Genomic DNA, 54,324 nt, shown 5'->3' with positions numbered 1-54,324 from the left:
ATGGGCTTCGGCAAGGGCAACTTCAAGGCCCTCTTCGAGGCCATCGAGCGCGAGCAGGACAAGCGCGGCAACCTGTAAGGTCGGCCGGCGCGTCCGGGCGGGGCACGGGGCCCGCCCGGACGCGAGAGGTCACCCCGCCTTCGTCGCCTCTGCCTCCGACTCTGCCTCCGACTCCGACTCCTCAGGCGCTCCGCCTCTCTCCGGCGCCGCCGACTCCTTCGGTTCCTCGGGTTCCCTCGATCCCGCCGATCCCGCCGATCCCGCCGATCCCGCCGACCCCGTCGACTCCTTCGGCGCCGCCGACTCCTTCGGCTCCTTCGGCCCGTTCGTCGCCCTGAGCCGCTTCAGCTCTTTCCCCGACAGCGCGTCCTTCGGGACCGCGTCCGGATCCGGTTCGCCCAGTCCCGCGAGCGCCGACGCCGCCCGGGGCGCGTGCAGCGGCGAGAACGACGGATGGATCCGCAACGCCTCCACCAGGTGCCGGCGTGCCGGACCCGTGCGCCCGAGCGCCCGCTCGATCTCGCCCAGGTGGTACGTGAACGGGGCGCTGCGCGGGCCCTCCTCGGTCGCCCGCCGGGCGTACGGCAGCGCCTTCTCCGGCTCGCCCGCCCGGAACAGCGCCCAGCCCAGCGCGTCCGCCACCGCCACCGACCGGCGGCCCTCCGCCCACGCGGCCCGCATCCGGGCCACCGCCGCCCCCGGGGCGCCGTGGTCCGCGTCCAGCAGCCCCAGCACCACCTCGGTCGTCGGCGAGGCCCAACTCCCGCTCCGCAGCCGCTCGTACGCCGCCCGGGCGTCCCCGTCCAGGCCCAGCGACTCCGCCATCTCCCCGGACTCCAGGACGTACTCCGGCAGCGGCTGTCGGGCCAGCGCCGCCCGCCAGTCCCGCTGGGCCTCGTCGGTCCGGCCGAGCGCCGCCAGCGCCCGCGCCCTCCCCGCCAGCGCCGGCCCGTGGTCCTTCACGAACCGCAGCGCCGTCCCGTACCGCTCCAGCGCCTCGGCCGGCTCACCTCGCTCCCAGGAGAACTGCCCGAGCCGGGTGTGCGCGGCCGCCTTCTCCGTGTCCGTCGCCGCCAGCGCCGCCGCGTCCAGCGCCGTGGCGTCGGCGTCCTCCCGCCACCCCCGGTCCCGGTGGACCTGCGCCGCCCGGCCCCGCACCGCCGCCCCGCCGTGCAGCTCCTCCAGACGCTCCATCGCCTTCCGGGCCGCCGGGTAGTCCCCGAGGCCGTTGTACGCGTCGATCAGGAGCGGGTACGTGTTCCACCGCCGGGGCGCGGCCTTCCTGACCCGCTCGCCCCACTCCTTGGCGCCCTTCCAGTCCCCCCGCGCCCCCGCGAGCACCCCGAGCCCCAGCTGGGCGTCCACGTTCCCCCGCCCCGCCGGCAGCTCCGCGAGCGACCGGTTCAGCGCCCGCTCGGCCCGCGGCAGGTCCCGTACGTCCCCGAGCCGGGCACCCCGCTCCGTGTAGGCCGCACCCAGCACCGCCCACGACGAGGCGTCGTCCGGGTGCTCCTCCAGCCACTCCTCCCGGTCCCCGATCAGTGCCACGAGGTCCGGCAGCGCCGCCGGCGCCCCCGCGTGCGCCGCGCTCGCCGCCCGCTCGGCGGGCCCCGGCGGCCGCGGCGGGTCCCCGCCGAGCAGCTCCGGCAGGTACAGCAGCGCCGTCGCCGCGAGCACCGCCCCCACCCCGGAGGCGAGTACCACCCGCGACACGTTCTGGCTCTTCATCGGGCTCATGCGCCTCACTGTGCGCCCGCCCGCGCTCGTACGAAGAGCACACCGGCCGCCCGCCCCGGCGGGTTCACACCGATGGCCGCCGGTGCCAGGCTGGAGGCATGGACGATCTCCAGACGCCCCACGCGGCTCCCCGGACGGCTCCCCACGAGGCCCTCCTCACGGACCTCCGGGCCGGGCTGCCCGCCGACGCCGTCCTCACCGACCCGGACGTGACGGCCTCCTACGCCCACGACATGGCGAGCTTCTGCGCGGCCGGGACCCCCGCCGTCGTCGTGCTCCCGCGGACCGTCGAACAGGTCCAGCACGTCATGCGGACCGCGACCGGGCACCGCGTCCCGGTCGTGCCGCAGGGCGCCCGCACCGGCCTCTCCGGGGGCGCCAACGCCTCCGAGGGGTGCGTCGTGCTCTCGCTCGTGAAGATGGACCGGATCCTGGAGATCGATCCGGTCGACCGCGTCGCCGTCGTCGAACCGGGCGTGATCAACGCGGTCCTGTCCCGCGCCGTGAACGAGCACGGCCTGTACTACCCGCCGGATCCCTCCAGTTGGGAGTCGTGCACCATCGGCGGCAACATCGGCACCGCCTCCGGAGGTCTGTGCTGCGTCAAGTACGGCGTCACCGCCGAGTACGTCCTCGGCTTGGAGGTCGTGCTCGCCGACGGACGGCTCCTGACCACCGGGCGGCGCACCGCCAAGGGCGTCGCCGGATACGACCTCACCAGGCTCTTCGTCGGCTCCGAGGGCAGCCTCGGCATCGTGGTGAAGGCCGTCCTCGCGCTCAAGCCGCAGCCGCCCGCCCAGCTCGTCCTCGCCGCCGAGTTCCCCTCCGCGGACGCCGCCTGCGCCGCCGTCTGCGCGATCATGGAGCGCGGACACACCCCCTCGCTCCTCGAACTCATGGACCGCACCACCGTCCAGGCCGTCAACCGGACGGCGCGGATGGGGCTCCCCGAGACCACCGAGGCGCTGCTCCTGTGCGCCTTCGACACCCCCGACCCGGCCGCCGACCTCGCCGCCGTCGGCGCGCTCTGCACCGCCGCCGGGGCCACCGAGGTCGTCCCCGCCGCCGACGCCGCCGAGTCCGAACTCCTCCTCCAGGCCCGCCGGCTCTCCCTCACCGCCCTGGAGACCCTCAGGCCCGCCACGATGATCGACGACGTCTGCGTGCCCCGCACCCGGCTCGCCGAGATGCTCGCCGGCACCACCGCCATCGCCGAGAAGTACGCCCTCACCATCGGCGTCTGCGCGCACGCGGGCGACGGCAACACCCACCCCGTCGTCTGCTTCGACCACACCGACGAGGACGAGTCGCGGCGCGCCCGCGAGTCCTTCGACGCGATCATGGCGCTCGGCCTCTCCCTCGGTGGCACCATCACCGGCGAACACGGCGTCGGCGTCCTCAAGAAGGAGTGGCTGGCCCGTGAACTCGGGCCGGTCGGCGTCGGAATCCAGCGGGAGATCAAGCGCGTCTTCGACCCGCTGGGGCTGCTCAACCCCGGAAAGCTCTTCTGAGCCCGCCGGTACGGAAGCGCGTACGGGCTCACAGCTCGCCGTCCTGCGACTCGTCCGACGGCCACGGGTCGCGCAGCCACAGGTCGTCGCCGACCACGGTCGTCGCGAGCAGTTCGGCCAGCCCGTCGTCGATGCCGAGCCGCTCCGACTCCGTACCCGGCGGCACCGTGCGCAGGGTCCGCTCCAGCCAGGCGGACACCTGCGCCGAGGGGGCCTCCAGGAGCGCGTCGCCGTCGGGGGAGGAGAGGGCCATCAGGATGACGCTGCGCCCGTCGACCTTCGTCGGCCAGATCCGCACGTCCCCGTGGCCGCACGCCCGGAAGACGCCCTCGACGAGCAGCTCGCGGGCGAAGGTCCAGTGCACCGGGTGGTCGGAGCCGATGTGGAAGGCCATGTGCACGGCGTACGGGTCGTCGGTGCGGTAGGCCAGCCGGGCCGGCACCGGGACCGAACGCTCGGGGGACAGGACCAGCTTCAGCTCCAGCTCGCGCTCGACGGTGGTGGGCTCGGTGTCGTTCCGCATGACGGCTGCCTCTCGGTGGGGGCCCCGGACGGGCCTTCACCTGGAGAGAGCGCGGTCCCCCGGGTCCATTACGCGACTTCGGGAAGTTTTTTCGGGAAGTTTTTCCCGGGACCCCCACCGACCCCGGATCCACGGGCCCGAACCTCACGTGGAGTGAGGGATTCCGCCCCGTGTCGCCCGAAGGCGGTCTTTCTCGTGGGCTCTTTCTTCCCTCGGCGGCGTTCTTCGTTACTGTGCCTCCTTAGTGTGGTGACGGAACGTTGTGACTGAACGGAGTCGGGGCAGTGGCTACTCCTCCCGGAGGCGGCGGCGAGGTACCGCAGGCGGGGTACTACCCGGACCCGTCGATCCCCGGATACATCCGGTACTGGAACGGCGGCTCCTGGGTGCCCGGCACGAGCCGGCCCGCCCCCAAGGAAGGCGAGGGCGCGCCGCTGCCGCCTGCCTCGGCCATGCCGGCCGGGCCGATCCTCGCGCCGAGCCCCGCTCCCGCGCCGGCCGCGCCCGTCCCCGCCCCGGCGCCCGCGCCCGTCCCCGCCCCGGCGCCCGCACCCGAACCCGCCCCGGCGGCCGTCGCCCCCGCGCGGGCGGCCGTCGAGGAGACCGGGCCCCTCTTCTTCGACGAGGAGCCGCTCGGCCGGGAACCGGCCGCCTGGGAGATCCCCGCGGCCGCCGTGCCCGACCCGCGCTCCCCGGTCGAGTGGCCGACCGCCCCCGCGCAGGCCGAGGCGCCCGCCGCCGACCCCCGCGTCCCGAGCGCCCCCGCCCGCCTCGGCGGCATGCCCGTCACCCCGGCCCCCGCGCCCGCGCCGGTCCACGAGACCCCGGCGCCCGTCCACGAGGCCCCCGCCCCGGCGCCCGCGCCCGTCCGACCGCAGCCGCAGCCGCAGCCGCAGCCCGCCCCCGCCCCGGCCCCCGCGCCCGCCCCGGCCCCCGCGGCCCCCTCCTGGGCCCAGCCCCAGCAGGCGCAGCAGCCCCAGCCGGCCCGTCAGCAGCCGCCCCTGCCCCAGCCCCAGCAGGGCCAGGGGCAGCAGCCCGTGGTCCCGTGGAAGCCGCCGGTCGAGGACCCCTTCCTCGCGGCCGTCCGCGAGCAGTCCTCCGCGCCCCCGGCCGGGCTCGGCCGCCGGCTGCTCGCCAGGGTGATCGACACCCTCCTCCTCGGCGCGCTGGCGGCCGGCGCCGCCTTCCCCTTCGTCACCGCCGCCCTCGACCACATCCAGACCAAGATCGAGGCGGCCGAGCGCTCCGGCGTCACCGTGCAGGTGTGGCTGGTCGACGGCACCACCTCCGTCCAGTTCGGCATCGCGCTCGGCCTGCTCCTCGTCCTCGGCGTGCTGTACGAGGCGCTGCCCACGGCCAAGTGGGGCCGCACGCTCGGCAAGAAGCTGTGCGGCGTCCAGGTCAGGGACATCGAGGCGCACGAGCCGCCGACCTTCGGACGGTCGCTCCGCCGCTGGTTCCTGTACACCTTCCTGGGCCTGCTGGTGATCGGCGTCCTCAACGTGCTCTGGTGCGTCTTCGACCGCCCGTGGCGCCAGTGCTGGCACGACAAGGCGGCCGGCACCTTCGTCGCGAAGGCCTGAGCCGAGGGTCCGGACCGGGGCCGGGACCCCGGACCGGACCCCGTCCGGACCGGGGGGTGGGCAGGGGTCCCCCGAACGGGCGTCCATCCGTTGCGGGCCCCCGGTGACCGGGATGCGATGCCCCCATGAGCACCGACCAGCCGCCGCCCGGCCCGCCCCCCGACGACGACCCGTTCGGCAAGCGGCCGCAGGAGCCGCCGAGGGAGCCGCCCCAGGGCCCGCCGCCCGGGCCTCCGCCGCCGGGGAGCCCGTACGACTCGCCGTACCCGCCCCCGCCCCCGTACGGCGGTTACGGCGGGGGTTACGGCGGCACCGACCCGCTCTCCGGCATGCCGCCGCTCGCCGAGACCGGGCGCCGCGTCCTCGCGCGGCTCGTCGACTGGGTGATCATCGCGGTGCCGCTCGCGATCATCGGCATCCCGTTCGACATCTACGACCGGGCGACGGTGGACGGCGACGACTTCCAGGCCACCTGGACCGGCGGCGGGCAGCTGGTCTTCCAGCTGCTCACGATCGTCGCGTACGTCACGTACGACACCGTGCTCACGGCGAAGAACGGGCAGACCGTCGGCAAGCGGCTGATGAAGCTGCGCGTCGCCATGCTCAACGACGGCTCCACGCCCCCGATGAGCCAGTCGCTGCTGCGGGCCGTCGTGCTCTGGCTGCCGGCCCTGATCTGCTGCGCCTGTCTCTGGCCGCTGCTCATCCTGATCCTCATCCTGGTCGACAAGCCCTACAAGCAGGGCCTGCACGACAAGGCGGCGAAGACCGTGGTCGTCACCCTGCCGCGGTAGCCACCGGCGGAACGGACGGACTCACGGACCAACGGACCCACGGCCTCACGGACTCACGAACCGGTCCGGGCATCGGCTCCCGCACCCACCTGCGCGGCCGGTACCCGGACCGCGTCGTTCCCGGACCCGGGCCCGGTGGTGTCGGGGGTCTTGACGGCGCGCGTCGCCGAGGGCATCGTCACCGCCACGAGAACGCCGAGCAGCAGTCCGGCGAGACAGGCCGCCGCGATGGCGGGCGGCCCGGTGGCGCCGGTCAGGAGCAGGAGCGCGGCGGTCGCGAGGACCACGACGGCCGAACCGTAGGCGTACTGCGCTGCGTTCGGACGCTGCATGACGGATACCGCCCCTCCGGACTCCGGTCGACTCTACGACGCTCGATGCCCGCGAGGAACGGCGGGTAAGCGTGACCTGACCCACGGTGCCGGAGCACGGGGGGCGCACGGGAGGCACGGCCGGGCACGGAACCCGCCGGAAGGGTCCCGGAGAGCGGGCCCCCGACCGGCTCCGGAGTCCGGCTCCGAGCCCGGCTCCGAGGTCGGCCCCGAAGCGGTCCCGACCAGTCCCGGACCGGCCCCGGACGGGCCCCGAGACCGGCTCGGCACCCGAACTTTCACTTTCTTTACCCGTCTTGACCGTCCGCATATCGGATTTCGACACCCGCATAGTGCACTTGGTGTGTGCAAGTCAAGATCTGTCTTTTCTCCTCTCTCTCCGGTCGAATGTCGTCACTTGTGACGCGCGACCCCGCCCGGACGGACACCCCACCTCCTGGTCCGAGGGCGTGGGCGCCGGGGAGGAACGACACCAAGTGACCAACAGACGACGGGCGATTCGGGCGTCCGCGGTCGTCGTGGCGCTCGCGGCCACGGCCGCCACCGCTTCGACCTTCAGCACCGCCTGGGCGAACGAGGACGGCAGGATCGCTGCGGCGGACGTCCGCCAGGACCCGGCTCCGGGCAACGGAACCGAGAAGACCACGGTCGACCACGACCTCGACGGTCCCTTCAGCAAGCAGCAGGCGGCGCAGCGCAAGGCCGCCCTGGAGCAGGTGCTGAGCGGCGAGGCCAAGGTCGAGAACCGCGGCGGCTCGAAGGTCGTGAAGCTCGACGCGAAGAAGTACGTCGAGCTCGGCCGCGAGCAGACCGACAAGATCTTCACCATCCTCGTCGAGTTCGGCGACCAGGTGGACACCACCACCCTCGTCGACCGCAAGGACGACGACACGGACGAGCTGAAGCCGAAGTTCGGCGGCACGCCCGGCCCGCTGCACAACGAGATAGCCGAGCCGGACCGGTCGAAGGACAACTCGACCGCGTGGCAGGCCGACTACGACCAGAAGCACTTCCAGGACCTGTACTTCGGCACCGGCAAGGACAAGAAGACCGGTCAGCCGAAGCACTCCCTGAAGACCTACTACGAGCGCACCTCGTCCGGCCGCTACTCGGTCGACGGCGCGGTCTCCGACTGGGTCAAGGTCCCGTACAACGAGGCCCGCTACGGCTCCAACTACTGCGGCCAGACCAACTGCGCCAACGTGTGGGACACCGTCCGCGACGGCGTCAACGCCTGGGTCGCCGACCAGAAGGCCAAGGGCCGGACCGACGCCCAGATCAAGGCCGACATGGCGTCCTACGACCAGTGGGACCGCTACGACTTCGACGCCGACGGCAACTTCAACGAGCCCGACGGCTACATCGACCACTTCCAGATCGTCCACGCGGGCGAGGACGAGTCGGCCGGCGGCGGCGCCCAGGCGACCGACGCCCTGTGGGCGCACCGCTGGTACGCCTACGGCACCAGCGCGGGCAAGACCGGTCCGGCGAACAACAAGGCCGGCGGCACCCCGATCGGCGACACCGGCATCTGGGTCGGCGACTACACGATGCAGCCCGAGAACGGCGGCCTCGGCGTCTTCGCCCACGAGTACGGCCACGACCTCGGCCTGCCGGACCTGTACGACACCGCGGGCGGCGAGAACTCGACCGGCTACTGGTCGCTGATGTCCTCCGGCTCCTGGCTGGGCCTGGGCAAGGACTCCATCGGCGACATGCCCGGCGACATGAACGCCTGGGACAAGCTCCAGCTCGGCTGGCTCAACTACACCAAGGTGAGCGACGAGCAGCGCGGCGCGAAGTCCACCCACAAGCTGGGTGTGGCCGAGTACAACACCAAGAACCCGCAGGCGCTCGTCGTCGAGCTGCCGAAGAAGGCCGTCACCACCGACATCGTCGCCCCCTCCGAGGGTGCCACCCAGTGGTGGAGCGACATGGGTGACGACCTCAAGAACACCCTGACCCGCTCCGTCGACCTCACGGGCAAGTCGGCCGCCTCCCTGGAGCTCCAGGGCTGGTACGACATCGAGGCCGAGTACGACTACCTCTACACCGAGGTGTCGACGGACGGCGGCGCCAACTGGACCGCCGTGGACGGCACCGCCGACGGCGTGGCCCTCCCGCGCGACGCGGCCGGCTCCCCGGCGCTGACCGACGTCTCCGGCGCCCACAAGAAGCTCGTCTACGACCTCTCGGCGTACGCGGGCAAGAAGTTCGACCTCCGCTTCCGCTACCAGACGGACGGCGGCGCGGGCGGCAAGGGCTTCACCGCCGACGCGATCACGCTGACCGCCGACGGTGCCACCGTCTTCGCGGACGGCGCCGAGAACGGTGACAACGGCTGGACCGCCAAGGGCTTCTCGCGGGTCGGCAAGGGCTTCACCAACGAGTACGAGCAGTACTACATCGCCGAGAACCGCCAGTACGTCTCGTACGACGCCACCCTCAAGGTCGGCCCGTACAACTTCGGCTTCGCCGGCGACAAGGCGAGCTGGGTCGAGCACTACCCGTACCAGAACGGTCTGCTCATCTGGAAGTGGGACCTGTCCCAGAAGGACAACAACACCTCCGCCCACCCGGGCCAGGGCCTGATCCTCCCGATCGACGCCCACCCGACCCCGCTGAAGTGGAACGACGGCACCCTGATGCGCAACCGCGTCCAGGCGTACGACTCCACCTTCGGAACGTACCGGACGGACGCTTTCCAGCTGCACAAGGCCGACGCCCCCACCTGGGTCCGCTCGCTGCCGGGCAACCCGGTCTTCGACGACCGCAAGGGCACGTACTGGTTCAAGGAGACCGAGCGCGCCGGCGTGAAGGTCACTGACACCAACACCAAGATCGAGGTCGTCAAGGAGCCGAAGAACGGCCAGACGATCACGGTCCGCGTGGGCCCGTCGACCAAGTGATCGACTAGCTCAACAGTAAAACCGCAGGTCAAAGCATGATCGGCCGTCGCCCCCTAGCGGGCGGCGGCCGATCGTGTTTAGGTGCAGCTGACCGAGTTCTCATGGACTCCTTATTGACAGTCGGCTCACGGGGGAGTGGTTCCGCATGCCCGGTGGAGGGTTCTGCAAGTTGCCGGGAGGCAGCGTGGTGGTCGCGATAGGACTGCCGAGTCCGGCGAACGACGGTGCCACCGTGCGCTTCCTCGTCCACGCCGCGAACCGCGCCCGCGCCCTGACCAGGCTGCGAAACCTGGGTCTGCGGTCGGTTTATCTGCGGGGGAACGCGGAGCCGCCCACCCCGGACGAGATAACGGCCGTCCTCCACCACCCGGACGGCCTGCTGTGGCGATCCACCCCGGGCGCCGCCCAGGAACTGTGGCACCCGGCCAGGGCCCTGCCGAAGGCACCCGCGGCCTAGCCGACGACCGCAGCCGGCGACCGCAGCCGGCGACCGCAGCCGACGACCGCAGTCGGCGACCGCAGTCGGCGACCGGCTAGCCGACGACCGGCTCGCCGGTGAGGGCCACGCCGGCCTCGCGGAGCTCCACGAGCGCCCGGTCGGTGGTCTCGCGGGCCACGCCCGCCGTGAGGTCGAGCAGCACGCGGGTGCGGAAACCCTCGCGGGCCGCGTCCAGGGCGGTGGCCCGGACGCAGTGGTCGGTGGCGATGCCGACCACGTCGACCTCGGTCACCTCCCGCTCGCGCAGCCACCCCGCCAGCGTCCCGCCGTTCTCGTCCCGCCCCTCGAAGCCGCTGTACGCGGCCTCGTAGGCGCCCTTGTCGAAGACGGCCTGCACCGCGCCGCCGGCGACGGCCGGGGCGAAGTTCGGGTGGAAGCCGACGCCCTCCGTGCCCGCCACGCAGTGCCTCGGCCAGGAGCTGACGTAGTCCGGCGCCTCACCGGCCGGGGCGAAGTGCGCCCCGGGGTCGATGTGGTGGTCCCGGGTGGCGACGACGTGCCGGTAGACGGAGCCCGTCGCCTCGCCCACCAGCTCGGTGATGGCGGCGGCGACGTCCGCGCCGCCCGTCACCGCGAGGCTGCCGCCCTCGCAGAAGTCGTTCTGTACGTCCACGACGATCAGTGCGCGGTGCATGGCGGGTGTCCTCGGGTGGTCGGAAGGCCTCGGGCGGGCGGGCGGAAGGGACGGGACCGAGCCTAGAGACTTCCCCTCCGGATAGGGAGGGGGCGTCCCCGGGCGGCCTCAGACGTACTCGGTCGGCAGCACGGGCTCGCCGCGCGACAGCTGGATCGCCGACATCGGCAGCCCGGCGCGGGACGCGATATGCCGGGCGCGGGCCGCCTCCAGCGGCTCCCGGGCCACCACCTCGCCGCCCTTCACCAGCTCCACCAGGAGCTGGTCGGCGGCGAGCGCGTCCGGGACCGGTCCGGTGCCGATGACCTCGGCCGCGGCGACGCCGTCGGCGTCCCTGCGGCGCGCGACCCACTTGCGGCCGCCGACGGACGCCTTGCCGCCCAGCGACTTCTTCGCCACCGGGGTGAGCGGCGCCTTCGGGTCGGCCGAGGAGGCGCGGGCGACCAGCTTGTAGACCATCGAGCACGTCGGGTGGCCGCTGCCGGTGACCAGCTGGGTGCCGACCCCGTACGCGTCGACCGGCGCGGCGGCCAGCGAGGCGATGGCGTACTCGTCGAGGTCGGAGGTGACCACGATCCTGGTGTCCCGGGCGCCCAGCTCGTCCAGCTGCGCCCGCACCCGGTGGGCGACGAGCAGCAGGTCGCCGGAGTCGATGCGGACGGCTCCCAGCTCGGGGCCGGCGATCTCGACGGCGGTGCGGACCGCCTCGGCGACGTCGTAGGTGTCGACGAGGAGGGTGGTGCCGCGGCCGAGGCTGTCGACCTGGGCCCGGAAGGCGTCCCGCTCGCTGTCGTGCAGGAGGGTGAAGGCGTGGGCGGAGGTGCCCACGGTGGGGATGCCGTAGCGGAAGCCGGCGGCGAGGTCGGAGGTGGAGTCGAAGCCGCCGACGTAGGCGGCGCGGGAGGAGGCGACGGCCGCCAGCTCGTGGGTGCGGCGGGCGCCCATCTCGATCAGCCGGCGTCCGCCGGCCGCGGCCGACATGCGGGAGGCCGCGGCGGCGATGGCCGAGTCGTGGTTGAGGATCGAGAGGATCACCGTCTCCAGGAGCACGCACTCGGCGAAGGAGCCCTCGACGCGGAGCACCGGGGAGCCGGGGAAGTACACCTCGCCCTCGGGGTAGCCCCAGATGTCGCCGGAGAAGCGGTATCCGGCCAGCCACTGGAGGGTCGGCTCGTCGACGATCGACCGCTCGCGCAGGAAGCCGAGGACGGCCGGGTCGAAGCGGAAGTTCTCGACGGCGTCCAGGACCCGGCCGACGCCCGCGAGGACGCCGTACCGCCGCCCCTCGGGCAGCCGCCGGGTGAAGACCTCGAAGACGGAGCGCCGGTCGGCGGTGCCGGCCCGGAGGGCCGCCTGGAGCATGGTCAGCTCGTACTGGTCGGTGAAGAGCGCGGTCGACGGCACGTCCACCGGGAGCCCAAGGTCCGCAGCGTTCATGGGGATGATGCTAGCGCAGTATTCGTCAGTTTGACGAATACTGCGGTCGGAGGGTGCCCCGTTTGTGCGACAGGGGGGCCCGGGTGGCAGCATTAGGTAAGTGAGCATCGCGCCTATCGAGATCGAACGGACCGAGTCGGCCGAGGAGGTCTCCGCGGTCGTCGAGCCCGACGTCCCCTGGGTCACCCTCGTGCACAACGACCCGGTGAACCTGATGAGCTATGTCACCTACGTCTTCCAGACGTATTTCGGCTACTCCAAGGACAAGGCGCACAAGCTGATGCTCGACGTGCACAACAAGGGCCGCGCGGTGGTCTCCAGCGGCACCCGCGAGGAGATGGAACGGGACGTGCAGGCGATGCACGGCTACGGACTGTGGGCCACGCTCTCCCAGGACCGCGGCTGATGGCCGGCCACTTCGAGGCCGTGCCGGGCGGTGGGGCGGCCGTCGCGCTCGACGAGGTCGAGGTCTCCATCCTGCGCTCCCTCGCCGTCCAGCTCCTGGAGCTGGTCGGCCCGGGCGACGAGCCCGACGCGGACGCCGACCCGCTCGCCGTCCTCTTCGCCGAGGGTCCCAGCGAGCCGCCGTCCGACCCCGCCCTGCGCCGGCTCTTCCCCGACGCGTACGGGGACGACACCGAGGAGCTGCGGTCCGCCGCGGCCGACTTCCGGCGCTACACGGAGAACGACCTGCGGGCCCGCAAGCGCGAGGACGCCCTCGCCGTGGTGCGCGCCCTGGACGGGCTGGCCCCCGAGGGCCCCGAGGAGTCCGTGCTCCTCAAGCTGACCCCGGACGAGTCCCGGGCCTGGCTCGGCACCCTCAACGACCTGCGGCTGACCATCGCCACGCGCCTGGAGATCACCGAGGACGAGGAGGGCGAGCGGCTCTACCGGCTGCCGGACAGCGATCCGCGCAAGCCGATGGTGATGGCGTACCTCTGGCTGGGCGCGCTCCAGGAGTCACTGGTCGAGACGCTGATGTCCTGAGGGACGGGCGAGACGGGGTGTTCGCTCAGCGGACGCTCAAATCCGGATAACGAACTCGTTACCAGAGCGGGCACCTTGCCGTCTTGAGTCCTCTATGTCCCTGTTTTTTTGTGGTGCACGCCACACTCATCTCCGTCGATCACCCCCCACCCCGTGATAAATCTTCACGACCGCTCGGGGACGCCACCCCTGTTCCCGAGGGCGCTTCGGCCGGCTGACCGCCGGTGGCACTCCATCCGTATCCGGGGGGATCAGGACCTGATCCGCAGCAGACACAGTCGCGCGGATCAGCATGGAGAAAGGCGCACCACCATGACCTCAGTGCGGGTCGACAAGCAGCACGACGGCAGTGAGGCCGCGGACTCCGCCTCGGGCGAGGGTTACCACCGGGCACTCGGCGCCCGTCAGATCCAGATGATCGCGATCGGCGGCGCCATCGGCACCGGCCTCTTCCTCGGAGCGGGCAAGGGCATCTCCAAGGCGGGCCCCAGCCTGATCCTCGCGTACGCCCTCGCGGGCCTCGTCATCTTCTTCATCATGCGGGCGCTCGGCGAGCTCCTCATGTACCGCCCCGTCTCCGGTTCCTTCTCGGAGTACGCGCGCGAGTTCATCGGTCCCTTCGCGGGCTTCGTGACCGGCTGGACCTACTGGCTCTTCTGGGTCGTCACCGGAATCACCGAGGTCACCGCGGCGGCCACGTACATGACGTACTGGTGGGACATCCCGCAGTGGCTGTCCGCCCTGGTCTTCACGATCATCCTGTACGGCGCCAACCTGATCTCCGTGAAGCTCTTCGGCGAGCTGGAGTTCTGGTTCTCCATGGTCAAGGTCACCGCCATCGTCGGCATGATCCTGATCTGCGCCGGCATCCTCACCCTCGGCTTCTCCGACGCCGGTGACACCGCCTCGATCACCCACCTCTGGGACCTCGGCGGCTTCTTCGCCGGCGAGGACGGCATCGTCTCCACCCTCATGACCCTCCAGATGGTCATGTTCGCCTTCCTCGCGGTCGAGCTGGTCGGCGTCACCGCCGGCGAGTCGAAGGACCCGAAGACCGTCCTGCCCAAGGCCATCAACACCGTGCCGTGGCGCATCGCCGTCTTCTACGTCGGCGCGCTGATCATGATCCTGTCGGTCGTCCCGTGGACCCACTTCAAGCCCGGCGTCTCGCCGTTCGTCGCCGCCTTCGAGGAGATGGGCTTCCAGGCCGGCGCCGCGATCGTCAACTTCGTCGTCCTCACGGCCGCCCTCTCGTCCTGCAACTCGGGCATGTACTCCACCGGCCGCATGCTGCGCGACCTCGCGCTCAACGGCCAGGGCCCGAAGCTCTTCACCCGGCTGACGAAGAGCGGCACCCCGCTCGTCGGCACCACCTTCTCCGCCGCGCTGATGATGGTCGGCGTCTGGATCAACTACCAGTGGCCCGGCGACGCCTTCAACTACGTCGTCTCCTTCGCCACCATCTCCGGCATGTGGGCCTGGATCATGATCCTGGTCTGCCAGATCCGCTACCGCCTCAAGGCCGACCGCGGGCTGCTGCCCCAGTCCTCCTTCAAGGCCCCCGGTGGCATCTGGGCCAGCGTCTTCGCCCTCGCCTTCATCGGCCTGGTCGTCGTCACCATGGGCATGGACGAGGGCAACCGCGTCGCCCTCTACGGCGCCCCGGTCTGGGGTCTCCTCCTCGCCGTCGCCTACCTGGTGCTCAAGGCCCGCAACCCCGAGGGCGCCGCCTTCGCCAAGCGTTCCTGACCCCGCCGTCCCGGCATCCGGGCCGCTCCGTACCACTCCTCGGTACGGGGCGGCCCGTCTGCTTATCCTGTCGGCATGCTGACCCTCACCCGAGACCTGTACGACCGGATCGTGGAACACGCCCGGGCGGACCACCCCGACGAGGCCTGCGGCGTGGTCGCGGGCCCGGTCGGCTCCGGCCGCCCCGAGCGGTTCGTCCCGATGCTCAACGCGGCGCGCTCGCCCACGTTCTACGAGTTCGACTCCGCCGACCTCCTCAAGCTCTACCGCGAGATGGACGACCGGGACGAGGAGCCCGTGATCATCTACCACTCGCACACCGCGACCGAGGCGTACCCGTCCCGCACCGACATCACCTACGCCAACGAGCCGGGCGCCCACTACGTCCTGGTCTCGACGGCCGACGCCGACGCCGCGGGGCCCTTCCAGTTCCGCTCGTACACGATCGTCGAGGGCGTCGTGACGGAGGAGGACGTCAAGGTCGTGGAGGCGTACGAGTAGGACCTGTCCGGCAGGCGGTCGGAAAACATCCAGCATCTGAGATCACATTCCGAAACCCGGACCGGGAATCGATACGATGAGCCCATGGTTTCCCACGACGTGAGCGAAGAGACTCCGGGCACCGTGCTGCTCGTGACCCGCCTGCACGTCGACCTGTGCCGCGTCGCCGGCGCGATCTGTACGTCCCGCGCTGCGCTCTGAGCGACCGGCCGAGCGCACCTCACGTACGACCCCCCTCCGCGCGGGGGCCCCAGCAGCGCGCCCACCACGTCACGTACGAGTCTTCCGACAGGAGCCCACGACCATGGCCATCGAGGTCCGCATCCCGACCATCCTCCGCACCTACACCGACGGCGAGAAGGCCGTCGAAGGCAGCGGAGCGACCCTCGCCGATCTCTTCGCCGACCTGGAGACCCGCCACGCCGGCATCGAGGCCCGCATCGTGGACGACGGCAAGCTCCGCCGCTTCGTCAACGTCTACCTCAACGACGAGGACGTCCGCTTCCTGGACGGCATCGAGACCAAGCTGACCGACGGCGACAGCGTCACGATCCTGCCGGCCGTCGCCGGTGGCATGGTCTGATCCCATGCGCTACGACTCCCCGCTGGCGGCGGTCGGCAACACGCCGCTCGTCCGCCTCCCCCGGCTCTCGCCCTCGGACTCCGTCCGCATCTGGGCGAAGCTGGAGGACCGCAACCCGACCGGCTCGGTCAAGGACCGCCCCGCGCTCCACATGATCGAGCAGGCGGAGAAGGACGGCCGGCTCACCCCCGGCTGCACCATCCTGGAGCCGACCAGCGGCAACACCGGCATCTCGCTGGCCATGGCCGCCAAGCTCAAGGGCTACCGCATCGTCTGCGTCATGCCCGAGAACACCAGCGAGGAGCGCAGGCAGCTGCTCGCCATGTGGGGCGCGGAGATCATCTCGTCCCCCGCGGCGGGCGGCTCCAACACGGCGGTACGCGTCGCCAAGGAGCTCGCGGCCGAGAACCCGGCCTGGGTGATGCTGTACCAGTACGGCAACCCGCACAACGCGGGCGCCCACTACGCCACCACGGGCCCGGAGATCCTCGCGGACCTCCCGTCCATCACCCACTTCGTCGCCGGCCTCGGCACGACGGGAACCCTGATGGGCGTCGGCCGCTACCTCCGCGAGCACAAGCCCGACGTGAGGATCGTCGCCGCCGAGCCGCGCTACGACGACCTCGTCTACGGGCTCCGCAACCTCGACGAGGGCTTCGTCCCCGAGCTCTACGACGCCTCCGTCCTCACCACCCGCTTCTCCGTCGGCTCCGCCGACGCCGTCACCCGCACCCGCGAACTCCTCCAGCAGGAGGGCATCTTCGCGGGCGTCTCCACCGGCGCGGCCCTCCACGCGGCCATCGGCGTCGGCAACAAGGCCCTGAAGGCCGGCGAGACGGCGGACATCGCCTTCGTCGTGGCCGACGGCGGCTGGAAGTACCTCTCGACGGGCCTCTACACGGCCAAGACGACGGAAGAGGCGATCGAGGCGGTCCAGGGCCAGCTCTGGGCCTAGGCCGACACCCCTCGCCCCGCTAGCGCGCGAGATGGCGGACCTGGTCCCACACGACCGGGTCCGCCTCTCCGACCCACCGCCGGAACCCGCCGAGCGCCACGTCCCGCAACTCGTCGGTCTCCAGGAAACTGGCCCGGCCCCGAGCGTCACCCACCGCCCCCGGCGGCAGCGCGATGACCCCGGGCCGCTCGTCGTGGTACTTGCTGGTGATCTTCGCGACCAGCGCGTTCTCCCCGCGTACCGACAGCACCAGACACGGCCGGTCCTTGGACCCGGGCCCGTCCTCGTACGGCACCTCGGCCCACCAGATCTCGCCGGCCCGCGGCACCCGCGCACCCGGCACCCGCACACCCGGCTTCCGCGCACCCGGCTTCCGCGCGGACGGCCGGGCTGGCGGGCGGGTCCGTCCCGGCGGCCGGGTCCGGGTCGACGAGCGCGTCCGCGTCCGGCCCCCGGCCACCGCCACCACCAGCGCGATCACCACGACCGCGACCAGCGCGGGCCACCACGACGTGTCCATACCCCATGACGTTACCGGCGCGGCCCGCACCGCGCCGCCGCGCCCCGCCGTCCATCCGAACCGGTGACAGAGCCCGTGAGTTCGCCCACAACGGGCCGCCACGAAGGAGCGACGGGCCCCCGTGCGCCTTACGCTCGTCTGACCGCACGGCCTCCCCCTCCCCTTTGCGTGCCTGACCGCACCCGTACACGGAGGTTCACGCTCCTATGAAGCTCACCGTCGTCGGCTGCTCCGGGTCGTTCCCGTCCGCGGAATCGGCCTGTTCGAGCTACCTCGTCGAGGCCGACGGCTTCCGGCTGCTCCTCGACATGGGCAACGGCGCCCTCGGCGAGCTGCAGCGCCACATCGGCCTGTACGACCTGGACGCGATCTTCCTCAGCCATCTCCACGCGGACCACTGCATCGACATGTGCGGCTACTTCGTCGCCCGCTACTACCGGCACGAGGGCGGCCGCTGCGACGCCCTCCCGGTGTACGCCCCCGAGGGCGCCGAGCAGCGCCTGACCACGGCGTACGCCGACACCCCCTCGCCGACCTCGATGAGCGAGGTCTTCGACTTCCGCACCCTGTCGACCGGCACCTTCGAGCTGGGCCCCTTCACCATCCGCACCGAGAAGGTGTGCCACCCGGTGGAGGCGTACGGCATCCGGGTCGAGCACGGCGGGCGCTCCCTCGCGTACTCCGGCGACACCGGCGTCTGCGACGCCCTGCACTCCCTCGCCGACGGCGTGGACCTCTTCCTCTGCGAGGCCTCCTTCACCCACGGCAAGGAGGACATCCCCGAGCTCCACCTCAACGGCCGCGAGGCCGGCGCCCACGCGACCCGCGCCGACGTCGGCCGTCTCGTCCTCACCCACATCCCCCCGTGGACCGACGGCGAGCGCAACCTCGCCGACGCCCGCGAGGTCTACGACGGCCCGGCGGAACTGGCGAAGGCGGGCGCGGTCTACGAGGTCTGAGCCTCCTCCGTACGAGGACGGACGAGGTCTGAGCCTCCTCCGTACGAGGACGTACGAAAAAGGGAGACCCCCGAGCCGTGCGGCTCGGGGGTCTCCCTTCGTGCGGGGAGGGCTCACGCCTTGGTGAGGTCCTCGACCTCCTCCTCGGGCTCACGGCCCGGGGTGGGGAGGTTGAACTTGGTGATCGCGAAGCGGAACAGCACGTAGTAGATGCCCGCGAAGACGAGGCCGATCGGGATGATCATCCACGGCTTGGTCGCGAGGCTCCAGTTCAGCAGGTAGTCGATGCCGCCGGCGGAGAAGGTGAAGCCGGCGTGGACACCGAACGCCCAGGTGACGGCCATCGAGATCGCCGTGAGGACCGCGTGGATCGCGTACAGGACCGGCGCGATGAACATGAAGGTGAACTCGATCGGCTCGGTGATACCGGTGACGAAGGAGGTCAGCGCGAGCGAGAGCATCATGCCCATGACGGCCTTGCGGCGCTCCGGGCGGGCGGCGTGCGCGATGGCGATCGCGGCGGCCGGGAGGCCGAACATCATGATCGGGAAGAAGCCCGACATGAAGATTCCGGCGCTCGGGTCACCGGCGAAGAAGCGGTTGAGGTCACCGTGGACGACCTCGCCGGCGGCGTTGGTGAAGTCACCGATCTGGAACCAGGAGACGGTGTTCACGAACTGGTGCATGCCGACCGGGATCAGCGCGCGGTTGATGAGACCGAAGAGGCCGGCGCCACCGGCACCGAGGCCGGTCATCCACTCGCCGAAGCTGGAGATGCCGTTGCCGATGGGCTCCCAGACCAGACCGAAGACCACGCCGACGGCGGTGCCGACGAAGGCCATGATGATCGGGACGAGACGGCGGCCGTTGAAGAAGCCGAGCCAGTCGACCAGCTTGGTGCGGTGGAACTTCTGCCACAGCACCGCGGAGAGCAGACCCATCAGGATGCCGCCGAGGACGCCGGGGTTGTTGTACGTCGCGGCGACGTCCACACCCTTGTTGGCGGTCGTGTTGATCACGGCCTCGGTGACGGGGAAGGCCTTCAGCACGTTGCTGTAGACCAGGAAGCCGACGAGGGCGGCGAGAGCGGTGGAGCCGTCCGCCTTCTTGGCGAAGCCGATGGCGACACCGATACAGAAGAGCAGGGGCAGGTTGTCGAAGACCGCGCCACCGGCGGTGGCGAAGACCGAGGCAACCTTGTCCCAGCCGAGGCCGTCCTTGCCGAAGACGTCGGCCTGGCCGAGACGGAGCAGAATACCCGCGGCCGGCAGCACGGCGATCGGCAGCTGCAGGCTGCGACCGACCTTCTGCAGGCCCTGGAACAGGCCGGATCCGCGCTTCTTGGCGGGAGCGGCGGCCTGGGCGGTGGCCGTACTCATCAACTTCCTCCAGTAGGCAAGGCGCCGCCAGAGGACAGTGATACGGGGGGACGGCGGCGTCTCGTGGAACGCGGTGGTCTGGACCGCGTGGTCTACACCAATGAGTGGTGTAGACCAGTTGTAGCACGTGAGACTTAGATAAGGAACCTTCGAATTTTGGGCGCGGGGGCATAGTGATGAAGGCGTGACAAAAGGCCCCCGGACCAGGAGGTCCAGGGGCCTTTCCGCACTCCCGCCGAGGGGTTCGAAAGCCCCGGAACGGTCGGACTCGACCGGGTGGCCGCGGCGCCGCGTGACGCCGTCGGATCACCTCACTTGACGTTGTCGCGCTCCATCTCCTCGCCCACCTCGTCCGGCTCGCGCCCGGGGGTCTGGAGGTCGAACTTGGTGATCGCGAACCGGAAGATCACGTAGTACACGATCGCGAAGGCGAGACCGATCGGAATGATCAGCCACGGCTTCGTGGCCAGGTTCCAGTTGATCACGTAGTCGATCAGACCCGCCGAGAAGCTGAAGCCGTCCTTCACCCCGAGCGCCCAGGTCACCGCCATGGAGACACCGGTCAGCACCGCGTGGACCGCGTACAGCAGTGGCGCGATGAAGAGGAACGAGTACTCCAGCGGCTCCGTGATGCCGGTGACGAACGAGGTCAGCGCCACCGACAGCATCAGACCGCCGACCTCCTTGCGCCGGTGGGGCTTCGCGCAGTGGGTGATCGCCAGCGCCGCCGCGGGCAGCGCGAACATCATGATCGGGAAGAAGCCCGTCAGGAACTGGCCGGCGTTCGGGTCGCCCGCCAGGAACATCGGGATGTCACCGTGGACCACCGTGCCGTCCGGCTTCTCGTACGTGCCGAACTGGAACCAGATGGGCACGTTCAGGAACTGGTGCAGGCCGATGACGAGCAGCGCCCGGTTCGCCACGCCGAAGATGCCCGCACCCCATTCGTCGAGCCCGACCAGCCAGTCGCTGAAGCTCTCCAGGGCGTCACCGATCGGCGGCCAGATCCACAGGCAGATCGCGGCGAAGGCGATCGCCACGAACGTCATGATGATCGGGACGAGGCGGCGGCCGTTGAAGAAGCCCAGCCAGTCGACCAGCTTCGTCCGGTGGTACCGCTGCCACAGGTACGCGGTGAGCAGACCCATGACGATGCCGCCGAAGACGCCCGGGTTCTGGTACGTGTAGCCCGCGAAGGAGTCGTCGACGCCGAGGCAGCCGCCACCGATGTCCTTCGTGCCCTCGGGGCAGTCCTTCGGGAACTGGCGCAGCACCGTGTAGTAGACGAGGAAGCCGACGACCGCCGCCAGCGCGGTCGAACCGTCCGACTTCTTCGCCATGCCGATCGCGACACCGATGCAGAACAGCAGCGGCAGGCCGAGGCTGCCGTCGAGCAGCGCGCCTCCCGCGCCGGCCATCACCTTGGCGACGTTGTCCCAGCCGAGGCCGTCGGCCCCGAAGACGTCCGGCTGACCGAGCCGGTTGATGATGCCCGCGGCCGGCAGTACGGCGATGGGGAGCTGAAGGCTGCGCCCCATCTTCTGTAGACCCTGGAAGAGATTGCCCCACAGGGACTTCTGCGGCCGCGCCGCGGCGCTGTCCGTACTCATCGGCGACCTCCCTGCCCCGGAACGCCCCGGGGTCGCGTCTCGTTGCACACTGGTGTAGACCACTTGCGGTAGGCTCCGGGAGCCCACTGAGGACAGGCCGCCGGTGATCGTCATCATTCGGCAGAACGGCGGCACTCGCTCGCGAAGTTGGGCCAACCGTGGGTTAACGTGACCAAGCGGACCGTCGGTGCGCCGAGATTCGCGTGTCCCGCGAACAGAACGGACAGGGAGAGACACATGGCCAGCAAGGCTGAGAAGATCGTCGCCGGGCTCGGCGGCATCGACAACATCGAAGAGGTCGAGGGCTGCATCACGCGCCTGCGCACCGAGGTCGCCGACGCCAGCCTCGTCGACGACGCCGCCCTCAAGGCCGCCGGCGCGCACGGCGTCGTGAAGATGGGCACCGCCATCCAGGTCGTCATCGGCACCGACGCGGACCCGATCGCCGCCGAGATCGAAGACATGATGTGAGCAGCTGACACCAGCTGACGAGGGCCCGTTCCGGCAGGGGAACGGGCCCTCGTGCGTACCCGGAGACGGACCGGTCCGCGACGCGGGAACGGCTAGGCTCGTCCCATGTCTCGCATCGACGGCCGTACCCCCGAACAGCTCCGCCCCGTCACCATCGAACGCGGCTGGAGCAAGCACGCCGAGGGCTCCGTCCTCATCTCCTTCGGCGACACCAAGGTCTTCTGCACCGCCTCCGTCACCGAGGGCGTCCCCCGCTGGCGCAAGGGCAGCGGCGAGGGCTGGGTCACCGGCGAGTACTCCATGCTCCCCCGCTCCACCAACACCCGAGGCGACCGCGAGTCCGTCCGCGGCAAGATCGGCGGCCGCACCCACGAGATCTCCCGCCTCATCGGCCGCTCGCTCCGCGCCGTCATCGACTACAAGGCGCTCGGCGAGAACACCATCGTCCTCGACTGCGACGTCCTCCAGGCCGACGGCGGCACCCGCACCGCCGCCATCACCGGCGCGTACGTCGCCCTCGCCGACGCCGTCGCCTGGGCGCAGGGCAAGAAGCTGGTCAAGGCCGGCCGCAAGCCGCTCACCAGCACGGTCTCCGCCGTCTCCGTCGGCATCGTCGGCGGCGTGCCGCTCCTCGACCTCTGTTACGAGGAGGACGTCCGCGCCGACACCGACATGAACGTCGTCTGCACCGGCGACGGCCGCTTCGTCGAGGTCCAGGGCACCGCCGAGGCCGAGCCCTTCGACCGCTCCGAGCTCAACGCCCTCCTCGACCTGGCCGCCGCCGGCTGCGCCGACCTGGCCGACCTCCAGCGCAAGGCGCTCGACGCCACCCTCTGAACACCCACCCCCTAGGGGTCGGCTCGGGGAAAACCCTGAGCAACTGGCCTCCCCAGGGCTGCGTCCTTTACGGAAAGGGGCGCACGGCCGTACCGTGCGCCCCGTTGATCCATACGCAACCCGGGGAGGACCCGAAAGTGAAGCGCCGTCGTACCGTCAGTCTCGCCGTCGCCACGGCGGCCGCGCTGACCACCCTCGCCCTGACCGGCTGCGGAGCCCTCGACAAGGCGATGGACTGTGTGAAGACCGCCGACGCCATAGCCACCTCGGTGAGCAACCTCCAGCAGGCCGTCTCCAACGCCTCCAACGACGTCACGCAGATCGAGGAGTCCCTGAACTCCATCTCCACGGAGCTGGGCAACCTCAAGAACACGACGGACAACGCCGACCTGTCGAAGGCGGTCGACGACCTCACCAAGGGCGTCGACACGGTCCGCGGCGCGGTCAAGAACGGCGACACCACCCCCGACATCACGCCCATCACCGACGCGGCCACCGAGATCGGCAAGGTCTGCACCCCGGGATAATCGGGGGCATGACCCGACAGCGCCTGATCCTCGCCACCCGCAACGCGGGCAAGATCACCGAACTCCACGCGATCCTCGCCGACGCGGGCCTCGACCTCGAACTCGTCGGCGCGGACGCGTACCCCGAGATCCCCGACGTCCGGGAGACGGGCGTCACCTTCGCGGAGAACGCCCTGCTCAAGGCCCACGCCCTGGCCCAGGCGACGGGCCTCCCGGCGGTCGCCGACGACTCCGGCCTCTGCGTGGACGTCCTGAACGGCGCCCCCGGCATCTTCTCCGCCCGCTGGGCCGGCACCCACGGCGACGACAAGGCCAACCTGAACCTGCTCCTGGCCCAGCTCGGCGACATCGCCGACGAGCACCGCGCCGCCCACTTCGCCTGCGCGGCCGCCCTGGCCCTCCCCGACGGCACGGAACGCGTGGTGGAAGGCCGCATGGAAGGCACCCTCCGCCACGAGCCCGCGGGCACCAACGGCTTCGGCTACGACCCCATCCTCCAGCCGGCCGGCCACGAGGTCACCTGCGCGGAGCTCACCCCGGCGGAGAAGAACGCCATCAGCCACCGGGGCAAGGCCTTCCGCGCCCTCGCCCCGGTGGTCCGGGAACTGCTGGGCTGAGGGCGGCGAGAAGGGCGCTCCGCCCGGTGGCGGAGCGCCCTTCGTCGTGCGGCCGATGGGATTCGAACCCACATGGGCGAAACGCCCAGAGGCACCTAAAACCTCCGCTTATACCATTCAGCAACGGCCGCTCGCCCCGCCATGCTACCGGTGACGTCCTGTCCGCCTAAGAGGTACGACGCTTCCCGCCCCGACCCAGGTGTCGGTGACCGCAGGGCGGTTGGGGCACGACGAGCGGGGGTTCCCGCGCCGGTCGTCGCCCCGGTCCCGGACGGGCCCGCGCCCGACGGCGGGGGTGCGGGTCCGTCGGGGACGGGACGGCTCAGATGCCCAGGTCGCGCGGGTCCGGGACGGCTCAGATGCCCAGGTCGCGGATGATCTTGGCTACGTGACCGGTGGCCTTGACGTTGTAGAAGGCGTGCTCGATCTTGCCCTCCTCGTCGACGACGACCGTGGAGCGGATGACGCCCGTGACGACCTTGCCGTAGAGCTTCTTCTCGCCGAAGGCGCCATAGGACTCCAGGACCTCCTTGGACGGGTCGCCGACCAGGGTGACCTTGAGGTTCTCCTTCTCGCGGAACTTCGCGAGCTTCTCCGGCTTGTCGGGGGAGACGCCGATGACGTCGTAGCCGGCGGCGGCCAGCACGTCGAGGTTGTCGGTGAAGTCGCAGGCCTGCTTGGTGCAGCCGGGGGTGAGGGCGGCCGGGTAGAAGTAGACGATGACCTTGCGGCCCTTGTGGTCCGCGAGGGAGACCTCGTTGCCGTCCGCGTCGGGCAGGGTGAAGGCGGGGGCGGTGTCGCCGGGCTGCAGTCGCTCGCTCATGGCTCGCTCTCCTCGGGGGGTGTGCGCTGACGTCATGAGCCTAATGGGGGTCGGGGACGGCCTCCCGGTGGCGGAACTGACAGACTGTCCACCAACGACCAGAACACGACTACGGAGGCAGCGCGGTGTCGGACGCCAGGACCCCTGCGCAGATCGAGGCGGACATCGTCCGCCGGCGCGACCAGCTCGCCGTCACGCTCGACGAGATCGGCATTCGGATGCATCCGAAGACGATCATCGGAGACGCCAAGGCCAGGGTCGCCTCGACTGTGGACGAGACCGCCGGGCGGGCGTTCGTCGCCGTGAACCGTGTCGTCTCCGACGTGAAGGCACGTTTCGTCGACGAGGAGGGCGCTCCGCGCCTGGAGCGGGTGGTCCCGGCCGCGATCGTCGCCGTCGCCGTCGTCGGGCTGCTGCTGAGCTCGTCCCGGAAGCGCAAGGGCTGAGCCGGGGCCGGTAGGTTCGTTCCCGTGAGCGAGAACACCCACGACAAGCTGCCCATCCGGATGCTCCACGACCGGGTCCTGGTCCGCACCGACTCCCCGGAGGGGGAGCGGCGCTCCGGCGGCGGGATCCTGATCCCGGCGACCGCCGCGGTCGGCCGCCGTCTGGCCTGGGCCGAGGTGGTCGCGGTCGGGCAGAACGTCCGGACCGTCGAGATCGGCGACCGCGTGCTGTACGACCCCGAGGACCGCGCCGAGGTGGAGGTGCGGGGCGTGGCCTACGTACTGATGCGGGAGCGGGATCTGCACGCCGTGGCGGCGGACCGGTTCCAGAGCTCGGACTCGACCGGGCTGTACCTGTAGAGCGTGTGCGAAGGCCCTGGTGACCGGTGTCACCAGGGCCTTCGCCTCTTCCTTGCTAGGCTGGGGGGACCCCGACGAGACGCGCCGTACCGGGTCATCCGAAAAGACGACGCACCTTTCCCGTTCCGTCTCGCGGAGGTGTCTCGTCATGGCCTGGGTTCTTCTGATCGTCGCCGGTCTGCTCGAAGTCGGCTGGTCGATCGGGATGAAGTACACCGAGGGTTTCACCCGTCTCTGGCCCAGCGTCTTCACCGCGGCCGGGATCGTCGCCTCGATGGTGCTGCTGTCGCAGGCCGCGAAGACCCTCCCCATCGGTACCGCCTACGGCGTCTGGGTCGGCATCGGCGCGGCCGGTGCGGCGGTGCTCGGCATGGTGGTGCTGGGTGAGCCGGCGACCGCCGCCCGGATCTTCTTCGTCGTGCTGCTGCTCGTCGCCGTCGTCGGCCTGAAGGCGACCTCGGGGCACTAGGCCGTCAGTGGGCGGGGCGTTTGCCGCCCGGGCGTTTCGCCGGTCCCGGGCCCGCCTCGCCCGTCTCGTACCCCTCCTCCCCGGCCTCCTCCAGCCCGTCCGGTGTCGGCGGTACGTCGGGGAGTTCCGCGCCCGGCATCAGGCGCAGGTCGAAGTCGCGTACGGGGGTGCGCGCCAGGGCCTCGCGGGTGAAGCGGGCCCAGATCTCGGCCGGGGGGCCGCCGCCGTTGACGCGGGGGAGGCTGAGGGCGCCGTACAGCGGTTCGTGGGCGCCGGACTCGGGGTCCTGGCCCATCAGGGCGACGACGGTGGCGAGTTCGGGGGTGTAGCCGGCGAACCAGGCCGCCTTGTCGTCCTCCGCCGTGCCGGTCTTGCCGGCCGCGGGGCGCCCCGCGGCCTGCGCGGCCGTGCCCGTACCGGTCTCGACGACGCCGCGCAGCACGGCGGTGGTGGTGTCGGCGGCCTCGCGGCCGACGGCCTGCCGGGGCTCGGCGGACGGCAGGGGCAGCGGCTCCCCGTCGCGGGAGAGGGCGGCGACCAGGGTGTGGTCCTCGCGCCTGCCGTGCGCGGCGAGGGTCGCGTACGCCTGGGCCATGTCGAGGACGCTGGCGGTGGCCGGGCCGAGCGCGATGGAGGGGGAGGCGGTGAGGTCGGGGGTGGCGGCCGGCAGTCCGAGGGCGACGGCGGTGCGGCGTACGTGCGCGGGGCCGACGTCGACGGCCATCTGGGCGTAGACGGCGTTCACGGAGAGGTCGGTGGCGGCGCTGACGGGGATCTCCCCGTAGCTCTCGCCGTCCTCGTTGGCGGGGTCGTAGGGCGTGCCGGACCAGCCTTCGACGGGCCGCCGGTCGGTGCCGTCGTAGAGGGTGTACGGGGTGATGGGCTCGCCGTACTGGGTCTGGGCGCCGCTCTGCACGGCGGCGGTGAAGACGAAGGGCTTGAAGGTGGAGCCGACCTGGTAGTCGCGGCGGGTGGCGTTGTTGACGTACTGCTCGGTGTAGTCGACGCCGCCGTAGAGGGCGACGACGCGGCCGGTGTCGGGTTCGACGGCGGCGGCCCCGGCCCGTACGTACCGGTCGGCGGGGTTCGCGGCCGGGTCGAGGCGGTGGGTGACGCGGTCCTCGACGGCACGGACGAGCGCGGCCTGGCGGTCGGGGTCGAGGGTGGTGACGATCCGGAAGCCGCCGCCGGCGAGGGTCTTCTCGTCGACGATCCCGCGGCCGGTGAGGTACTCCTCGACGGCCTGCACGAGGTAGCCGCGCTGGCCGGAGAGGCCGGTGGAGGGGCGGGCGGTCTGCGGGTCGGGGAAGCGGAGGGCGGCGCGTTCGCCGGGGGCGAGCCAGCCTTCCTTGACCATGCCGTCGAGGACGTACCCCCAGCGGGCGAGGACGGCGGGGCGGTTCTCGGGGTGGGTGGTGACGTCGTAGGCGCTGGGGGCCTTCAGGAGGGCGGCGAGGTAGGCGCCCTCGGCGGTGCCGAGGCGTTCGACGTCCTTGCCGTAGTAGGCGTGGGCGGCGGCCTGGACGCCGTAGGCGTTGCGGCCGAAGTAGCTGGTGTTGAGGTAGCCCTGGAGGATCTCGTCCTTGGTCTTCTCGCGCTCCAGCTTGATCGCGATGAAGAACTCCTTGGCCTTGCGGGTGAGGGTCTGTTCCTGGCCCAGGTAGTAGTTCTTGACGTACTGCTGGGTGATGGTGGAGCCGGACTGGCGGCCCTTGCCGGTGACGGTGTTCCAGGCGGCGCGGACCATCGCCTTGGGGTCGACGGCGCGGGAGGTGTGGAAGTCGCGGTCCTCGGCGGCGAGGACGGCCTGCCGGACGGTGAGCGGGATCCGGTCGAGGCGGACGTTCTCGCGGTTGACCTCGCCGTCGCGGGCGAGGACGGTGCCGTCGCGGTAGAGGTACAGGTTGGACTGGGCGACGGCGGTGGCGTTGGCGGCCGGGATGGACACCAGCAGGTATCCGGCGACGAAGGCCCCGGCGACGAGGAGCGCGCCGAGCAGGAGCAGCCAGGCGGTGGCGCGCAGGAGGCGGCGGGGGAGCGAGGCCCGGGGCCGGGCGCCCGCGCGCGGCGAGGGGAGGGTGGGGTCCCTCGGTGCCCAGCCCGGATCGTCCGGTGGTGGCGCGGCGGGCGAGGCGGAACGTACAGAAGGGGACATGGCATCACATAGTGCACATAAAGCGGGCGAAACTCTCGAAGGTGAGGGGTGGGCGAGGGGAATCGGCCGGGAAATCCGCTCGCGACGCGGTGTCGGGGACCACTAGGGTCGTGCGCTTCGTCCGTTTTCCGCACACCCTTCGAAGGGACGCTCCATGCTGCGGCTGTACGCGACCGTGGCCGCGGGTGGCTTCCGGCGCCACGCCACCTATCGGGTGGCCACGCTGGCAGGCCTCTTCACCAACACGGTCTTCGGTTTCGTCCTCTCGTACACCTACATCGCCCTGTGGGCCGAACGGCCCACGCTCGGCGGCTACTCCATGGCCGACGCCCTCGCCTACGTCTGGATCGGCCAGGCCCTCATCACCGTCTGCGGCATGATGGGCGGCGGCTTCGAGGACGAGCTGATCGAACGGATCAGGACCGGCGACATCGCCGTCGACCTCTACCGCCCCGTCGACCTCCAGGGCTGGTGGTGCGCGACCAACGCGGGCCGCTCCGCCTACCAGTTGCTCGGCCGCGGCGCCGTCCCCCTCCTGATCGGCGCGCTCGCCTTCGGCTTCACCCTTCCGGACGGTCCGGCCGGCTGGGCCGCCTTCCTGCTCGCGGTGGCGCTCGGCTCGCTCGTCTCGTTCGCGCTCTGGTACCTCGTCGCGATGAGCGCGTTCTGGCTGCTCGACGGCCAGGGCGTGGTCCAGGTGGCCTGGCTGGGCGGCCTCTTCTTCTCCGGGATGCTGCTCCCGCTGACCGTCTTCCCCGGCGCCCTCGGGGAGGTGGCCCGCGCGCTGCCGTGGGCGGCCCTGCTCCAGGTGCCGGCGGACGTCTACCTCGGCCGGTACGGGGACGGCTCGGGCCTCGCCCGGGCGTACGGCTTCCAGCTCGGCTGGCTCGCGGTGCTGCTGGCGGCGGGTCGGGCGGCACAGGCCGCGGCCACGCGGAAGGTGGTGGTGCAGGGTGGCTGAGCTGCCGCGCACACGAGAGCCGTCCGAGACGGGCGCCGACGAGGCCGGTACCGGGGACGCGCACGGCACGGGCACGGGCGAGGCCCGTACCGGGGAGGCGTACGGCACAGGCGCCGGCGACGGCCGTACCGAGGACGCGCACCGCGCCGGTCCGGGAGACGTCCGCGCCGAGGACGCGCACCGCACCGGCCTCGGCGAGGCCCGTACCGAGGACGCCCACCGCGTCGGCCCCGTCGACGCCCTGCGTACGTACCGGATGGTCGCCGCCATGTGGATCCGCTCCACGATGGCGTACCGCGCCTCCTTCGCCCTGACCCTCGTGACGTCCTTCTGCGTCACCTTCTTCGACTTCGTCGTGATCCTGCTGATGTTCGGGCAGGTCGAGGGGCTCGGCGGCTTCTCCTTCGCCGAGGTCGCCTTCCTGTACGGCACCGCCGGCACCGCCTTCGGGCTCGCCGACCTGACGCTGGGCTCGCTCCAGCGGATGGGGCGCCGGATCAGGGACGGCTCGCTCGACGTGTTCCTGCTGCGGCCGGCGCCGCTGCTCGCGCAGGTCGCGGCGGACAAGTTCGCCCTGCGGCGGCTCGGCCGGGTGCTCCAGGGGCTGATGGTCCTGGTGTGGAGCCTGGTGCTGCTGCGCGACGAGGTGGCGTGGTCGTGGGGGAAGGCCCTGATGGTGCCGGGGATGCTCGTCTGCGGCGCGGTGATCTTCATGGCGGTGATGGTGCTGGGCGCGTCGGCGCTCTTCTGGCTCCAGGACGCCGCCGAGGTCACCAACTCGTTCACGTACGGCGGGAACACGCTGCTCCAGTACCCGCCGACGGTCTTCGCGCAGGACCTGGTGAAGGGCGTGGTGTTCGTGATCCCGCTCGCCTTCGTGAACTGGCTCCCCGCCCTGTACGTCCTCGGGCACCCCGCCCCGGCCGGGGTCCCGTCCTGGGCGGCCTTCGTCTCCCCGCTCGTCGCCCTGGTCTGCTGCGCGGTCGCGGGCCTGGCGTGGCGGGCGGGCGTCCGCTCGTACCGATCGACAGGAAGCTGAGAGCACATGTCCTTCGACTCCCTCATCGAACTGGACGGCGTGGAGAAGACCTTCACCGTCCGCCGGAAGGCGGGCCCGTTCCGCCGCGAGAAGCGGGAGGTCCGGGCCGTCGACGGCATCTCGTTCACCGTGGAGCGGGGCGAGATGGTCGGCTACATCGGGCCGAACGGCGCCGGGAAGTCCACCACCATCAAGATGCTCACCGGCATCCTCACCCCCAGCGGCGGCCGCCTCCGCGTGGCCGGAATCGACCCCGCGCGCGAACGCACCCGCCTCGCCCGCCGCATCGGCGTCGTCTTCGGCCAGCGCACCACCCTCTGGTGGGACCTGCCGCTGAGGGACTCGTACCGGCTGACGCACCGCATGTACCGGATCCCCGACGACCGCTACCGCGAGAACCTGGCCCGCTGCGTCGACCTCCTCGACCTCGGCGACCTCCTGGACGTCCCGGTCCGCCAGCTCTCCCTGGGCCAGCGGATGCGCGGCGACATCGCCGCCGCCCTCCTCCACGACCCGGAGGTGCTGTACCTGGACGAGCCGACGATAGGCCTCGACGTCGTCTCGAAGTCCCGGGTCCGCGCCTTCCTCCGCGAGCTGAACGCCGAACGCGGCACGACGGTCCTCCTCACCACCCACGACCTCACCGACATCGAACAGCTCTGCTCGCGGGTGATGGTCATCGACCACGGGCGGCTGATGTACGACGGCGATCTCGCCGGCCTCCACGAGGTCGGCGGCGGCGAGCGGACGCTCGTGGTGGACCTGGCGCGCGAGCTGCCGCCGATCGAATCCGTGCCCGGCGCCCGCTTCGTACGGGCCGACGGACCGCGCCAGTACCTGGCCTTCCCGGCCTCCGCGTCGGCGGCGCCCCTGGTGGCGGCGGTGGCGGCGGCGTACCCGCTCGTCGACCTCTCGGTGCGGGAACCGGACATCGAGTCCGTGATCGCGAAGATGTACGGGGGAACTCACGAGGAGCGCCGGGAGTCCCTGATGTGAGGAGGTCTGGCGGATGGTGAGCTTCACGTACACGGCGGCGGACGAGGAACGGAACCGGGGCGTCCGCCGGATGAAGGCCCTGGCGACGGCGCTGCTGGCGCTGGTGGCGGTGATCTACGGGCTCGCGACCTGGGCGGAGAACTCCGGAGCGGGCGCCTGGGCGGGGTACGTGGCCGCGGCGGCCGAGGCGGGCATGGTCGGCGCGCTGGCCGACTGGTTCGCGGTGACGGCGCTCTTCCGCCACCCGCTGGGCCTCCCCATCCCGCACACGGCGATCATCCCCACCAAGAAGGACCAGCTGGGCGCCTCGCTCGGCTCCTTCGTCGGCGAGAACTTCCTCTCGGCCGACGTCGTACGGGGCCGGCTGCGGGCCCTGGGCATCGGCCGCCGCCTCGGCGTCTGGCTCGCCGACCCCGCCCACGCCGACCGGGTCACCGAGGAGCTCTCCACGGCCCTCCGGGGCGCCCTCACCGTCCTGCGCGACGCCGACGTGCAGGCGGTGGTGGGCGAGGCGATCACCCGACGGGCGGAGCAGGCGGAGATCGCCCCCGGCGTCGGCAAGACCCTGGAACACATGGTCGCGGACGGGGCCCACCGCCGCGCCGTCGACCTGATCTGCACCCGCGCCCACGACTGGCTGGTCACCCACGGCGACTCGGTCATGGACGCCGTCCAGGGCGGCGCCCCCGGCTGGACCCCCCGCTTCGTCGACCGCAAGGTCGGCGAGCGCGTCTACAAGGAGCTGCTGCGCTTCGTCACGGAGATGCGCGACATGCCGGGGCACCCGGCCCGCGGCGCCATCGACCGCTTCCTCACCGACTTCGCCGCCGACCTCCAGGCCGACACCGACACCCGCGCCCGCGTCGAACGCCTCAAGTCCGACCTGCTGGCCCGCCCCGAGGTCCAGGACGTCATCGCCTCCGCCTGGGCCTCCGTCCGCGCCCTCGTCATCGCCGCCGCCGAGGACGACCAGAGCCAGCTCCGGCTCCGCGCCCGCGCCTCCCTCATCTCCCTCGGCAAGCGCCTCGCCTCGGACCCCCGTCTCCAGTCCAAGGTCGACGGCTGGCTGGAATCGGCCACGATCTACCTCGTCACCACCTACCGCCCCGAGATCACCTCCCTGATCACGGACACGGTCGCCGGCTGGGACGCCGACCAGACCTCCAGGAAGATCGAGGCCAACATCGGCCGGGACCTCCAGTTCATCCGCATCAACGGCACGGTGGTAGGCGCCCTGGCCGGCCTCCTGATCTACACGGTCAGCCACGCACTGGGCGCCTGACCCCGCACGGCTCCGGGCCGGCGCGCACAGGCCGAACCCGGACGCCGAGCCCGGCGGGCGCGGCTGCGCCTGCGGGCCCGAAGCCCGTCAGCCGTGCTCGCGGGTGGCGGCCCAGGAGACCGCGGCCATCCCCCCGGCGACGGAGAACACCGCCGGCCAGGCCCCGATCTTCTTGGCCAGCGGATGCGACCCCCCGAACGCCGCCACGTAGGCCGCCGACAGCCCCACGGCCGCCTTCACCCCGCCCACCCGCTGCCACTCCCGAGCCGCCACCCCACCGGCCACGGCCAGCACCACCCCACCGAGCGGCCGCTTCCTGGTCCACCGAGCGACGGCGTATCCACCGACGAGCCCGGCGGCGGCGATGGCGGGGGAGGGGATGCGGGGCATGGTGTCACCTCGTGTTTGTCATGATGGAGCGTCCCTCACGAGGGTAACGACAGCCACGGACGGGCCAGGGGGCCAGGCCCCTTCCGATGCGACCCTTGCGTGAGCTCGTCACCCTTCGTGGTGGGTGCGGTGGTACGAGAGGTGGGCCGGGTCGATGGCGTGGCCCGCCACGGTACGCAGGCGCCGCAGTCCCTCGCTGCTCCCCCGCTCGTGGATGGTTCCGTCATCGCCGATGGTCAGCATGCCGAAGTCAAATGCCACATGGTGGTTGGGGCAGAGGCACAGGATGTTGTCCGTGCGGTCGGGGCCGTTGTGGGGGCGTCCCAGCGGCCTGACGTGGGCAGCTTCGGCGTACGCGCCTGTGGGCGTCGCGATCCGAAGGGCGCAGACCTGGCACGTGTAGTCGTGGAGTTCCTTGACCCTGTTGGCACGCTGAGTGCTGCGAACGAGGCGCTGGGTCACGACCGTTCGGCGATCGGGGAGCTCTCCCGGCTCGGGTTCCTGCAGCGGCTGTGCGTCGTCCGGGGCAGTGGCGGGTGAGGGGAACGGCAGGACGGCCTCGTCGAGAATCTTCGGCGTCTGAGGCGTGGGTGCTTCACCCAGGGCGCGCAGACGGAAGCGCCAGATGCGGAAGCCATCGGCTTCCCTGCGTTCCGACCAGTAGTCCTCTACGTGGAAGAGGCCGTCGTACCGAAGTCCTTGCGCGGGGGCGTAGGGCGAATGGTGGCCCGCTCCACGGATGACGCGGACGGGCGTGCCCGAGGCCACGCTGTTCACCAGAGCGGCGTTGCCTCGAGTCAACTCCTGGTCGTGTGTGTGCCGACCTTCGGTCATACCCCCCTGGCCGGTGTAGATGATCTCGGTCCCGAGGTCCTCGTCGTCCTCGTAGCCGCCCGACACGACGATGGACTTTGCGTCCTCGTTCTGCTTGCCCCAGATACCGGCCTGGCGGGGGCGGTGAAGGTTGGCGGCGGCGAGGGCATCACGGTTGGCGAACCTGGAGCCGACCGGAACGCAGGGAACAGGGCCGAACCCGTGGAATGCATGGGACTGCAGCCCGACAGCGATCAGGATGTCCTGCCAATCGATGTCGGTGAAGTACGTCTGGAGAAGCCGGCAGACGGCCTCGTCACGAAAGGACGTGTCGCTGGCCAGCCGCTCATACAGGTCCTTCTCGAGCCCGCCGAGCGGATCGTGCCGGTCCAGCCAGGAGCCCAGCTTCGACCCACGAGCCTGAGGGACCTCCTCCGTGATCCCCTCAAGAGTCCACAGCGGGGAACGGTGCAGGGCGGTAAAGGGGTACTCCGGGGCTGCTGCAGACCCGGGCTGCCCGTACGCGGCGAGGAGGGCCGCCAACTCATCCTTTGAAGCGAGCCAAGGAGTGAGCCGCTGCTTTCCCAGCCGTGCCCGCCCCGCTGCCCACAGCAGCAGGATCGGCTGGTGTCGCGCCGGCCGGCCAGATGAGCGGTCGACGCGGAGCGAGGTGAAGGCGTTCAGGTATCCGGTCGTGGTGCTGGTGTCCTCGGACAAGAGTGAGCTCCCCGTTGCGTGCCGGTAGGACGTGTCACTGCGACGCGCGGTCAGTCGGTCGATGGAGATGCAGCGAAGGTACTTCACGCGTCTGACAACGGGGCGAGAGCGGGACGACGAGCACGGTCTCCAGCTAGGGCTGGGAGACCGCCCCGTGGCACTCCCCGTAAGTCCGTCCCGTCCCGCACCAGCAAGCGTCCGTGCGCAGCGGGGGCCAGGGGGTGGCTCGGGAGCGGGCGGCGAGGGTGGTGGCGTACTGGGGGAGGAGGGCCGCCTGGGAGGGGTGGGTGGATTCGGAGGCGGCGAAGGCTTCGTAGGAGGGGACGGTGGCCCGGACGATGCCCAGGTTGGGGGTGCCGGCCGCGGAGAGTTCGCGGAGGGAGGCTTCGATGTCCGTCAGGTGGGCCCGGTAGGTGGGGTACTCCGTTTCCAGTTCCGGATAGGCCGCGAGGAGTTCGTCCAGTTCCTCGGCCGGCCAGTGGAGGACCGCCACCGGGAAGGGGCGGGAGAGGGCCGTGCGGTAGGCGCCCAGTTCCGAGCGGAGGCGGGTGATCTCGGCCTGGAGTTCCGCCGGGTCCGAGGAGCCCAGGGACCAGAGGCGCTTCGGGTCGTGGAGTTCGTCCAGGGGGATCTTGCCCTGGTGGAGGCGGTCCGCCTGGGTGTCCCAGTCGTCGTGGGGCCGGGCCAGCATGCGCCGGATGCGGTGGCGGGTGGCGAGGAGGGAGCGGGTGGGGTGGGGGAGCTCCGGGTCGCCCGGGGGGACCAGGAGGGTCGCCGCCTCGGTGAGGGTCTGCTCCGCCGCTTCCAGTTCGTCGTGCGCCTCCAGCGTCTCCGCCGCGATCTCCCACGGGGGCGCCTCCGACGGGCGGGAGCGGCGCAGGCCCTCGATGATGGCCCGCGCCTCGGCCTCGTGCCCGTACTCCCACAGGTTCGACGCCTTCAGCGCGCGGATCAGGTGGGGGTCCGCGGGGGTGCCGGACAGGAGGTCGTCGTAGAGGGTCGTCGCGCCCGGCCGGTCGTCCGCGAGTTCCAGGTGGGCGGCGGCCCGGAGCAGCAGCGGTTCCCGGTCGCCGGGGTACTGCTTGGCGGTGCGCAGCAGGCGCTCGGCTTCGGCGGTGTGGGCGGCAGGCGTGTCGGGGCGCATGTCGTCCACCGTACTGCTGTACGGCCCTGGAGAGTTGGCGCCGCAGCGCTTATCGTGCCGGGCGTGCGGGACAGGGGACGTGGGGGACGGGAGCGGGTGCCGGTCGTCGTCCAGGCGCGCTCGGGGCGCCGTGGACTCGCCCGCGCGCTCTGGTTCGCCGCGGAGACCGTCGTCACCTGCGGTGTTCTGATCCTCCTGCTCGTCGTGCACCAGCTGTGGTGGACCAACCAGCAGGCCCGCGCCGAGGCCGGCCAGCAGGTGGCCGTGCTGGAGCGCGAGTGGGAGATCTCTCCTTCGGAGGGGGCCGGGGCCGGGGCGGGGGCGGGCGTCGAGTCGTCCCCCTCCACGAGCGCCTCCCCTTCCGGCGGGGGCGGCGGTACCGGCGCTCCCGCCCCCGGGCCCTCCGCCGGCACGGGGTCCGCCGCCCGTCCGAAACCCTCCCCCTCTCCGGGCCGTACCCCTTCCGGCGCGACCTTCGCCGTGCTCCGGATCCCGCGGATCGGGCTGACCGTGCCCGTCGCCCAGGGGATCTCCAAGAGCAAGGTGCTCGACAAGGGGTACGTGGGGCACTACCCGGGCACGGCCGCGCCGGGGCAGGCGGGGAACGTGGCGCTCGCCGGGCACCGGAACACGCACGGCGAGCCGTTCCGGTACGTCAACCGGCTGCGCAAGGGGGACGAGATCACGCTGCGGACGCGGGAGGGGACGTACACCTACCTCGTCGACCGGATCCTGCCGGTGACCTCGCCCCGCGACACCGGTGTCATCCAGCCGGTGCCGCGGTCGATCGTCAAGCCCTCGTACGGGTACTCCAAGGCCGGCTCCTACCTCACCCTCACCACCTGCACCCCCGAGTTCACCTCCCGCTACCGGCTCATCGTCTGGGCGACCCTGCGGCGGTGAGGGCGGCACCGGCCGACCCCGGGAAGCCAGGACCAGGGCCAGGACCAGGATCAGGAAGCCAGGGCCAGGGTCGGGGCGTTCGTTCCCGGGTCGGGAACTCTTCCGTACGGCCGTTCGTCCTACCCGACGGACAGTGAAGTCAGAGGAACGGGGGGCGTGATGAGCGGGAGTCTGGTCCTGCGCCGATTCGCGCCCCTCGTCTTCCTCTCCGTGCTCCTCGCGCTCGCGATCGCGTTCGCGGGGTCGGTCGTCTCGTACGGCTCCCTCGGCGCGGCCGTCGTCCTCGCCGTCTCCACCGTCCTCTGCGCCCTCGTCGGCGTCCGTACGGCTCCGGCCGTGCCGCCCACCCTCATACGCACCGCGCTGCGCGACCGGGCCCGCCGTACGGCCTTCCTCCCGCAGCGCGACCCCGACGCCGCCGGACGGAGCCGACCCCGGGCACCCGGGCGTTCCCTCCCGACGGCCGCGTAGGCGTTCCCGCACCCGCACCTGCACCACCGCAGCACGTCCCGCGAGACGCCTTCGCGCGGTCCGTCATGCCGAGACCCACCATCCCCGGCACGACGAACCCCGGAGGGTTCCCTTGTCCCTGTTCCCGTCCCCGCTCCTCGACGCCTTCTCCGCGCTCGTCGACCGGCTCGCCGAGCTGCTCCAGCCGCTCGCCGCCGACGCCTCGACCGCCGCCGCCGTCGTCGTCTTCACCGTGCTCGTCCGGCTCGCCGTCCATCCCCTCTCCCGCGCCGCCGTGCGGGGGCAGCGGGCCCGGGTGCGGCTCGCGCCCCGGGTCGCCGCGCTCCGGGAGAAGCACAAGAACCGGCCGGAGCGCCTCCAGCGGGCGATCCTGGACCTGCACGCCGAGGAGAAGGTCTCGCCGTTCGCGGGGATCCTGCCGAGCCTGCTCCAGGTGCCCGCGTTCCTCCTCCTGTACTCGCTCTTCTCCTCCGGCGACCGGATGGGCGGGCACCAGCTGCTCGCCGCGCCCCTCGACGGCCGCTGGACCGGTGCCCTCGGCGACGGCGGGCCCTTCGGACCGGCCGGGCTCGTGTACGTCGCCCTCTTCGCGACGGCCCTCGCCGTCGCCGCGTTCCAGTACGTCAGGACCCGCCGGGAGACGCCGGCGGGACCGGCCGGGGGAGACGTCCCCACGGCGCTGGGCCGGATCCTGCCGCTGCTCTCCTTCGGGACCGTCGTGACCGTCGCCGTCGTGCCGCTCGCCGTCGCCCTCTACGTCGTCACCAGCACCGCCTGGTCCGCCGTCGAGCGGGCGCTGCTCATGCGGCGGCCGCTTCCCCCGAGCGTTCCTACTCGCGCGTAAGGGTCCGCAGGGTGAACGGGGTCTTGCGGGCTGAACGGGAGTCTTGGAGGATCGGACGATCCTCCGATGGCCGCACTCCATCGGCCGGGGCACCGAAGGGCCTCCCCCCAGGCCCACCTCGACCACAGGGAGAAGACCATGAAGCTGCTGCGAGTCGGCCCGCCGGGCGCCGAGCGTCCCGCCCTCCTCGACGGGGACGGGACCCTCCGTGACCTGTCCTCCTTCACCGACGACGTCGACGGCGGTCTGCTCTCCGACACCGCCACGCTCGACCGGATCCGCGCCGCCGCCGAGGCCGGCGTGCTGCCCGCGTACGGCGTGTCCGGGGACTCCACCGGGCTGCGCGTCGGCCCGCCGGTCGGCCGGATCGGCAAGGTCGTGTGCATCGGGCTGAACTACCACGGCCACGCCGCCGAGACCGGGCAGGCCACCCCGACCGAGCCGGTCGTCTTCCTCAAGGCCGCCGACACCGTCGTCGGCCCCGACGACACCGTGCTCGTGCCGCGCGGCTCGGTGAAGACCGACTGGGAGGTCGAGCTGGCGATCGTCATCGGCCGGACCGCCCGCTACCTGGAGACCGACGAGGAGGCGCTGGCGCACGTCGCCGGGTACGCGCTCGCGCACGACGTCTCCGAGCGCGAGTTCCAGATCGAGCGCGGCGGCACCTGGGACAAGGGCAAGAACTGCGAGACCTTCAACCCGCTCGGGCCCTGGCTGGTCACCGCCGACGAGGTGCCCGACCCGCAGGACCTCACGCTGCGCCTGTGGGTCAACGGCGAGCTGAAGCAGGAGGGACACACCTCGGACCAGATCTTCCCGGTCGCCGAGGTCGTCCGGTACGTGAGCCGGTTCATGACCCTCTACCCGGGCGACGTCATCAACACCGGTACGCCCGCCGGCGTCGCCATGGGGCAGCCGGATCCCAAGCCGTACCTCCGTCCCGGCGACGTCGTCGAGCTGGAGATCGAGGGCCTGGGGCGCCAGCGCCAGGAACTGAAGAGCGCCTGAGGCGCTCCCCGGGAACCCGAGCCGAAGGGGGGCGCCTGAGCGCTCCCCGGAAGCCGAGCCGAGGGATGCCTGAGCACGCGCGAGGCGTCGAGCCGAGGGGCGCCTGAGTGCTCGCGAGGAGCCGAGCCGAGGGTCGCCTGAGGTGCCGTGCGCCCGCCGGGCGGCGGTGGCCCGGTCTCCGATTCTGGCGGCACCCCGCGTGGGGTGCCGCCATTTTCGTACCTTTTTATGCATATTGCGGCATATGGAACCTGTGAAGACCGAACGTGCTCCTCGCCGCAGAGCCCACCTCGCCCTCTCCGCCGCGACGGCGGTCCTCGCCGCCGGTGCCCTCGTCGGCGGCCTCGCCGTCACCGGCGCCGCCGATCCCCTGCCCGGCGGACTCGGCCCCTGCAAACCGGGCAAGTGCCCGCCCACGTACCCCGACATCAACAGCGGCGAGGTCGTGTGGCGGGACAACGGCGTCAACGTCTTCGTCGGCGGCGACTTCCTCGTCCGCGAGGCCGCCGCCGAGGCCGAGGGCAAGGTCGTGGTCCTCGGCGGCTTCGACCAGGCCAAGCGCGCGGACGTCTCCCAGGTCTACAACGTCGGCGTCGCCGGAGCCGGTTCACGCGTCGTGCCCGACAACGGCACCGCGTTCCTCAGCGTCGGCGGGAACATCACCGTCGCCACCGGGCAGCGCCTCCTCACCGAGGAGGGCGTGGTCACCGGCAAGACGCTGTACGCGGGCACCGTCACCGGCACCGTGATCCCGGCACCCGTCAAGGACGCCGGCGCCGTCGCCCCGTACACCGCGCTGCGCGACGAACTGACCGACGCCAGCCAGTGTTACGCGTACGTCGACGGGGCCTCCCGCACCGCCACCGGAACGGCCGTCAACAACGGCTCCGAGACCGTCTTCACCGGGGACGGCAGCTCCGCGCTCCAGGTCTTCAACGTCGACTTCGACCTGGAGTCGCCGAGCGGAGGGCAGCAGGGCATCGTCTTCGCGAAGATCCCCGCGAACGCGACCGTCCTCGTCAACGTCCTCGGCGGCGAGCGGACCATCGACACCTACGTCAACGGCCTGCCGGGACTCCGCGACCGGCTGCTGTGGAACTTCCCCGACGCGACCCGGGTGAAGTTCGAGGGCACGGCGCAGTTCGCGGGCAGCGTCCTGATCGGCGACCAGGCCAGCACCACCACCATCACCATGCCGGGCATGAACGGCCGCTTCTTCACGACCGGCAACCTGACCCACGCCTCCGAGCCGGGCGGGGGCGGCGGCCAGGAGATCCACAACTACCCGTTCGACGGCGACCTGCCGGACTGCGACGAGAGCAGCCCGACGCCCACCACGCCGACCCCGACGGACACCACCCCGACGCCGACCGAGCCGACGCCGACCCCGACGGACACCACGCCCACGCCGACGGAGCCGACGCCCACGGAGACCACCCCCACCCCCACGGAGCCCACTCCCACGGAGCCCACTCCCACGGACCCGACGCCCACGGAGACCACGCCCACGCCCACGCCCACCGAGCCCACGCCGAGCCCGACCGACTCCGCCGACGGCGGCACGACCGACGGCGGATCGGACAACGGCGGGTCCGGCAACGGCGGGTCCGGCAACGGCGGGTCCGACGGAGGAGGGTCCGACGGGGGCTACGGTGACGACACCGGCGGAAGCGCCGGTGGGAACACCGGCGGGAGCAGCGGCACCGGCGGCCACCACGGCGGCGGCCAGCTCCCCGAGACGGGCGCCGGCACCGGGAAGATCGTCATGGGAGTGACGGCGGCCGGTCTCGCCCTCGGCGGCGGTCTCCTCGTCGCCGTCAGCCGCCGGCGCCGTCGGTCGGACGGGTCAGCCTGACGGTGACCCCCTCGCGGGCCGACCGCCGCGCCGCCTCCAGGACGTCCAGGGCGGTGGCGGCCTCGTGCGCGGTGACCGGGTTCGGCCCGGTACCGCGCGCGGCGGCGGCGACGGCCGCGTAGTACGCCGGGTAGTCCCCCGGCAGCGACTCGACCGGCGTCCCGCCGCTGGTCAGCGGGGACTCCCCGGAGCCGATCCGGCCCCACAGCGCCTCGGGCTCCACGCCCCAGGGCGTGCCGGGGTCGGGCCGCAGCCCCTCGCGCAGGGCCGCCTCCTGGGAGTCGAGGCCGTACGTCACGAAGCCGGCGCGCTGCCCGAGCACCCGGAAGCGGGGGCCCAGCTGGGCGGTGGTGGCGCTCATGTACAGATGGGAGCGGACGCCGTTCGCGTGCGTGAGGGCGACGAAGGTGTCGTCGTCGGCCTCCGCGCCCGGGCGGCGCACGTCGGACTCGGCGTAGACGGAGACGGCCGGGCCGAAGAGGACCAGGGCCTGGTCGACGACGTGGCTGCCGAGGTCGTACAGGAGCCCGCCGACCTCCTCCGGGGCGCCGGACTCGCGCCAGCCGCCCTTCAGGCGCGGCCGCCACCGCTCGAAGCGGGACTCGAAGCGCTGGACCTCGCCGAGCTCGCCCTCCTCCAGGAGGTGGCGGAGGGTGAGGAAGTCGCTGTCCCAGCGCCGGTTCTGGAAGACGGAGAGCAGCAGGCCGCGCTCCTCGGCGAGCTCCGCGAGGCCGCGTGCCTCGGCGGCGGTGGCGGCGAGCGGCTTGTCGACGACGACGGGCAGCCCGGCCCTCAGGGCGGCCTCGGCGAGCGGGACGTGGGTCTTGTTCGGGGAGGCGACCACGACGAGGTCCAGCTCCGGGGCCCCGTCCGCCCAGAGCTCCTCCGGCCGTTCGACCACCCGGACGTCCGGGTGGGCGGCCCGCGCCTCGGCGGCGCGCTCGGGGTTGCCGGTGGTGACGGCGGCGAGCGTCAGGCCGGGGGAGGAGGAGATGAGCGGGGCGTGGAAGACGGAACCCGCGAGGCCGTAGCCGATGAGGCCGACGCGGAGGGGGAGGGGGGTGGTCGTCATGGGCGCCACTTAAGCAACGCTGTTGCCGAAGTGCAAGCAGGGGAGAGAATGGGCCGGTGACGGTGATGACGAGAGACCCCGGCGGCGGCGCCAACCTGTCGGCGCTGCGGGGCCACAACGCGGCGCTCGTGCTCGACCTGCTGCGTACGGCGGGGGAGGGGGGCATCAGCCGGCTCGAACTCGCCGAGCGCACCGGCCTCACCCCCCAGGCCGTCAGCAAGATCACGGCTCGGCTGCGCGCCGAGGGACTGGCGGCGGAGGCCGGCCGCCGGGCCTCGACCGGCGGGAAGCCCCGTACGGTCCTCCGCCTGGTCCCCACCGCCGCGCACGCGGTCGGCGTCCATCTCGACCGCGACGAACTCACCCTCGTCCTCACGGACCTCACCGGCGCCCCGGTCGCCGTCCGTCACCGCCCCCTGACCCTGGCCGACGGCCCGGCCCCGGTCCTGGCGGCGGTGGCGGAGGAGACGCGGGCGCTGCTGGCACGGGCCGGAGCGGCGGCCCCGACCGGGACGGCGGTACGGGCAGGGACGGCGGTACGGGCAGGGACGGCGGTACGGGCAGGGACGGCGGTACGGGCAGGGACGGTGGCCCCGGCCGCGACGGTGGCCCCGATCGGGGCGCACCCCGGCCCCGCACCGGGCCCGACGGGTACGTCGACGGGCGCCGGGGCCGTCACGCCGACGGGCGCCGAGACCGTCACCCCCGGGACCGGGGCGGAGGTCGCCTCGGCCGGGGCGGAGGCCGACGGGATCGTCGTGCTCGGTGTCGGGGTCGCCATGCCCGGGCCGCTGGACCACCGGCTCGGGGTGCCGGGGCGGGTGACGGGGGCGCCGGTCTGGGACGGGTTCCCGGTGCGGGAGGTGCTGGAGGCCGGGCTCGGGCTGCCGGTCACGCTCGACAAGGACACGAACGCCGCCGCCCTCGGGCTCGCGGTCCGGCCCGGCGCGCCCCGCTCGTTCGCCTACGTCCACCTCGGTACGGGGCTCGGCGCCGGTCTCGTCGTCGGCGGCGCGCCGCTGCGGGGCGAGCGGACCGGGGCGGGCGAGCTCGGCCACCAGACCGTCCAGCTCGACGGGCCCCGGTGCGACTGCGGGGCGCGCGGGTGCCTGGAGGTGCTGTGTCTCGCGGCGGTGGCGCGGGGGGAGCTGCCCGAGGCCGCGCGGATCCTCGGCACCGGCGCGGCCAACCTGGTCCGGCTCCTCGACATCGACCGGGTCCTGCTCGGCGGCCGGGTGGTGCTGGGCGCGCCCGGGGTCTTCGCGGAGGGCGTCTCGGCCGTCCTGGCCGACCTCCGCCTCCCGACCCCGGTCGAGGTGACGTCGGGTCCGCACGCCGTGGCCCGGGGCGCCGCCCAGCTGGTCCTGGCCCCGGTCTTCGGCCTGGCTCCGCCGAATCACCCGTCGGCGTACCCGCCGAACCATCCGTCGGCGTATGCGCCGAATCACCCGCAGGCGTACCCGCCGAACCACCCGTCGGCGTATTCGTCGGAAGACCGGACCATACGCTGATCGGGCGGATCCGGCGGCTCGGTCGGGGGGCCTGCGGGTGTCGCCGGGAGGTTCGGGGCGGGGCGTGTGGCAGCGTCGCGGGCGAGACGTACGTCCGCGAGCAGCAAAGGCATCCGCACATGGCATCCGCCCCCCGGCCCCTGCGTAGCGCCCGTGCCCTCGCCGCCGCGGCCCTCACGCTGACCGGCACCCTGTTCTCCGCCGCGGCCCCCGCCCCCGCCGCCGCCGTGGCTTCCCCCGCCGCCGAGGCCCCCGCCCCCGCCCCCGCCCCCGCCCCGGTCTGCGGTGCCGCCGCCGACTCCGGCTTCCCGCTCGAAACCCGGATCCAGGACGACGGCCCCGCCGAGTACCCCGCCGGAGGGGCCTTCAGGACCTGGGAGCTGGAGGTGCGGAACACCACCGGGCGGGCCTGCGCGGAGGTGCATCCGGTGCTCGTCCTCGTCGACGAGGGGCGGGTGCTGCGTCCCGAGCAGATCCGGCTGGAGTTCTACGACGCGGAGGGCGACCGGTGGCGGCCGGTCGCCTTCGAGGCGACCGAGGAGGCGGAGAGCGTGGGCGCGTTCACCGGGTTCGGGGGGTTCGCCGTGCCCGCCCGACGGGCCGTCACCGTTCCCGTCCGGCTGGCCTTCCGGGCGGACGCCGTGCCCGGGGAGGTCGTCGTCAACGCCGCGCTCGTCCAGCGCCGGGGCGCCGACGGCGACTGGGTCGGCCGCTCCGGCGACCACCGCCTCACGATCGGGCCGCCCGCCCCCGCCGCCCCTTCCCGCCCGCCCGCCCCTCCCGTCCCCTCCGCTCCCGCGGACCCGACGGGAGCCGCCACCCCCGTACCCACCCCCGTACCCGACCGACCCTCCCTTTCCCTCCCCCTCCCCGTTCCCCTTCCTCCTCCGTCCTCGGCCGACCGGCCTCCCGCGCCCCTCTCCCGGCCCGAACTCGCCCACACCGGCCGGGATGGGGCCGTTCCGCCGGCCCTCTGGGCCGCGGCCCTCGCCCTCGCCGGAGCGGTCCTCCTCCGCGCCGGCCGCCGTCTGCGGCGCGACTGAGCCGCCGGGGTCCCAAGGCCACCTGAATCCCAAGGCCACCTGAAGCCCAAGGCCGCCGGGATCCGCAAGGCCACCCGCGGCGCCGGCGAAACCGGTCGCGCCGACCACCCGCCGGCGCCGAACCTGCAGGCCATCCTCCGTACACCCGCCCGTTCACCCCCGTCTGCGACCATCGCCGGATGAACCACCACCACGCCCCCAGTGCCCCCGGCGCCCCCGTCCGCTCCGGTGTCCCGGAGCACGGCCGGGTGCCCAAGTACTACGCCGTGAAGGCGCGACTCGCCGTGCTCGTCGACGAGTTGGGGGAGGGGGGCGTGCTGCCCGCCGAGCGCGACCTCGCCGTGCGGTACGAGGTGTCCCGGGAGACCGTCCGGCAGGCCCTGCGCGAGCTCCTCCTGGAGGGCAGGCTGCGGCGGCGGGGGCGGGGCACGGTCGTCGCCGGGCCCAAGCTGGAACAGCCGCTCTCCCTGGCCAGTTACACCGAGGGCGTCCGCCGCCAGGGCCGCCGCCCGGGCCGCAGCGTGGTCTCCCTCGACCGCTTCCCCTGCCCCGACGCGCTCGCTCCCGAGGTCGGCGTCGCGCCCGGCGAGCCCGTCTGGCACATGGAGCGGGTGCTGCTCGCCGACGACGAGCGGGTCGGTCTGGAGAGCACGTACGTCTCCGAGGCCCGCGTCCCCGGTCTGGACACCGACTTCGACCCGGACTCGTCCTTCTACGGCTACCTCCGCGAGCGGCTCGGCATCTCCTTCGGCGACGCCGACGAGCGGATCGAGACCGTGCTCGCCACCCCGCGCGAGGCCCTGCTCATCGGCACCCCGCCCGCCCTGCCGATGCTGCTGCTGCACCGCGTCTCCCGCGACGAGGACGGCCGGCCCCTGGAGCGGGTCCGCACCCTCTACCGCGGCGACCGCTTCAGTTTCACCGCCCACCTCGGCCGCCAGGACTGAACCGAGAAGTCCCGGTATCGACCACCCCGTTCATCACGGGAAGGTAACGGGTCTAGTCCAAGCTTGTCGGTCCGTTCACCGTTCCGTCGCCCGCCCGACCGGCCCGGGTCACCCACCGCCCCGACCGTGGACGGCATGAAGGTGATCGTCGTAGGAGCCGGCGTGGTGGGCACCATGCACGCCTGGCAGGCAGTGGAACGCGGCCACGAGGTCGTACACATCGAGCGCGAGGCCGAGGCGCGCGGAGCCTCCCTGAGGAACTTCGGCCAGATCTGGGTCAGCGGACGCGCGGGCGGCGAGGAACTCGACACCGCCCTGCGCGCCCGCGAGCTCTGGGAGGGGATCGGCGCCCGCGTCCCCCGCCTCGGCTTCCGGGCCATCGGCTCCCTCACCCCCGTCCGGGGCGAGCTCGAACTGGCCGTCGCCGAGGCGGCCGTGGCCCGCCCGGACGCCGCCGCCCGCGGCTACGAGCTGCTCACCCCCGAGGCGGCCCGGGCGGTCAACCCGGCCCTGCGCGGCGCCTTCGACGCCGCCCTGTGGTGCGAGCGGGACGCCGCCGTCGAGCCGCGCACCGCGCAGCTCGCCCTCCGCGAGGCCCTCCTCGCCACCGGCCGCTACACCTTCCTCCCGAACCGCGAGGTCCGCGAGGTCGTCGGCGAGCACGCCGTCCGCGACGACCACGGCGATCTGCACAGCGGCGACGCCGTCGTCCTGTGCACCGGTGCCTGGCTCTCCGGCCTGGTCCGCGAGGTCGCCGGTGCGGTGCCCGTGCGCCGCGTCCGCCTCCAGATGATGCAGACCGCCCCGCTCGGCGAGCCGCTGACGACCTCGGTCGCCGACGCGGACTCCTTCCGCTACTACCCGGCCTACGCCTCCGGCGCGCTCGACGCGCTCAACGCGGGCCAGGCGCAGGACCCGACCGCCGCCGCCCACAAGATGCAGCTGCTCATGGTGCAGCGCCTCGACGGCGGACTGACCATCGGCGACACCCACGAGTACGAGCACCCCTTCGCCTTCGACACCGTCGAGGACCCCTACGAGCACCTCGTCCGCGTCGTCGAGTCCCTGCTCGGCCGCCCGCTGCCGGCGATCCGGCGCCGCTGGGCCGGGGTGTACGCGCAGTGCGTGGACACCACCAGGGTCGTCCACCGCCAGCGGGTACGGGACGGGGTCTGGCTCGTGACCGGACCCGGCGGCCGCGGCATGACCTGCTCGCCCGCCATCGCCGAGAAGACCGCGAACGAACTGGGCTGGTGACACCGATGACCGACACGAACCTCGACCTCGTCGTCCTCGACATGGCCGGCACCACCGTCGCCGACGACGGCCTCGTCGAGCGGGCCTTCACGGCCGCCGCCGAACGCCTCGGCGAGGACCCCGCCGCGATGATCGGCCACGTCCGCGCCACCATGGGCGAATCGAAGATCACCGTCTTCCGCCACCTCTTCGGCGGCGACGAGCAGCGCGCCCGGCAGGCCAACGCCGCCTTCGAGGAGGCCTACGGGGAGTTGGTCTCCGAGGGCCTCGTCGCCCCCGTCCCCGGCGCCGCGGAGGCCGTCGCCGCCCTCCGCGAGCAGGGCCGTACCGTCGTCCTCACCACCGGCTTCGCCCGCGTCACCCAGGACGCCGTCCTCGACGCGCTCGGCTGGCGGGACCTCGCCGACCTCACCCTCTGCCCGGCCGACGCCGGCGGCCGAGGCCGCCCGTACCCGGACATGGTCCTCGCCGCCCTCCTCCGTACCGCCGCCGTCGACGACGTGCGCCGGACCGTCGTCGCCGGCGACACCTCGTACGACATGCTGACCGGTGTCCGCGCCGGTGCCGGGATCGTCGCCGGCGTCCTCACCGGCGCCCACGACGGGCCCGCCCTCACGGAGCACGGCGCCACCCACGTCCTCGGCTCGGTCGCCGAACTCCCGGCGGCGATACGGGAGTACGAGGCATGACCAGCGGCATCCGCTTCGACGCCGTCTCCGTCGCCTACGGGGACACCACCGTCCTCGACTCGTTCGACCTCACCGTCGCACCCGGCGAGGTGATGGCCCTCCTCGGGCCCTCGGGCTCCGGCAAGACCACCGCCCTGCGGACCGTCGCCGGATTCGTCCGGCCCTCCGCCGGCCGCGTGTACATCGGCGACCGGGACGTCACCGACCTCCCGCCGTACCAGCGGGGCATCGGGATGGTCGTCCAGCAGTACGCCCTCTTCCCGCACATGCGCGTCGACGAGAACGTCGCCTTCGGGCTCAAGGCGCGCAAGCACCCCAAGGCCGAGATCCCCGGCCGGGTCGCCGAGGCCCTGGAGACCACCGGGATGGGGGCGTACGCCAAGCGCCACCCCCGCGAGCTCTCCGGCGGACAGCAGCAGCGCGTCGCCATCGCCCGCGCCCTCGCCATCCGCCCCGACGTCCTCCTCCTCGACGAACCGCTCTCCGCGCTCGACGCCCAGCTCCGCTCCGGCATGCTCGCCGAGCTGGCCAGGCTCCACCGCGAACTCCCCGACGTCTCCGTCCTGTACGTCACCCACGACCAGGTCGAGGCGCTCACCCTCGCCGACCGGATCGCCGTCATGGACCGGGCCCGCCTCCGGGACTGCGGCACCCCGCAGGAGCTGTACCGGCGGCCCCGCACCGAGTTCACCGCCTCCTTCGTCGGCAACGCCAACCTGCTGCCGGTCCGGGTCGGGCCCGACGGCGTCGACTTCGCCGGCACCGCCCTGAAGGTCCCGGTCGGCGACGCGGCCCCCGGAGCGGCCGCCACCCTCTGCGTACGGCCCCACCTCATCGGCCTCGGCGAGGGCCCCAACGCCCTGCGCGGCCGGATCGCCGAGGTCCAGTGGCGGGGCGCCACCCACCGGCTGTACGTCGACGTCGGCGGGCACCGTGTGAAGGCGGACGTGCGGGAGCTGCGGGACACTCCGCCGCTGGGCTCGGAGGTGGTGCTGCACTTCGCGCCCGAGGACGCGGTGCTGCTGGCCGCGGGGGTGGACGGTGGCTAGCGCCCGGGCCGCCGCGCCGGCCGCGGTCGTGGCGGCCCGCCCGCCCCGGAGCCGTACGGTCCCGGCCTGGCTGTGGGCCCTGCCCCCCGTCGCCGTCCTCGCCCTGGTCTTCCTCTATCCGCTCGGGCTCGTCGTCCGGGAGTCGCTGGCGCCCGGCGCGTACGCCGACGTCCTCGCCTCCGCCTCCTTCCGGGACGCGCTGGTCACCACCGTGTGGCTCGCGGCCGGCGCCACCGTCGGCTGTCTCGTCCTCGGGTTCCTCCTCGCGCTGATCGTGGCCTTCGTGCCCTTCCCCGGCGCCAGGGCGGTCTCCCGTTTCATCGACGTCTTCCTCTCCTTCCCGTCCTTCCTCGTCACCCTCGCCCTGCTCTTCGTGTACGGCACGGTCGGCATGGCCAACGGGCTGTGGACCGGCGCCACCGGCGCCGCCGAGGGACCCTTCCACTTCCTCACCACCCCGTGGGGCGTGCTCCTCGCCGAGGTCACGTACTTCACGCCCTTCGTGATGCGGCCGCTGCTCGCCGCCTTCTCGCAACTGGACACCGCCCAGTTGGAGGTGGCGTCCTCGCTCGGCGCCCGGCCGGCGCGGATCGTGCGGCGGGTGATCCTCCCCGAGGCGCTGCCCGCGCTCGCGGCCGGCGGCAGCCTCGTCCTCGTCATGTGCCTCAACGAGTTCGGCATCGTCCTCTTCACCGGGGCCAAGGGCGTCACGACCCTGCCGATGCTCGTCTACTCCAAGGCCATCCTCGAATCCGACTACGCCGCGGCCTGCGTCGTCGCCGTCGTCAACGTCGCGATCTCCGTCGGCCTCTACGCCGTCTACCGGACGCTGACCGCCACCGCCGGCCGGAGCCCCCGACCGGTGCCGGAAGGGAGCAAGCGTGCTGGTGCATAGCCGAACCGGGCGGGCCGCGTCCTGGCTCGTCTTCGCGGTCCTCTTCGTGCCGCTCTTCGCCGTCCCCCTCCTCGTCGTCGTCGCCGCGTCCCTCTCCACCCACTGGTCGGGCGCCTTCCCCTCCGGCCCGACCGCCGAGCACTACACGGCGGCCGTCCGCGGGGAGTCCCTCCAGGCCCTGACGACCAGCCTCGTCACCGCCGCCGCCGCGAGCCTCCTCGCGCTCACCCTCGGCACCTGGGCCGCGCTCGCCGCCGCCGCCCTGCGCGGCAGGGGCCGCCGGTTCCTGGACGCGCTCTTCGTGCTCCCGCTCGCCGTGCCGTCGGTGGTGGTCGGCCTCGCCGTCCTGGTGGCTTTCTCCCGGCCTCCGCTGCTCCTCAACGGCACCCGCTGGATCGTGATCCTCGCCCACACGGTGCTGGTCACGGCCTTCGCCCACCAGTCGGTCTCGGCGGCGATCCGCCGCCTCGACCCGATGTACGAGCAGGCGGCGGCCGGGCTCGGCGCCCGCCCCTGGTACGTCCTCCTCCGGGTCAAGCTGCCCCTGCTGCTGCCCTCCCTGAGCGCCGCCGCCGGGCTCTGCTTCGCCCTGTCCATGGGGGAGTTGAGCGCCACGATGATGCTCTACCCGCCGGACTGGACGCCGCTGCCGGTGCTGGTCTTCACCGCCACCGACCGCGGGTCCCTCTTCACCGGATCGGCGCTGGCCGTGGTCCTCATGGCCACCACCCTGCTGGTCCTGCTCGCCGTCTCCCGTATCCGCACCAGAGCGTCCTACCGCTAACCCTCACGCAGGAGAAGAACGACGTCATGCGCATGCACGCCAAGCCGGTCGCCGCCGTCACCGGAGCCCTCGCCCTCGCCGCCTCCCTCACCGCCTGCGGCGGCTCCTCCGCCGCCTCCGACGAGAAGGTCGTCACCGTCTACAGCGCCGACGGCCTCAAGGGCGAGAAGGGCGACGGCTGGTACGACAAGGTCTTCGCCGACTTCGAGAAGGAGACCGGCATCGAGGTGAAGTACGTGGAGGGCGGCTCCGGCGAGATGGTCCAGCGGGCCCTGCGCGAGAAGTCGAACACGCAGGCCGACGTCATCGTCACCCTCCCGCCCTTCATCCAGCAGGCCGGCTCCAAGGGCCTCCTCCAGAAGTACACCCCGAAGGGCGCCGACCGGGTGGACGGCGCCGACAAGGCCGCCGACGGCTCCTGGACCTCCGTCGTCAACAACTACTTCGGCTTCGTCCACAACAAGAAGGAGCTGCCGCAGGCCCCCGGCACCTGGGAGGCCCTCCTCGACGGCACGTACAAGAACAAGCTCCAGTACTCCACCCCCGGCGTCGCCGGCGACGGCACCGCCGTCCTCATCAAGGCCATGCACGACTTCGGCGGCCAGGCACCCGCCATGGAGTACCTGAAGAAGCTCCAGGCCAACAACGTCGGCCCGTCCTCCTCCACCTCCAAGCTCGCCCCCAAGGTCGACAAGGGCGAACTCCTCGTCGCCAACGGCGACGTGCAGATGAACTTCGCCCAGGCCAAGTCCATGCCGAACCTCGCCATCTGGTTCCCGGCCAAGGAAGGCGGCAAGCCCACCACCTTCGCCCTGCCCTACGCGGCCGGCCTGGTGGACAAGGCCCCGCACACCGAGAACGGCAAGAAGCTCCTCGACTTCATGCTGAGCGAGGGCGCCCAGCGCGAGGTCAGCGCCGTCGGCGGCGGCTTCCCCGCCCGCAAGGACGTCAAGGCCACCGACGCCAACGCCATCGAACTCGCCCGGCTGATCGAGGGCGTCGAGATCTTCGAGCCGGACTGGGCCGACATCGACGAGAACCTCACCTCCTACGTCGACGCGTGGAAGTCCGCGACCGGCAGCTGAGAGTCCGCCGGCGCCGTCACGCCGGGCCCGCCGATCCGCCGCACGATCGACGGGGTCACCGTGACGGCTTCCTGACCTAGGCTGGGGGCGTCGCCACAGCGCTGTCGCGTCGCCCCCAGCACACGCACGTCACGTACGGCAGGAGTCCCGCACCCATGGCAGAGCGCAAGCCGATCGAATCCTGGCTGACCGACATGGACGGCGTCCTCATCCACGAGGGCGTCCCGATCCCCGGCGCCGACGCGTTCATCAGGAAGCTGCGGGACACCGGAAAGCCGTTCCTGGTCCTCACCAACAACTCGATCTACACCGCCCGGGACCTGCACGCCCGCCTCGCCCGGATGGGCCTGGAGGTCCCCGTCGAGAACATCTGGACCTCGGCGCTCGCGACCGCCAAGTTCCTCGACGACCAGCGCCCCGGCGGCACCGCGTACGTCATCGGCGAGGCCGGCCTCACCACCGCCCTCCACGACATCGGCTACGTCCTCACCGACCACGACCCCGACTACGTGGTCCTCGGCGAGACCCGGACGTACTCCTTCGAGGCCATGACCAAGGCGGTCCGCCTCATCAACAACGGCGCCCGCTTCATCTGCACCAACCCCGACGAGACCGGCCCCTCGCTGGAGGGCCCGCTCCCCGCCACCGGCTCCGTCGCCGCCCTCATCACCAAGGCCTCCGGCAAGGCGCCCTACTTCGCCGGCAAGCCCAACCCGCTGATGATGCGCACCGGGCTCAACGCGATCGGCGCGCACTCCGAGTCCAGCGCGATGATCGGCGACCGGATGGACACCGACATCCTGGCGGGCCTGGAGGCGGGCATGCAGACCTTCCTCGTCCTCACCGGCCTGACCTCGGAGGCGGAGATCGACCGCTTCCCCTTCCGACCCTCCAAGGTCGTGAAGTCGATCGCGGACCTCGTCGACCGCGTGTAGCGCCCACCGGGCGCCGCCCCTGCGGATGCGAAACCCGCCGAACCGGGTGACCCTGCCAGTACCAGGAGGTCACAATGCGTTCAGGTCCCCTCGCTCTCCGTGCCGCAGGGGCGGCACTGGCTCTGGTGCTCGCTCCCGGCGCCGCCACCGCCCTCGCCCACGACGGCGTCCAGGTCACCGTCACCCCGTCCGCCGCCGCACCCGGAGCCGACGTCGACGTTCGCGCCCAGGGCTGCAAGGGCACCACCGGCGCCGCCAAGTCCCCGGCGTTCGTCGCGGACGCCGAGCTGACCGGCCGGGACGGCGGCGACTACGCCGTCTTCGGCGGGGCCACCGTCCGGACGGGCCTCGAAGACGGCACCTACAAGGTCTCCGTCACCTGCGACGGCCACGACCACCCCGACGTCGGCACCCTCACCGTCCGCCACCACCAGCGGCCCACCCACCGCCCGGCCCCGGTCGCCCCCGTCGCCCCGGTCCGCGCGGGCGGCGGCGGCACCGCGGCCTTCGCCGCCCCCGCCGCGCCCGGTGTCGCCCAGACGGCGAGCGAGGACGGCCTCGGCACCCCGTACACCCTGCTCGGCCTCGGCATGGCCGGCGCCGCCGCCGTCGCGGTCGCCTTCCGGAGCTCCCGCCGCCGGCGTACGGAATAGGCGTGGCCGCGTCGAGCCACCCGGTCACCGGCGTGGCCTGGGCGGTCCTGCTCCTCGGGCTCTGGCTCTGGGGCCACGACGCGGCCCGGGGCCCCGGCGGCAGCTCGGCCCCCACGCACGGCGACATCGCGGCGGTCGGCCGCCCCCTGGGCGTGGACCTGCCGCCGTCCCGGCCGCCGATACCGGACACCGCCGAGCCCCGCCGGGTCGAGATCCCCGCCCTCGGCATCGACGCCCCCGTCGTCCCCCGGGGCCTCGACGCCACCGGGGCGGTGGACCCGCCCCCGTACGAGCTGCCGCACACCGTCGGCTGGTACGGCCCCGGCACCACCCCCGGCGCGGCGGGCCCCGCCCTCCTCGTCGGCCACGTCGACACCGACACCCGCCCCGCCGTCTTCTACGGCCTCAGCGCCACCCGCCCCGGCGAGACCGTCCGCGTCACCCGGACGGACGGTTCGGTCGCGGTCTTCACCGTCGACGACGTCTCCGTGGTCCCCCGCGACGCCTTCGACCCCGGGAAGGTCTACGGACCCCACGACCCCACCCGCTCCGAACTGCGGCTCATCACCTGCGGCGGCGCCTTCGACCGTGAGGCCGGCCTGTACACCGCGAACGTGGTCGTCTCGGCCTACCTGACGGGCGCGGAGTAGCTCCGGGGGCGGCGGGGGCCGCTCCGGAGGACCTGGCCGCGGCCGGCGGACCGCGTCCCACGGGCCGCCGGCCGGGCCGGTCCTCGACCGCGGGCTCACGGGCTGCGGGAGGAGCCCGGCGCCGCCGCGGGAGGCGGGAGTTCCGCACACTGTAGAGGGCCGTGCCTCGCACGGCCCAGAGCGCTGCCGTGTCACGATGGTCACGACTCCACCACCCCGCACGCGCCCGAGGCCCGTATGCCCGCACGCCCGCACGCGTCCCCCGCCGGCCCCGGGCCCGTGCCCCTTCCTCCCGCGCCGCGCGGCCCGTCGCACCCGCCCCCGCACCGGCCCCTCGCGGCCCTCGCGCTCCTGGGACTCCTCGCGGTCACGGGCTGCGGGACGCCCGGCGCGGAGCCGGGCGCGCCCGGCCCGTCGGCGGCCTCCGCCCCCGCCCCCTACTGGGTGAACCCGGACGGGAAGGCCGCCCGCGCCGTGGCCGCCCACCGCGCGGCGGGCCGGACCGCCGAGGCCGCGCTGCTCGGCCGGATCTCGACCCACCCGGTGGCGGAGTGGATCGGCCCCGACCGGCCGGAGGCGGAGGCCCGGGCGCTCACCGAGGCGGCGGCGAAGGCCGGCCTGGCCTCGCTGCTCGTCCTCTACGACATCCCGAACCGCGACTGCGGCCTCCACTCGGCCGGCGGCGCGCGCGACGGGAAGGCGTACCTCGCCTGGGTGGACGCCGTCGCCCGGGGGATCGGCGCGCGGCGGGCGACGGTGGTCCTGGAGCCGGACGCGGTGATGCACGTGGTCGACGGCTGCACCGTCGAGCGGCAGCCCGGCGAGCGGTACGCGCTGCTCAGGTCCGCCGTCGAGCGCCTCCGGAGGCAGCCGCAGGTCACCGTCCACCTGGACGCGGGCAACGCGGGCTGGGCCGCTCCGGAGAAGCTGGCCGAACCGCTCCGGCAGGCCGGCATCGCCGCCGCCGACGGCTTCGCGGTGAACGTCTCGAACTTCCGCACGACCGAGGAGAGCGTGGCGTACGGGCGCGCGCTCTCCGCGCTGGTCGGCGGCAAGCCCTTCGTCGTCGACACCAGCCGGAACGGAAACGGCCCCTACGCCGAGGGCGACCCGGCGGAGAACTGGTGCAACCCGCCGGGCCGCGCGCTCGGCGAGCCGCCGACCCTGCGGACGGGCGACCCGCTGGTCCGCGCCTATCTGTGGATCAAGCGGCCCGGCGAGTCGGACGGGGAGTGCCGGGGCGGCCCGAGGGCGGGGGAGTGGTTCGACGCGTACGCCCTGGAACTCGCCCGCAACGCACGGTAGTCGGAGTGTGGCGACAAGAAGGCCCCGCGCTTTCGCGAGGGGCCGTCTCTGTCGGTGCGCCGCCAGGGACTCGAACCCCGGACCCCCTGATTAATATTAAGCTGCGGGAACCAACAGAG

At 72.6% G+C, this 54,324-nt stretch carries 57 protein-coding genes, 1 tRNA gene and 1 riboswitch (1 of these 59 only partly in view); of the genes, 43 read left to right on the top strand and 15 right to left on the bottom strand.

Annotated features, from left to right (window positions below; translation table 11 throughout):
* On the top strand, positions 1-78 hold the 3' portion of the coding sequence (gene hppD, locus ACFQ8C_RS13925; RefSeq protein WP_383456169.1) for a 4-hydroxyphenylpyruvate dioxygenase. 1,068 nt of this gene lie to the left of the window's left edge; 78 of the gene's 1,146 nt are visible here — the last part of the coding sequence; its start codon lies beyond the left edge, outside the window; its stop codon occupies positions 76-78.
* 51 nt (positions 79-129) lie between these two features.
* On the opposite strand, the gene ACFQ8C_RS13920 is transcribed toward hppD, so the two are convergent.
* The gene (locus ACFQ8C_RS13920) at positions 130-1,737 is read right to left on the bottom strand and encodes a tetratricopeptide repeat protein (RefSeq protein ID WP_383456166.1); all 1,608 of its coding nucleotides are present in this window, start codon (positions 1,735-1,737) and stop codon (positions 130-132) included.
* Between the two features lie 98 nt (positions 1,738-1,835).
* Between ACFQ8C_RS13920 and ACFQ8C_RS13915 the strand changes: the two genes are divergently transcribed.
* The gene (locus ACFQ8C_RS13915; RefSeq protein ID WP_383456164.1) at positions 1,836-3,248 is read left to right on the top strand and encodes an FAD-binding oxidoreductase; all 1,413 of its coding nucleotides are present in this window, start codon (positions 1,836-1,838) and stop codon (positions 3,246-3,248) included.
* Positions 3,249-3,276: 28 nt separating this feature from the next.
* On the opposite strand, the gene ACFQ8C_RS13910 is transcribed toward ACFQ8C_RS13915, so the two are convergent.
* A complete protein-coding gene (locus ACFQ8C_RS13910) occupies positions 3,277-3,771 on the bottom strand; it encodes an SsgA family sporulation/cell division regulator (RefSeq protein ID WP_383456161.1) in 495 nt (164 codons plus the stop codon).
* 284 nt (positions 3,772-4,055) lie between these two features.
* Between ACFQ8C_RS13910 and ACFQ8C_RS13905 the strand changes: the two genes are divergently transcribed.
* Both ACFQ8C_RS13905 and ACFQ8C_RS13900 read left to right on the top strand, forming a co-directional pair.
* Complete coding sequence (locus tag ACFQ8C_RS13905) at positions 4,056-5,354, top strand: RDD family protein (protein ID WP_383456158.1); 1,299 nt, start codon at positions 4,056-4,058, stop codon at positions 5,352-5,354.
* A 125-nt stretch (positions 5,355-5,479) separates the two neighbouring features.
* Positions 5,480-6,148 carry an RDD family protein gene (locus ACFQ8C_RS13900; protein WP_383456155.1) on the top strand — a complete coding sequence of 223 codons (669 nt, stop codon included), beginning with the start codon at positions 5,480-5,482 and terminating at the stop codon, positions 6,146-6,148.
* A gap of 53 nt (positions 6,149-6,201) precedes the next feature.
* Here the strand turns inward: ACFQ8C_RS13900 and ACFQ8C_RS13895 are convergent, their stop codons facing one another.
* A complete protein-coding gene (locus ACFQ8C_RS13895) occupies positions 6,202-6,480 on the bottom strand; it encodes a hypothetical protein (protein WP_383456152.1) in 279 nt (92 codons plus the stop codon).
* 476 nt (positions 6,481-6,956) lie between these two features.
* On the opposite strand from ACFQ8C_RS13895, the gene ACFQ8C_RS13890 reads away from it, so the two are divergent.
* Positions 6,957-9,389, top strand: a complete 2,433-nt coding sequence (locus ACFQ8C_RS13890) for an immune inhibitor A domain-containing protein (RefSeq protein ID WP_383456150.1) — start codon at positions 6,957-6,959, stop codon at positions 9,387-9,389.
* Between the two features lie 145 nt (positions 9,390-9,534).
* Complete coding sequence (locus ACFQ8C_RS13885) at positions 9,535-9,846, top strand: hypothetical protein (RefSeq protein WP_383456146.1); 312 nt, start codon at positions 9,535-9,537, stop codon at positions 9,844-9,846.
* 76 nt (positions 9,847-9,922) lie between these two features.
* On the opposite strand, the gene ACFQ8C_RS13880 is transcribed toward ACFQ8C_RS13885, so the two are convergent.
* Complete coding sequence (locus tag ACFQ8C_RS13880; protein WP_383456143.1) at positions 9,923-10,522, bottom strand: nicotinamidase; 600 nt, start codon at positions 10,520-10,522, stop codon at positions 9,923-9,925.
* Positions 10,523-10,630: 108 nt separating this feature from the next.
* Complete coding sequence (locus ACFQ8C_RS13875; protein ID WP_383456141.1) at positions 10,631-11,959, bottom strand: nicotinate phosphoribosyltransferase; 1,329 nt, start codon at positions 11,957-11,959, stop codon at positions 10,631-10,633.
* 100 nt (positions 11,960-12,059) lie between these two features.
* Between ACFQ8C_RS13875 and clpS the strand changes: the two genes are divergently transcribed.
* The 7 genes from clpS to ACFQ8C_RS13840 all read left to right on the top strand — a co-directional run bounded on the left by clpS (position 12,060) and on the right by ACFQ8C_RS13840 (position 16,734).
* Positions 12,060-12,365, top strand: coding sequence for an ATP-dependent Clp protease adapter ClpS (gene clpS, locus ACFQ8C_RS13870; RefSeq protein WP_282695576.1), 306 nt, complete (start codon positions 12,060-12,062; stop codon positions 12,363-12,365).
* The gene (locus tag ACFQ8C_RS13865; RefSeq protein WP_383456137.1) at positions 12,365-12,946 is read left to right on the top strand and encodes a DUF2017 domain-containing protein; all 582 of its coding nucleotides are present in this window, start codon (positions 12,365-12,367) and stop codon (positions 12,944-12,946) included. The genes clpS and ACFQ8C_RS13865 overlap by 1 nt, the downstream gene beginning before the upstream one ends.
* A 312-nt stretch (positions 12,947-13,258) precedes the next feature.
* Positions 13,259-14,695 (top strand): amino acid permease, encoded by a 1,437-nt coding sequence (locus ACFQ8C_RS13860; RefSeq protein WP_383456135.1) that lies wholly within the window; start codon positions 13,259-13,261, stop codon positions 14,693-14,695.
* Positions 14,696-14,770: 75 nt separating this feature from the next.
* Positions 14,771-15,196 carry a Mov34/MPN/PAD-1 family protein gene (locus tag ACFQ8C_RS13855; RefSeq protein ID WP_383456134.1) on the top strand — a complete coding sequence of 142 codons (426 nt, stop codon included), beginning with the start codon at positions 14,771-14,773 and terminating at the stop codon, positions 15,194-15,196.
* An 84-nt stretch (positions 15,197-15,280) separates the two neighbouring features.
* Positions 15,281-15,397: a putative leader peptide gene (locus tag ACFQ8C_RS13850; protein WP_383456133.1), complete on the top strand. Its 117-nt coding sequence runs from the start codon at positions 15,281-15,283 to the stop codon at positions 15,395-15,397.
* A gap of 103 nt (positions 15,398-15,500) precedes the next feature.
* Complete coding sequence (locus ACFQ8C_RS13845; RefSeq protein WP_383456131.1) at positions 15,501-15,779, top strand: MoaD/ThiS family protein; 279 nt, start codon at positions 15,501-15,503, stop codon at positions 15,777-15,779.
* A gap of 4 nt (positions 15,780-15,783) precedes the next feature.
* The gene (locus ACFQ8C_RS13840) at positions 15,784-16,734 is read left to right on the top strand and encodes a PLP-dependent cysteine synthase family protein (RefSeq protein ID WP_383456128.1); all 951 of its coding nucleotides are present in this window, start codon (positions 15,784-15,786) and stop codon (positions 16,732-16,734) included.
* Between the two features lie 19 nt (positions 16,735-16,753).
* Here the strand turns inward: ACFQ8C_RS13840 and ACFQ8C_RS13835 are convergent, their stop codons facing one another.
* Positions 16,754-17,254 (bottom strand): type II toxin-antitoxin system PemK/MazF family toxin, encoded by a 501-nt coding sequence (locus ACFQ8C_RS13835; RefSeq protein WP_383456126.1) that lies wholly within the window; start codon positions 17,252-17,254, stop codon positions 16,754-16,756.
* A 206-nt stretch (positions 17,255-17,460) separates the two neighbouring features.
* On the opposite strand from ACFQ8C_RS13835, the gene ACFQ8C_RS13830 reads away from it, so the two are divergent.
* Entirely contained in the window at positions 17,461-18,213 is a 753-nt protein-coding gene (locus ACFQ8C_RS13830; protein WP_383456123.1) for an MBL fold metallo-hydrolase, read from the top strand.
* Between the two features lie 113 nt (positions 18,214-18,326).
* On the opposite strand, the gene ACFQ8C_RS13825 is transcribed toward ACFQ8C_RS13830, so the two are convergent.
* Both ACFQ8C_RS13825 and ACFQ8C_RS13820 read right to left on the bottom strand, forming a co-directional pair.
* On the bottom strand, positions 18,327-19,592 hold the full coding sequence (locus ACFQ8C_RS13825) for a PTS transporter subunit EIIC (protein WP_383456120.1): 1,266 nt from the start codon (positions 19,590-19,592) through the stop codon (positions 18,327-18,329).
* A 311-nt stretch (positions 19,593-19,903) separates the two neighbouring features.
* Entirely contained in the window at positions 19,904-21,202 is a 1,299-nt protein-coding gene (locus ACFQ8C_RS13820; RefSeq protein ID WP_383456117.1) for a PTS transporter subunit EIIC, read from the bottom strand.
* 237 nt (positions 21,203-21,439) lie between these two features.
* Here ACFQ8C_RS13820 and ACFQ8C_RS13815 point away from each other — a divergent pair, with 237 nt between their 5' ends.
* The 4 genes from ACFQ8C_RS13815 to rdgB all read left to right on the top strand — a co-directional run bounded on the left by ACFQ8C_RS13815 (position 21,440) and on the right by rdgB (position 23,654).
* Positions 21,440-21,673: a glucose PTS transporter subunit EIIB gene (locus ACFQ8C_RS13815; protein ID WP_030760915.1), complete on the top strand. Its 234-nt coding sequence runs from the start codon at positions 21,440-21,442 to the stop codon at positions 21,671-21,673.
* Between the two features lie 105 nt (positions 21,674-21,778).
* Positions 21,779-22,510 (top strand): ribonuclease PH, encoded by a 732-nt coding sequence (rph, locus tag ACFQ8C_RS13810; RefSeq protein WP_383456114.1) that lies wholly within the window; start codon positions 21,779-21,781, stop codon positions 22,508-22,510.
* A gap of 137 nt (positions 22,511-22,647) precedes the next feature.
* On the top strand, positions 22,648-23,037 hold the full coding sequence (locus tag ACFQ8C_RS13805; protein ID WP_383456111.1) for a hypothetical protein: 390 nt from the start codon (positions 22,648-22,650) through the stop codon (positions 23,035-23,037).
* Between the two features lie 8 nt (positions 23,038-23,045).
* Positions 23,046-23,654: an RdgB/HAM1 family non-canonical purine NTP pyrophosphatase gene (gene rdgB / locus ACFQ8C_RS13800; protein WP_383456108.1), complete on the top strand. Its 609-nt coding sequence runs from the start codon at positions 23,046-23,048 to the stop codon at positions 23,652-23,654.
* Positions 23,655-23,701: 47 nt separating this feature from the next.
* Here the strand turns inward: rdgB and ACFQ8C_RS13795 are convergent.
* Positions 23,702-23,785, bottom strand: a tRNA-Leu gene (locus tag ACFQ8C_RS13795).
* Between the two features lie 224 nt (positions 23,786-24,009).
* Positions 24,010-24,477, bottom strand: a complete 468-nt coding sequence (gene bcp, locus ACFQ8C_RS13790; RefSeq protein WP_360603447.1) for a thioredoxin-dependent thiol peroxidase — start codon at positions 24,475-24,477, stop codon at positions 24,010-24,012.
* A 125-nt stretch (positions 24,478-24,602) separates the two neighbouring features.
* Between bcp and ACFQ8C_RS13785 the strand changes: the two genes are divergently transcribed.
* From ACFQ8C_RS13785 to ACFQ8C_RS13775, 3 genes are all read left to right on the top strand, one after another.
* The gene (locus tag ACFQ8C_RS13785) at positions 24,603-24,923 is read left to right on the top strand and encodes a DUF3618 domain-containing protein (protein WP_383456105.1); all 321 of its coding nucleotides are present in this window, start codon (positions 24,603-24,605) and stop codon (positions 24,921-24,923) included.
* 24 nt (positions 24,924-24,947) lie between these two features.
* Positions 24,948-25,283, top strand: a complete 336-nt coding sequence (locus ACFQ8C_RS13780) for a co-chaperone GroES (protein ID WP_031011657.1) — start codon at positions 24,948-24,950, stop codon at positions 25,281-25,283.
* A 43-nt stretch (positions 25,284-25,326) separates the two neighbouring features.
* Positions 25,327-25,399: riboswitch (guanidine-III (ykkC-III) riboswitch) on the top strand.
* A gap of 32 nt (positions 25,400-25,431) precedes the next feature.
* On the top strand, positions 25,432-25,752 hold the full coding sequence (locus ACFQ8C_RS13775) for a multidrug efflux SMR transporter (RefSeq protein WP_030497525.1): 321 nt from the start codon (positions 25,432-25,434) through the stop codon (positions 25,750-25,752).
* Between the two features lie 4 nt (positions 25,753-25,756).
* On the opposite strand, the gene ACFQ8C_RS13770 is transcribed toward ACFQ8C_RS13775, so the two are convergent.
* Positions 25,757-27,907 (bottom strand): transglycosylase domain-containing protein, encoded by a 2,151-nt coding sequence (locus ACFQ8C_RS13770; protein WP_383456102.1) that lies wholly within the window; start codon positions 27,905-27,907, stop codon positions 25,757-25,759.
* Between the two features lie 157 nt (positions 27,908-28,064).
* Between ACFQ8C_RS13770 and ACFQ8C_RS13765 the strand changes: the two genes are divergently transcribed.
* From ACFQ8C_RS13765 to ACFQ8C_RS13750, 4 genes are all read left to right on the top strand, one after another.
* Positions 28,065-28,868, top strand: coding sequence for an ABC transporter permease (locus tag ACFQ8C_RS13765; protein WP_383456182.1), 804 nt, complete (start codon positions 28,065-28,067; stop codon positions 28,866-28,868).
* Positions 28,869-29,124: 256 nt separating this feature from the next.
* On the top strand, positions 29,125-29,907 hold the full coding sequence (locus tag ACFQ8C_RS13760; RefSeq protein WP_383456179.1) for an ABC transporter permease: 783 nt from the start codon (positions 29,125-29,127) through the stop codon (positions 29,905-29,907).
* Positions 29,908-29,913: 6 nt separating this feature from the next.
* On the top strand, positions 29,914-30,903 hold the full coding sequence (locus ACFQ8C_RS13755) for an ATP-binding cassette domain-containing protein (RefSeq protein ID WP_383456101.1): 990 nt from the start codon (positions 29,914-29,916) through the stop codon (positions 30,901-30,903).
* 13 nt (positions 30,904-30,916) lie between these two features.
* On the top strand, positions 30,917-32,185 hold the full coding sequence (locus ACFQ8C_RS13750; protein ID WP_383456098.1) for a DUF445 domain-containing protein: 1,269 nt from the start codon (positions 30,917-30,919) through the stop codon (positions 32,183-32,185).
* Between the two features lie 87 nt (positions 32,186-32,272).
* Here the strand turns inward: ACFQ8C_RS13750 and ACFQ8C_RS13745 are convergent, their stop codons facing one another.
* From ACFQ8C_RS13745 to ACFQ8C_RS13735, 3 genes are all read right to left on the bottom strand, one after another.
* Positions 32,273-32,575, bottom strand: a complete 303-nt coding sequence (locus tag ACFQ8C_RS13745; protein WP_383456095.1) for a hypothetical protein — start codon at positions 32,573-32,575, stop codon at positions 32,273-32,275.
* A gap of 108 nt (positions 32,576-32,683) precedes the next feature.
* Entirely contained in the window at positions 32,684-34,105 is a 1,422-nt protein-coding gene (locus ACFQ8C_RS13740) for a YDG/SRA domain-containing protein (RefSeq protein WP_383456092.1), read from the bottom strand.
* Positions 34,106-34,238: 133 nt separating this feature from the next.
* Entirely contained in the window at positions 34,239-35,249 is a 1,011-nt protein-coding gene (locus tag ACFQ8C_RS13735; RefSeq protein ID WP_383456090.1) for an SEC-C metal-binding domain-containing protein, read from the bottom strand.
* A gap of 63 nt (positions 35,250-35,312) precedes the next feature.
* Between ACFQ8C_RS13735 and ACFQ8C_RS13730 the strand changes: the two genes are divergently transcribed.
* The 5 genes from ACFQ8C_RS13730 to ACFQ8C_RS13710 all read left to right on the top strand — a co-directional run bounded on the left by ACFQ8C_RS13730 (position 35,313) and on the right by ACFQ8C_RS13710 (position 40,330).
* A complete protein-coding gene (locus tag ACFQ8C_RS13730; RefSeq protein ID WP_383456087.1) occupies positions 35,313-36,152 on the top strand; it encodes a class E sortase in 840 nt (279 codons plus the stop codon).
* Between the two features lie 159 nt (positions 36,153-36,311).
* Positions 36,312-36,623, top strand: a complete 312-nt coding sequence (locus ACFQ8C_RS13725) for a DUF6412 domain-containing protein (RefSeq protein ID WP_383456085.1) — start codon at positions 36,312-36,314, stop codon at positions 36,621-36,623.
* Positions 36,624-36,735: 112 nt separating this feature from the next.
* Positions 36,736-37,467 (top strand): YidC/Oxa1 family membrane protein insertase, encoded by a 732-nt coding sequence (locus ACFQ8C_RS13720; RefSeq protein WP_383456082.1) that lies wholly within the window; start codon positions 36,736-36,738, stop codon positions 37,465-37,467.
* Between the two features lie 138 nt (positions 37,468-37,605).
* Positions 37,606-38,475, top strand: a complete 870-nt coding sequence (locus tag ACFQ8C_RS13715; RefSeq protein ID WP_383456079.1) for a fumarylacetoacetate hydrolase family protein — start codon at positions 37,606-37,608, stop codon at positions 38,473-38,475.
* Positions 38,476-38,719: 244 nt separating this feature from the next.
* Entirely contained in the window at positions 38,720-40,330 is a 1,611-nt protein-coding gene (locus tag ACFQ8C_RS13710) for a choice-of-anchor A family protein (protein ID WP_383456077.1), read from the top strand.
* On the opposite strand, the gene ACFQ8C_RS13705 is transcribed toward ACFQ8C_RS13710, so the two are convergent.
* Complete coding sequence (locus ACFQ8C_RS13705; RefSeq protein ID WP_383456074.1) at positions 40,293-41,402, bottom strand: Gfo/Idh/MocA family oxidoreductase; 1,110 nt, start codon at positions 41,400-41,402, stop codon at positions 40,293-40,295. The two genes, ACFQ8C_RS13710 and ACFQ8C_RS13705, sit on opposite strands and share 38 nt — an antisense overlap.
* A gap of 65 nt (positions 41,403-41,467) precedes the next feature.
* Here ACFQ8C_RS13705 and ACFQ8C_RS13700 point away from each other — a divergent pair, with 65 nt between their 5' ends.
* The 13 genes from ACFQ8C_RS13700 to ACFQ8C_RS13640 all read left to right on the top strand — a co-directional run bounded on the left by ACFQ8C_RS13700 (position 41,468) and on the right by ACFQ8C_RS13640 (position 54,205).
* Entirely contained in the window at positions 41,468-42,913 is a 1,446-nt protein-coding gene (locus ACFQ8C_RS13700) for an ROK family protein (RefSeq protein ID WP_383456071.1), read from the top strand.
* Between the two features lie 119 nt (positions 42,914-43,032).
* The gene (locus ACFQ8C_RS13695; protein WP_383456068.1) at positions 43,033-43,956 is read left to right on the top strand and encodes a hypothetical protein; all 924 of its coding nucleotides are present in this window, start codon (positions 43,033-43,035) and stop codon (positions 43,954-43,956) included.
* A gap of 179 nt (positions 43,957-44,135) precedes the next feature.
* Positions 44,136-44,903: a GntR family transcriptional regulator gene (locus ACFQ8C_RS13690; RefSeq protein WP_383456066.1), complete on the top strand. Its 768-nt coding sequence runs from the start codon at positions 44,136-44,138 to the stop codon at positions 44,901-44,903.
* 135 nt (positions 44,904-45,038) lie between these two features.
* Positions 45,039-46,160 carry a TIGR03364 family FAD-dependent oxidoreductase gene (locus tag ACFQ8C_RS13685; RefSeq protein ID WP_383456063.1) on the top strand — a complete coding sequence of 374 codons (1,122 nt, stop codon included), beginning with the start codon at positions 45,039-45,041 and terminating at the stop codon, positions 46,158-46,160.
* 5 nt (positions 46,161-46,165) lie between these two features.
* The gene (locus ACFQ8C_RS13680; RefSeq protein WP_383456060.1) at positions 46,166-46,849 is read left to right on the top strand and encodes a phosphonatase-like hydrolase; all 684 of its coding nucleotides are present in this window, start codon (positions 46,166-46,168) and stop codon (positions 46,847-46,849) included.
* Positions 46,846-47,898 (top strand): ABC transporter ATP-binding protein, encoded by a 1,053-nt coding sequence (locus ACFQ8C_RS13675; protein ID WP_383456057.1) that lies wholly within the window; start codon positions 46,846-46,848, stop codon positions 47,896-47,898. The genes ACFQ8C_RS13680 and ACFQ8C_RS13675 overlap by 4 nt, the downstream gene beginning before the upstream one ends.
* A complete protein-coding gene (locus ACFQ8C_RS13670) occupies positions 47,891-48,793 on the top strand; it encodes a 2-aminoethylphosphonate ABC transporter permease subunit (RefSeq protein WP_383456054.1) in 903 nt (300 codons plus the stop codon). The genes ACFQ8C_RS13675 and ACFQ8C_RS13670 overlap by 8 nt, the downstream gene beginning before the upstream one ends.
* Positions 48,780-49,577, top strand: a complete 798-nt coding sequence (locus ACFQ8C_RS13665; RefSeq protein WP_383456051.1) for an ABC transporter permease subunit — start codon at positions 48,780-48,782, stop codon at positions 49,575-49,577. Before ACFQ8C_RS13670 ends, ACFQ8C_RS13665 begins: the two co-directional genes overlap by 14 nt.
* Before the next feature lie 26 nt (positions 49,578-49,603).
* Positions 49,604-50,662 carry a 2-aminoethylphosphonate ABC transporter substrate-binding protein gene (locus tag ACFQ8C_RS13660; RefSeq protein WP_383456049.1) on the top strand — a complete coding sequence of 353 codons (1,059 nt, stop codon included), beginning with the start codon at positions 49,604-49,606 and terminating at the stop codon, positions 50,660-50,662.
* A gap of 155 nt (positions 50,663-50,817) precedes the next feature.
* Positions 50,818-51,597, top strand: coding sequence for an HAD-IIA family hydrolase (locus ACFQ8C_RS13655; protein ID WP_383456047.1), 780 nt, complete (start codon positions 50,818-50,820; stop codon positions 51,595-51,597).
* A 74-nt stretch (positions 51,598-51,671) separates the two neighbouring features.
* Positions 51,672-52,250 carry a hypothetical protein gene (locus ACFQ8C_RS13650; protein WP_383456045.1) on the top strand — a complete coding sequence of 193 codons (579 nt, stop codon included), beginning with the start codon at positions 51,672-51,674 and terminating at the stop codon, positions 52,248-52,250.
* Positions 52,251-52,252: 2 nt separating this feature from the next.
* The gene (locus ACFQ8C_RS13645) at positions 52,253-52,900 is read left to right on the top strand and encodes a class F sortase (protein ID WP_383456042.1); all 648 of its coding nucleotides are present in this window, start codon (positions 52,253-52,255) and stop codon (positions 52,898-52,900) included.
* 279 nt (positions 52,901-53,179) lie between these two features.
* Positions 53,180-54,205 (top strand): glycoside hydrolase family 6 protein, encoded by a 1,026-nt coding sequence (locus ACFQ8C_RS13640; protein ID WP_383456040.1) that lies wholly within the window; start codon positions 53,180-53,182, stop codon positions 54,203-54,205.
* The last annotated feature ends 119 nt before the right edge of the window (positions 54,206-54,324 follow it).

This window comes from Streptomyces sp. NPDC056503 (assembly GCF_042794995.1).
Taxonomy (GTDB): domain Bacteria; phylum Actinomycetota; class Actinomycetes; order Streptomycetales; family Streptomycetaceae; genus Streptomyces.
The sequence above is the reverse complement of the archived record's forward strand: the minus strand, read 5'-3'. Positions and strand labels throughout refer to the sequence as shown.

Coding starts and splice junctions, on each gene's coding strand:
- ACFQ8C_RS13660 (WP_383456049.1), top strand. CDS start 49,604: ATGCGCATGCACGCCAAGCCGGTCGCCGCCGTCACCGGAGCCCTCGCC.
- ACFQ8C_RS13745 (WP_383456095.1), bottom strand. CDS start 32,575: ATGCCCCGCATCCCCTCCCCCGCCATCGCCGCCGCCGGGCTCGTCGGT.
- ACFQ8C_RS13705 (WP_383456074.1), bottom strand. CDS start 41,402: ATGACGACCACCCCCCTCCCCCTCCGCGTCGGCCTCATCGGCTACGGC.
- ACFQ8C_RS13710 (WP_383456077.1), top strand. CDS start 38,720: ATGGAACCTGTGAAGACCGAACGTGCTCCTCGCCGCAGAGCCCACCTC.
- ACFQ8C_RS13860 (WP_383456135.1), top strand. CDS start 13,259: ATGACCTCAGTGCGGGTCGACAAGCAGCACGACGGCAGTGAGGCCGCG.
- ACFQ8C_RS13900 (WP_383456155.1), top strand. CDS start 5,480: ATGAGCACCGACCAGCCGCCGCCCGGCCCGCCCCCCGACGACGACCCG.
- ACFQ8C_RS13865 (WP_383456137.1), top strand. CDS start 12,365: ATGGCCGGCCACTTCGAGGCCGTGCCGGGCGGTGGGGCGGCCGTCGCG.
- ACFQ8C_RS13910 (WP_383456161.1), bottom strand. CDS start 3,771: ATGCGGAACGACACCGAGCCCACCACCGTCGAGCGCGAGCTGGAGCTG.
- ACFQ8C_RS13815 (WP_030760915.1), top strand. CDS start 21,440: ATGGCCAGCAAGGCTGAGAAGATCGTCGCCGGGCTCGGCGGCATCGAC.
- ACFQ8C_RS13690 (WP_383456066.1), top strand. CDS start 44,136: ATGAACCACCACCACGCCCCCAGTGCCCCCGGCGCCCCCGTCCGCTCC.
- ACFQ8C_RS13770 (WP_383456102.1), bottom strand. CDS start 27,907: ATGTCCCCTTCTGTACGTTCCGCCTCGCCCGCCGCGCCACCACCGGAC.
- ACFQ8C_RS13775 (WP_030497525.1), top strand. CDS start 25,432: ATGGCCTGGGTTCTTCTGATCGTCGCCGGTCTGCTCGAAGTCGGCTGG.
- ACFQ8C_RS13920 (WP_383456166.1), bottom strand. CDS start 1,737: ATGAGCCCGATGAAGAGCCAGAACGTGTCGCGGGTGGTACTCGCCTCC.
- ACFQ8C_RS13680 (WP_383456060.1), top strand. CDS start 46,166: ATGACCGACACGAACCTCGACCTCGTCGTCCTCGACATGGCCGGCACC.
- ACFQ8C_RS13650 (WP_383456045.1), top strand. CDS start 51,672: ATGCGTTCAGGTCCCCTCGCTCTCCGTGCCGCAGGGGCGGCACTGGCT.
- bcp (WP_360603447.1), bottom strand. CDS start 24,477: ATGAGCGAGCGACTGCAGCCCGGCGACACCGCCCCCGCCTTCACCCTG.
- rph (WP_383456114.1), top strand. CDS start 21,779: ATGTCTCGCATCGACGGCCGTACCCCCGAACAGCTCCGCCCCGTCACC.
- ACFQ8C_RS13715 (WP_383456079.1), top strand. CDS start 37,606: ATGAAGCTGCTGCGAGTCGGCCCGCCGGGCGCCGAGCGTCCCGCCCTC.
- ACFQ8C_RS13915 (WP_383456164.1), top strand. CDS start 1,836: ATGGACGATCTCCAGACGCCCCACGCGGCTCCCCGGACGGCTCCCCAC.
- ACFQ8C_RS13725 (WP_383456085.1), top strand. CDS start 36,312: ATGAGCGGGAGTCTGGTCCTGCGCCGATTCGCGCCCCTCGTCTTCCTC.
- ACFQ8C_RS13735 (WP_383456090.1), bottom strand. CDS start 35,249: ATGCGCCCCGACACGCCTGCCGCCCACACCGCCGAAGCCGAGCGCCTG.
- ACFQ8C_RS13830 (WP_383456123.1), top strand. CDS start 17,461: ATGAAGCTCACCGTCGTCGGCTGCTCCGGGTCGTTCCCGTCCGCGGAA.
- ACFQ8C_RS13755 (WP_383456101.1), top strand. CDS start 29,914: ATGTCCTTCGACTCCCTCATCGAACTGGACGGCGTGGAGAAGACCTTC.
- ACFQ8C_RS13855 (WP_383456134.1), top strand. CDS start 14,771: ATGCTGACCCTCACCCGAGACCTGTACGACCGGATCGTGGAACACGCC.
- ACFQ8C_RS13825 (WP_383456120.1), bottom strand. CDS start 19,592: ATGAGTACGGCCACCGCCCAGGCCGCCGCTCCCGCCAAGAAGCGCGGA.
- ACFQ8C_RS13885 (WP_383456146.1), top strand. CDS start 9,535: ATGCCCGGTGGAGGGTTCTGCAAGTTGCCGGGAGGCAGCGTGGTGGTC.
- ACFQ8C_RS13675 (WP_383456057.1), top strand. CDS start 46,846: ATGACCAGCGGCATCCGCTTCGACGCCGTCTCCGTCGCCTACGGGGAC.
- ACFQ8C_RS13655 (WP_383456047.1), top strand. CDS start 50,818: ATGGCAGAGCGCAAGCCGATCGAATCCTGGCTGACCGACATGGACGGC.
- ACFQ8C_RS13760 (WP_383456179.1), top strand. CDS start 29,125: ATGGTCGCCGCCATGTGGATCCGCTCCACGATGGCGTACCGCGCCTCC.
- ACFQ8C_RS13685 (WP_383456063.1), top strand. CDS start 45,039: ATGAAGGTGATCGTCGTAGGAGCCGGCGTGGTGGGCACCATGCACGCC.
- ACFQ8C_RS13880 (WP_383456143.1), bottom strand. CDS start 10,522: ATGCACCGCGCACTGATCGTCGTGGACGTACAGAACGACTTCTGCGAG.
- ACFQ8C_RS13750 (WP_383456098.1), top strand. CDS start 30,917: ATGGTGAGCTTCACGTACACGGCGGCGGACGAGGAACGGAACCGGGGC.
- ACFQ8C_RS13700 (WP_383456071.1), top strand. CDS start 41,468: ATGACGAGAGACCCCGGCGGCGGCGCCAACCTGTCGGCGCTGCGGGGC.
- ACFQ8C_RS13820 (WP_383456117.1), bottom strand. CDS start 21,202: ATGAGTACGGACAGCGCCGCGGCGCGGCCGCAGAAGTCCCTGTGGGGC.
- ACFQ8C_RS13835 (WP_383456126.1), bottom strand. CDS start 17,254: ATGGACACGTCGTGGTGGCCCGCGCTGGTCGCGGTCGTGGTGATCGCG.
- ACFQ8C_RS13845 (WP_383456131.1), top strand. CDS start 15,501: ATGGCCATCGAGGTCCGCATCCCGACCATCCTCCGCACCTACACCGAC.
- rdgB (WP_383456108.1), top strand. CDS start 23,046: ATGACCCGACAGCGCCTGATCCTCGCCACCCGCAACGCGGGCAAGATC.
- ACFQ8C_RS13895 (WP_383456152.1), bottom strand. CDS start 6,480: ATGCAGCGTCCGAACGCAGCGCAGTACGCCTACGGTTCGGCCGTCGTG.
- ACFQ8C_RS13875 (WP_383456141.1), bottom strand. CDS start 11,959: ATGAACGCTGCGGACCTTGGGCTCCCGGTGGACGTGCCGTCGACCGCG.
- ACFQ8C_RS13850 (WP_383456133.1), top strand. CDS start 15,281: ATGGTTTCCCACGACGTGAGCGAAGAGACTCCGGGCACCGTGCTGCTC.
- ACFQ8C_RS13840 (WP_383456128.1), top strand. CDS start 15,784: ATGCGCTACGACTCCCCGCTGGCGGCGGTCGGCAACACGCCGCTCGTC.
- ACFQ8C_RS13695 (WP_383456068.1), top strand. CDS start 43,033: ATGGCATCCGCCCCCCGGCCCCTGCGTAGCGCCCGTGCCCTCGCCGCC.